The sequence below is a fragment of the Streptomyces sp. NPDC058671 genome, from assembly GCF_042716475.1.
Taxonomy (GTDB): Bacteria; Actinomycetota; Actinomycetes; order Streptomycetales; family Streptomycetaceae; genus Streptomyces.
The window spans coordinates 1-57,671 of record NZ_JBHXSA010000008.1; the positions used below are offsets into that span (position 1 = coordinate 1).

Consider the following 57,671-nt stretch of genomic DNA (forward strand, 5'->3'; position numbering starts at 1 on the left):
TCTCTCTGGGCTACGAGAGAAACCATAGCCGTGACACCACCCAATGTCTACTCCCGCCGACATAGATTTCCGCGCGCGTGTCAGTGAGGTAATCGGCCTCACCCGAGCAGGAACACGAACGGCGCACGGAAGGTGCCCGGGACGGGTTGGCAGCCGTCTGTCGGGGCACACGCAACGCGCAGAGAGAACACGGCACGGATGATCCAGCCCGAGAGCAGGGGGACCTGATGGACACGATGAGCGTCGACGTCGCGACCGACCGCCCTGCGGGATCCGTCGCCGTCGCCCGTGACAGCGCTCGGCGCTTCCTCGACGGTCTCGTTCCGTCGCTCGCGTCAGAGGTCGCCGAGATCGTGGCCCTCGTGGTCTCGGAACTCGTCACCAACGCCCTGCGCCACGGCGGCGGCGCCTGCACCCTCGATCTGACGGCACACCCGGACAGCATCGAGGTGGCCGCGCACGACCACAACCCGCACGCGCCGCGGATGCGTACCCCTGACCTCGACAGCGGTACCGGAGGCTTCGGCTGGGCCATGGTCAACCGGCTCGCCCGAGCGACCGCGGTCACTCGGCGGGCCTCCGGCGGGAAGACGGTGACGGCTCTGCTCGCCCGGTAGTCCGACCGGTCACGATGGCCTGAAGGCCGGCGGGCGGGACGCGCGCCGAGGAAAACGTTCTCCCCTTCTATCGGGTGGCCGAATCCGTCGCCACCCACGAGAATTCGGCGGCGAATACGCTGCGCGGGGAATTCCGGCGCGACCCGAAGGGAATGCTTGAATCGAAATCACCGCGGGGGGATGGTTTCCCCACCGTCGGCGCGTCAGCGACAGGAAAGAACACATGCAGCTGGGGCCCACACCCCGAAGGATGTGGGCCCCAGCTACGAAGTGCGCGTCAGCGTCAGGCGGGAACGATGTTCTCCGCCGTCGGGCCCTTCTGGCCCTGCGCGATGTCGAACGAGACCTTCTGGCCTTCGAGCAGCTCGCGGAAGCCCTGGGCGGCGATGTTCGAGTAGTGGGCGAACACGTCAGCGCCGCCACCGTCCTGCTCGATGAAGCCGAAACCCTTTTCCGCGTTGAACCACTTCACAGTGCCAGTAGCCATGTCTTATCTCCTTTGGGCAGTACGCCGCCATCCGTACTGTACGGATGGCGTGTCGCCGCGATGATGCCCCGCCCGGAAGAACCGGAAATGCAAAACGCTTTCATGCGGCACGGAGGCCGACTTCATGCGCTTGAAGCTTGTGGGTACCAAAACTGCAACTGATGTCGACAGTAGCACGTCACCGCGGCCGATGCGGGTCAACGCTTTACCGTTGCGTGTCGCGATAAAGAGCCTTCCCGCGAAGGATGTTAAATTCTCCGGCGGCGAACGCAGGTATTCCTTCACCCCGAGCGCAGCGTTGCGGAAGCGGGGGCGTTCGGTGCGGCGCGTCGGCCTCCGTACAGCCTCGGACCGCGCCGTAGTGGCGCGACCGGCTCGGGGCGCATGCCGGGGTCGCGCCCCCTGGCCGCCCATCGACGGCGTTCACGACGAGGCCCTGCTTCGACATGTGTCAACATAGACGCATGTCGAACGCCAAGGTGTTGCCGCTCCTGGAACCCGCCGTCGAGGCCTGCTGCCCGCCGTTGAACGAGCGCCCGCTGACGGCGGACGAGGCCGAACGCACTGCCCTGATGTTCAAGGCCCTGGGCGACCCGGTGCGGTTGCGGCTGTTCTCGGCCGTCGCCTCGCACGAGGGCGGTGAAGCGTGCGTCTGCGACATCTCCGACGTCGGCGTCTCGCAGCCCACGGTGTCCCATCACCTGAAGAAGCTGAAGGAGGCCGGGCTGCTCTCCTCCGAGCGGCGCGGCACCTGGGTCTACTACCGGGTCGAACCCGCCGTCCTCGCCGCCATGGGCCGGCTGCTGACCAAGGCGGCTTCCGCCGCCGCGTGATCCCGCGAGCTCTCACCGCGGGACCGTCGGAGTCCCTGCGCAAGGGGTGGCGGCACCGCTACCGGGGCGCCGGCACGGGCACGACGTGCAGCGTCCACCTCTCCGTCCTTCCGGACGAGCGAGGGTTTCTCCCGCATGACTGAGGTCCCCGGTACGGGGGTGTCGCTCGCACGGGCGGGTGACCGGTCGTCTGCGGGGTAGCCGCCCGGGAAGGCGAAGGGAGCATTGCCCCGGGCCACCGCGCGACGGCGGAGGAGCGTTCCATGAACAGTGCCGAGACGATCGACCGGCTTCTCCGGGAGCACGGGCGGACCTACGCCGACGAGGCCGGGATCGCGTTGCGGGACGAGCCCGCACCGTTGTACCAGCTCCTCGTGCTCACCGTTCTGTGTTCCGTCCGCATCAAGGCCGACATCGCCACCGCCGCCGCGCGTGAACTCTTCGCGGCCGGGCTGCGGACGCCCCGGGCCATGGCGGACTCCGCCTGGCAGGCACGCGTGGACGCCTTCGGGCGGGCTCATTACGTGCGGTACGACGAGAGCACCGCGACCGCGCTCGGCAAGGGAGCGGCGCTGGTCGTCGACCGGTACCACGGGGATCTGCGCCGGCTCCGCGAGGAGGCGGCCGGTGACGCGGAGGAGCTGCGCCGGCTGTTGCGCGAGGTACCGAGGATCGGTCCGGTGGGCTCCGGCATCTTCTGTCGCGAGGTCCAGGTCGTGTGGCCGGAGCTGCGCCCGTTCTTCGACGAGCGGTCCCTGGCTGCCGCCGGCCGCCTCGGCCTCCCCCACACCCCGGCCGGCCTCGCCCGGCACGTCCCGCCCGAGGACCTGGCCCGGCTCGCGGCCGCCCTCGTGCGCGTCAGCCTCTCCAAGGAACGCCCCCGGCCGGTCTCCCGCTGAACGCGCTCCTACCTGAGCAGCAGGTTCCCTCCCACGTCCGTCGGGACGGACTCGCGGACCGGGGTGCTGGTGGAGCCCGGGAGGCGCATGCCGGGTATGGGGGTGTCGGGGTCGGTGCGGTGGAGCAGGACCGTGCCGGCGTGGTCCCAGACCCGGGTGTAGCCGTGGGCGAGCAGGAGCCTGACACGCTCCTGCTGGTCCTCGGTCGAGGCGAAGGGGAACGTCCGGTTCTGCGTGCGGAGCAGGACCCAGTCCGCCCCGCGCGGTGTCGCGTCGGCGATGACCACCTGGGTACGGGCGGTGAGGCGGGGGGCGATCGTGTTGTCCGCCTCCACCGTCACGCCGTCCGGGATGAGTTCGGCTGCCGTCGCCAGAGGGCTCTTGTCCGGCGACGGGCGCCAGAAGTCCGGGCGGAACAGGAGGTTGAGGCCGAGAGCGACGGCCGCCGCCGAGGCGAGGGCGCCCGCGCCGACCGCCCACCGGCGGAACAGCGCGCGGTTGCCGCGGTGCAGCCCTGCCGCCGTCTCCAGCGCCGCCGTCACCAGGACGGGCCACAGGAAGGCGTCGTAGTGGTTGATCACCGGCCAGTGGTTCGGGTTGTCCGAGAGGACCCGTTCCGCGAGGAGGGGCACGGCCAGCAGGAAGGTGCGGGAGCCGAGCGGGAGCAGCGCCAGGCTGCCCACGATCCAGGCCACCATCGCGGCCTTCACGAACGGCGTCGCGGCGACCTGGAGCAGGACCCACGGGGCGGTGACGACATGGGCGAGCGCGTCCCCCGGGTCGGCGCCGAGGCGTCCGTACGACCAGTAGTAGCCCTCCGGTCCGCCCATCGCCGGCAGGAACCACACGATGACGACGGCGGAGACCAGCGGCCCGGCCACGGCGAGCACGAGCCCCGCGGTGCGGCCGCCGCGGTGGCCGGTGCGACGGGCCCGCGCCGCCAGGACGAGGCCGAACGCTCCGACGACGAGCCCCATGTCCTCCTTCGCCGTGCACAGCAGGGCCGCCCAGCAGGCCGCCGCGCCGTACCGGTGGGCCAGGCCCCGCTCCAGCATGAGGAGGGTGAACGGCACCGCGAAGGCGACCTCGTGGAAGCCGGTGTACGAGGAGTTCAGGAGCGGCCAGCCGAGGCCGTACACGAGCCCGGCGACGTCCGCCGCCCGGCGTACGGTCAGCGGGTCCGCGTCCGCGAAGCAGTGCCGCGCGATGCGCCGGACCACCGGCACGCCGGCCGCGAACAGCGCGGCCTGTGCGAGGACGAGGACCCGCGGGTCGTCCCACAGCCAGTACAGCGGCGCGAGCAGAGCGAGAGCGGGGGTGAAGTGGTCGCCGAGGAGCGAGAATCCGGGCGGGAACTCGTGGTGCACGTTCTTGATCGGCGACCTCGGCAGCTCGCCGTTCGCGTACGCGCGGACCGCCTGGTCGAAGATGCCGAGGTCGAACCCGGTGAGCCGCAGCGCGATCCAGGACTGCATCCCGAGGCCGCAGCAGACGAGGAAGCACAGCGCGGTCAGGGCGGGACCGCGTCGCCACGATCGCGGCCCCGAGCCCTGCGCCGTCTCCCGGACGGACGACACGAGGCCGTCCCGCCACGCCCCCGGCCCGAAGCCTCGCACTTCCCCGGTCCTCGGCCCGAAGCGTTGCCCCGTCCCAGCCCTCGGCCTGGTGCCCTGCGCCTCCCCGACCCTCGGCCCGAAGCCTTGCGCCGTCCCACCCCTCGGCCCGAGGCCTTGCCCCGTCCCGGCCCCCGGCCTGGTCCCCTGGGCCTCCCCGGTCCTCGGCCCGAAGTCTTGTGCCTCTCCGACGTGCGTCGGCCCGGAGCCCCCCGCCTCCCCGGCCCTTCCCCCGCCCACCGCGCGCGTGCCGCTCGTCGGCGTGGTCCGCGGTGTGTCCCGTTCCTCCGGCGGTCGGTGTGGGGGTGTGCGGGTCGGCGTGACTTCCATGGCCACGACCCTACGGTGAGTCGCCGTGGCGGCAGGGGGACAATCGCGCCATGGTGATCAGCGCGCGCGCACTCAACCGCTCCACCCTGGCACGGCAGTTGCTCCTCGACCGGGCTCCGGTCGGCGTCGAGGAGGCCGTACGGCGGGTGGTGGCGCTCCAGGCGCAGCACCCGGGCTCGCCCTACGTCGCCCTGTGGAACCGGGTCTCCGGCTTCGACCCGGCGCGGCTCGACGAGGCCGTCGGCGGCTTCGAGTTGGTGCGGTCGACCCTGATGCGGCTCACCCTGCACCTGGTGCACGCCGGGGACTACCGCGCGTTCCGGGAGGGCATGGAACCGACGCTGCGCGGCTCCCGGCTGCACGACCCGCGGTACAAGGCGGCGGGGTTCACGGCCGCCGACGCCGACGGGCTGCTGCCGGACCTCCTCGCGTACGCCGGTGAGGCACGGACCGGCGCCCAGTTGCGGTCCCGTATCGAGGAGGTGCGGGGCGGGCCGGTGGAGGCCGTGGTGTGGCGGATGATCCGCCAGTACGCGCCGCTGTGGCACGCGCCGACGGGTCCGCCGTGGTCGTTCGGGACGGCGCAGGCGTTCGTGACGGCGAGCGCGCTGCCGGTCCTGGCCGACCCGGAGGCCGCGACGGCGGGGCTCGCCGTCCTGATCCGGCGCTATCTGGAGGGCTTCGGTCCGGCGTCCGTCCCCGACATGGCGCAGTTCACGACGGCGCCCCGGGGCAAGGTGCGCGAGGCGGTGCGGGCGCTCGACGGGCGGCTCGACCAACTGGAGGGGCCGGACGGGACGGTGCTGTACGACGTGCCCGGTGCGCCGCTGCCCGGTGAGGACGTCCCGGCGCCGCCCCGGTTCATGGCCATGTGGGACAGCGTGCTGCTGGCCTACGCGGACCGGGGCCGGGTCCTCCCGGCCGCGTACCGGAAGCAGGTGATCCGTGTGAACGGCGACACGCTGCCGACGCTCCTCGTCGACGGATACGTCGCCGGGGTCTGGCGGCCGGTCGCCGGCGGCATCGAGGCCTCGGCCTTCCACCCGCTGCCCGCCGACGTCTGGGAGGCCCTCGCGGCGGAGGCGGGGGCCCTCGGCGCTCTCCTCGCCGACCGGGACCCGTACCTCTACCGCCGCTACGACCACTGGTGGGTCAAGGGCCTTCCGGCGGTCGAGACCCGGATCCTGCCGACGGACCACTGACGGGCGCTCCTCGCATCGGAGGCCGCCGCCGGCGACGGCGGCTCCCGCAGTGCCCTGCTCAGCGGGAGGCCGCCGTCGACGTCACCAGTTCCCTCAGCGCGATGTTCAGTCGCAGCACGTTCACCCGGGGCTCGCCGATGAAGCCGAGGATCCGGTCCTCGGTGTGGTCGGCGACCAGCCCGGCGACCTGGGCGACGGTGAGGTGGTTGCGGGCCGCGACCCGGTGGGCCTGGAGCTTCGCGTACGCCGGGGAGATGTGCGGGTCCAGGCCGGAGCCGGAGGAGGTGACGGCGTCCGGCGGCACGTCGGAGGGCCGCACCGGGTGGCCGGGGACCGAGTCGTCCCGGATCACGGCCGCCTTGGCCTCCTCGACCCACTGGATGAGTTCGGCGTTGTCGCCGGAGCGGTTGGTGGCGCCGGAGAGGATCAGCTCGTACCGGGTGTTGACGCTGTTGGCACCCAGGCCGTGAGACGGGCGCGGCTGGAACCAGCGCGGGTCGGGCTTCCCGTCGGCCGGATAGGTCTGGCCGATGAGCGAGGAGCCGACGGTCCTCCCGCTGCCGTCCGTGAGCGGGGAGCCGTTCGCCTGGGATGGGAAGGCGAGTTGGGCGACGCCGGTGACGGCCAGCGGGTAGAGGACGCCGCACACGGCGGTGAGGGCGAGGAGGGCGCGCAGGCCCGCCCCGAGCAGGCGTCCCGTGTCTCCTGCGGAGGTGTTCGTCATGGTCGGTCAGCACGCTTTCCGGTTCAGCTCAGCCCGGGGACGAGGGAGAGGAGGAGGTCGATGGTCTTGATGCCGATGAAGGGGGCGACGAGTCCGCCGAGGCCGTAGAGGCCGAGGTTCCGGCGGAGCATCGCGTCGGCGCTGCTCGGCCGGTACCGCACGCCCCTCAGGGCGAGCGGCACCAGGGCGACGATGACCAGCGCGTTGAAGACGACGGCCGAGAGGATCGCGGACTGGGGCGAGGCCAGGCCCATGATGTTCAGCCGGTCGAGGCCCGGGTAGGCCACCGTGAACATGGCGGGGATGATCGCGAAGTACTTGGCGACGTCGTTGGCGATCGAGAACGTCGTCAGGGCGCCCCGGGTGATGAGGAGTTGCTTGCCGATCCCGACGATCTCGATGAGCTTCGTCGGGTCGGAGTCGAGGTCGACCATGTTGCCGGCCTCCTTCGCGGCCGACGTGCCCGTGTTCATCGCCACGCCGACGTCCGCCTGGGCGAGCGCCGGGGCGTCGTTCGTGCCGTCGCCGGTCATGGCGACGAGCTTGCCGCCGGCCTGCTCGCGCTTGATGAGCGCCATCTTGTCCTCGGGCGTCGCCTCCGCGAGGAAGTCGTCGACGCCCGCCTCCTCGGCGATCGCCTTCGCGGTGAGCGGGTTGTCGCCGGTGATCATGACGGTACGGATGCCCATGCGGCGCAGCTCGTCGAAGCGTTCCCGCATGCCGTCCTTGACGACGTCCTTGAGGTGGACGACCCCCAGGACCCGGGCGCCCCCGTCGTCCTCCAGGGCGACGAGGAGCGGCGTACCGCCGGCTTCGGAGATCCGGTCGGCCAGCGCCCGCGCGTCCTCGGGGACGCCGCCTCCCCGTTCCCTCACCCACGCCATGACCGACCCGGCCGCGCCCTTGCGTACGCGGCGCCCGCCGACGTCCACGCCGGACATGCGGGTCCTGGCGGTGAACCGGGTCCAGACGGCTCCTGTCAGTTCGCCCGGGTGGCGCTCGCGGAGGCCGTACCGCTCCTCGGCGAGGACGACGATCGAGCGGCCCTCCGGGGTCTCGTCGGCGAGCGAGGACAGCTGGGCGGCGTCCGCCAGTTCGGCCTCGGTGGCGCCCCGGACCGGTACGAACTCCGCCGCCCGCCGGTCACCCAGGGTGATCGTGCCCGTCTTGTCGAGCAGCAGCGTCGACACGTCGCCCGCCGCCTCGACCGCGCGGCCCGACGTCGCGAGGACGTTGCGCTGGACGAGCCGGTCCATGCCGGCGATGCCGATCGCGGAGAGCAGGGCGCCGATCGTCGTCGGGATCAGGCACACCAGCAGGGCCGTCAGGACGATCATCGACGTCTGCTCGTCGGCGCCCGCGTAGATCGCGAAGGGTTTGAGGGTGACGACGGCCAGCAGGAAGACGACGGTCAGGGAGGCGAGGAGGATGTCGAGCGCGATCTCGTTGGGGGTCTTCTGCCGTGCGGCGCCCTCCACGAGGCCGATCATCCGGTCGATGAACGTCTCGCCGGGCCTCGTCGTGATCTTCACGACGATCCGGTCCGACAGCACCTTCGTCCCGCCCGTCACCGCGCAGCGGTCGCCGCCGGACTCGCGGATCACCGGCGCCGACTCGCCCGTGATCGCGGACTCGTCGACGGACGCCACGCCCTCGACGACGTCCCCGTCGCCCGGGATGACGTCGCCGGCCTCGCAGACCACCAGGTCTCCGACGCGCAGTTCGGTGCCGGGCACCCGTTCCTCGTCCGCGCCGGCGAGCCTGCGCGCGACCGTGTCCGTCCTGGCCCTGCGCAGGGTGTCGGCCTGCGCCTTGCCCCGGCCCTCGGCCACCGCCTCCGCCAGGTTGGCGAAGACCGTGGTGAGCCACAGCCAGACGGTGATCGCCCAGCCGAACCAGTCCCCCGGGTCCATGGCGGCGAGGACGGTGGTGAGCAACGAGCCGATGAGCACCACGAACATGACGGGCGACCTGGCCATGACCCGGGGGTCGAGCTTCCTGATCGCGTCGGGGAGGGACGTCACCAGTTGCTTCGGGTCGAACAGTCCGCCGCCGACGCGTCCGGCTCCGTCCGGCCGGCCGGTGGGCACCTCGGTCCGTGGGGGCCGGGTGGGAGTGGTGGTGCTCATGCTGCGAGCCCTTCGGCGAGCGGTCCCAGCGCGAGGGCCGGGAAGTAGGTGAGGCCGGCGACGATGAGGATCGTGCCGACGAGGAGGCCGGTGAAAAGCGGTTTCTCGGTCCTCAAGGTGCCCGCCGTCTTCGGTACGGGCGTCTGCTCGGCCAGCGAACCGGCGAGCGCGAGGACGAACACCATGGGCAGGAACCGGCCGAGGAGCATCGCGATGCCGAGGGTCGTGTTGAACCACGGGGTGTCGGCGTCGAGGCCGGCGAACGCGGAGCCGTTGTTGTTGGCGCCGGACGTGTAGGCGTAGAGGATCTCGGAGAAGCCGTGCGCGCCGGTGTTGGTCATCGACTGCGACGGGGTGTCCAGGGCCATGGCGACGGCGGTGAAGCCGAGAACGAGCACGGGGGTGACGAGGAGGTAGCAGGCGGCGTACTTGATCTCGCGGACGCCGATCTTCTTGCCCAGGTACTCCGGGGTGCGGCCGACCATCAGTCCGGCGACGAACACCGCGATGACCGCCATGACCAGCATGCCGTAGAGGCCGGAGCCGACACCGCCGGGGGCGAGCTCGCCCAGCTGCATGCCGAGCATCGCGATGCCGCCGCCGAGACCGGTGTACGAGGAGTGGAAGGAGTTCACCGCGCCGGTGGAGGTGAGCGTGGTCGCCACCGCGAAGAGCGAGGAGCCGGCGATCCCGAACCGGGTCTCCTTGCCTTCCATGGCGCCACCCGCGAGGTCGAAGGCGGGGCCGTGGTGCGCGAACTCGGCCGCCATCATGAGCGCGGTGAAGCCGAGCCAGAGCGTGGCCATCGTGCCGAGGATCGCGTACCCCTGCTTGACGCTGCCGACCATCCGGCCGAAGGTCCGGGTCAGTGCGAAGGGGATCAGCAGGATCAGGTAGATCTCGAAGAGGTTCGACAGACCGTTCGGGTTCTCGAAGGGGTGGGCCGAGTTGGCGTTGAAGTATCCGCCGCCGTTCGTGCCCAGCTCCTTGATGACCTCCTGCGAGGCGACCGCGCCGCCGTTCCACTGCTGCGTCCCGCCCGTGAACTGCCCGACGTCGTGGATGCCGGAGAAGTTCTGGATCGCGCCACAGGCGACGAGGACGAGGGCGCCGATCACGGAGATCGGCAGCAGGATCCGTACGACACCCCGGACCAGGTCGGCCCAGAAGTTGCCGAGCTCGCCCGTGCGCGAGCGGGCGAAGCCACGGACGAACGCCACCGCGACCGCGATCCCGACCGCCGCCGAGACGAAGTTCTGCACCGCGAGGCCGCCGGTCTGCACGACATGGCCCATGGCCTGTTCGCCGTAGTACGACTGCCAGTTGGTGTTGGACACGAAGGAGGCGGCGGTGTTGAACGCCTGGTCCGGGTCGATCGACGCGAAGCCGAGCGAGCCGGGCAGCGCGCCCTGCGCCCGCTGGAGCAGGAAGAGGAAGAGGACGCCGACGGCGGAGAAGGCGAGGACGCCGCGCAGGTAGGCGGGCCAGCGCATCTCCACCGTGGGGTCGGCGCCGATGCCCCGGTAGATCCACTTCTCCACCCGGAGGTGCCGGTCGGAGGAGTAGACCCGGGCCATGTGGTCACCGAGCGGGCGGTACGAGAGGCCGAGCGCGACGACCAGGGCGAGCAGCTGGAGGACTCCAGCCAGGACGGGACTCATGGGGCGGCCTCAGAACCTCTCGGGCTTGACGAGGGCGAGGACGAGATAGCCAAGGAGGGCGGCGGCCACGAGGAGACCGACGATGTTCTCGGCGCTCACAGCTTGACCACCCCCTTGGCGATGAAGGCCACCAGCGCGAAGACCGCGACCGTGGTGACGACGAAGGCCACGTCGGCCATCGTGAGCTCCCGGATGCAGGAAGAGGAAAGAACGGATTCTCGGACGAGATGAGGAAACCTCGCTCCCGGCCGCCCGCCGCCGTCGTTGACGTGGCTCTGACGCGCCGCGCGCCCGTCTTGACGTGTCCTCTACGCCCGGCTCCCGGCTGACCGTCGACAACGCCTGCGGCCGGGCCTCACAGCAGCCCGGCCGTCGCCACTCCCAGCCATACGGCTCCGAGTCCGGCGGCCAGGCTCCCGGTCACGTTCAGCACCGCGTACCCCTTCGCCCCGCGCTCGTACAGCGCGTACGTCTCGTACGAGAAGGTCGAGTACGTCGTGAGGGCGCCGCACAGGCCCGTGCCGAGCAGCAGGTACGTCTGCGCGGAGGCGACCCCGGCCAGCAGTCCGAGCACGAACGAACCGACGACGTTCACCGTGAACGTGCCCCAGGGGAGGCCGGGGCCGAACCGCGCCCTCAGCGCACGGTCCGTGAGGTACCGCAGGGGCGCGCCGACGGCGGCTCCCGCGACGACGAGCAGCCAGTTCACGCGGGCGCCGCCCGTCCGCGTACGGCCCTGGTCACGACGATCCCGGCCAGGACGGCGGCGAGCGCGGTGACCACGGTCGCCCCCAGGTAGAGCAGGCCGCGCGTCGGGTCGCCCGCGCTCAGCAGCCGCTGCGTGTCGAGGCTGTACGTCGAGAACGTGGTGAACCCGCCGCAGAACCCGGTGCCGAGGAAGGGGCGCAGGAGCGGGTGGGGCGCGGCGGGAGGTTCCGTCAGGAGGACCATCAGGATGCCGAGGAGCGCGCAGCCGCTCGCGTTCACCGTGAACGTCGTCCAGGGGAAGGCGCCTTCGGGGGTGGGCCAGAGCAGCGCCGCGCCGTAGCGCGCGGTCGCACCGAGGGCGCCGCCGGCGGCCACCGCCCCGACGACCGGCAGTTCCGCGCGCAGGCCCATGCGCCCAGGGTACGAGGACGGGCGCACGGGGCGGTTCGAGGCGAGGCGCACAGGCGCGGTCTCCGGCCTGGGGCATTAACCGGGGGCCGGCCCGTGCGGCCTCGCTCTGCGATGGTCCGGCCACGCCCTGCTACGGGTCAAAGCGGGGCCGGTGAGTCTGTCAGATCCCCCGCGCCTGCCTCACGGGGTGGCCGGAAGGGCAGTCGTCGGGCCGCGCCGGAATGGCGAAGAGGGCCTCTGACCTGCGGAGACACGAGGGGAGGTGGTCCGGCCACCATCCGGCGGCCGATTCGGGTGCCGGGTACACCTCGTCCCGGGAGGCGGGGTCGGGCGAGGGTGGTGGAGCAGCGGGAGGGAGCTGCGCAACCTTCGGGCAGGAGTGTCGTGAGTACATCCGTCGCAATCAAGCGCAGGGCCGTCGCCGGGGCTGTTCCGCCGGCCGTTCCCCTGGGCGTCGTCAGGTCCGTCGGCACGGCCGGCTCGCGCGAGGACGTCTACGCCGAGCTGTGCGGCGCGCTGTTCTCCGGCTTCCCGCGCCGCGACCAGCGTCTGAAGGCCGAGCAGTACCTGCACGGCCTGCTGACCGCGCAGGGCCGCAAGTCCATCCGTAACATCGCCGCCCAGATCGGCGGGCCCGCCGCCGAGCAGAGCCTGCACCACTTCGTGTCCAGTTCGACCTGGGACTGGCAGCCCATGCGGGCCGCGCTCGCCCGGTTCCTGGAGCGGAACAGCTGCCCGCAGGCCTGGGTGGTGCGGCCCATGCCGATCCCGAAGGCCGGGGAGCACTCGGTGGGCGTGGACCGGCGGTTCGACCCGGAGCGCGGCCAGGTCTTCCACGGCCAGCAGGCGTTCGGGGTGTGGTTCGCCAGCGACGAGCTGAGCGTCCCCGTGAACTGGCGTCTGTTCCTGCCGGACCCCTGGGTCAACGACCGGACCCGGCGCGACCGGGCGGAGGTCCCCCAGGAGGCCGGCGAGGAGACCCTGGAGGAGTGCGCGGTCGCGGCGGCGCTCGACACCGCCCGCTGGTCCGACGTCACCCGCAAGCCCGTGCTGCTCGACATCCGGGGCGGCGCGGGGCGGGCGGCCCTCACCCGGCTCGCCGGGGCGGGCGTGCCGGTCGTGGCCCGGATCGGTCCGGGCTCCCGGCTCGCGATCGCCGACCGGTCGCTGCCCGGCTTCGGGGCGGGCCCGCTGACCGCCGTACAGATCCTGGAGTCGCTCAAGGGGCTGCGCAGGCCGGTGAGCTGGGTGGACACCGTGGGCGGCGCGCGGACCTCGCGTACGTCGCTCGCCACGGCCGTCCGGGTGGCGCTGCCCACGCCGGGCGGGGAGCGGATGCGTCCGCTGGTGCTGCTCGGCGAGTGGGACGACCCCCGGCGGGCCCCGGCCCGGGTGTGGATCAGCGATCTGACCGGGTCGCCGGTCGGCTCCCTGCTGCGGCTGACGAAGCTGGCCCGCCGGGTGGAGCGGGACTTCGTGGAGGTCGGGGAGGGGGCGGGGCTGCGGGACTTCGTGGGCCGCTCGTTCCGTGGCTGGCACCGTCACATCACGCTGGCGTCGGCGGCCCACGCGGCGACGGTCATGTCCGCCACCGACTGGGAGGCGGCCTACGGCCCCACCTACGGCTCGGGGCGCACGGCGAGCTGACGGGCGGTCGCGGCGCGGGGGTTCTCGCACGGTGCCGGTTCGTCAGGTGCCGCGCTCCGGTGGGGCCGGCTGGCGGGCCGGGTCCGTCGTGGCGCGGCCCCTGGCCAGGACCTCCCGGGTGCGCCGGAGGCGCAGGGCGAGCTGGACCTCGAGGACCTGGCCCGGTTTCTGCCACTCGGGCCCGAGGAGTTCGCCGATCCGTTCGAGGCGCCGGGACACCGTGTTGGGGTGGACGTGCAGCGCCTCGGCCGCGTTCGTCGGGCTGCCGCCGGACGCGAAGTAGGCCTCCAGGGTGTGGGTCAGATCGGTGAAGCGCTCGGCGTCGTAGTCGAGTACAGGTCCGATGGCCGCCTCGACGAAGCCGTCGACGTCGTTGTCGTCGGAGAGCAGCAGCCCCAGGAACCCGAGGTCCTGCACGGACGCCGCCGAGCCGGTGCCGCCGAGCGCGCTCATCGCGTCCAGGCAGCGTCCGGCCTCCTGGTGCATGCGGGCCACGCCGTCGGGACTCCAGCCGGGTCCGGCCGCGGCGACCGAGACGGGGTGCCCGAGCAGCGGGGAGAGTTCCGCGGCGACGGCCTTGGCGGCGGCGGAGGCGTCGATCCCCGGGAGCAGCAGCACGATGCAGCCGCCCTGCACGGTCTTCAGACCCGAGAGGCGGTACGCGTACGAGGACGCCCAGACGACGGCCCTGCCCTGTTCACCGCCCTCGGGCCGCGCCAGCACGAGGACGTGCGGTTTCCGCAGGTCGACGCCGAGGCGGCGGGCCCGCTGGGCGATCTGCTGCGGCGCGTGCGGCGGGTCGGCGATGAGGTCGTCGAGGAGCTCGTCGCGGACGGGTCCTTCGGCGACGGCGGTGGAGCGCCGCATGAGGAGGAGGAAGGCGACGGACTGGGCGGCGAGTTCGAGGAGCCGCTCGTCCTCGCCGGTGAGCCCGCCGGCGGCGCGGATGACGAGGCCGCCGAGGTCCTCGGAGCCGGCGATGACGGGCGCGACCCAGGTGTCGTCGGCGGCGAGGACGGGGCGGCGGCGGGCGTGCGCGTCGAGCGAGGCCTTGGCGACGGCCGCTTCGTCGAGGCCGGGGATGTCTCCGGCGGTGGCGAGGCAGCGGCCCCCCTGGTCGCGGATCATGACGGTCGCGTCGAGGGCGTCGGCGGCGGCCTTGGCGACGTTGCAGAGGTCGCCGCCCGCGAGGACGAGGTTCATGATGCGGCCGTGGGCCTCGCTTACGTGCCGCATGCGGGTGAGGCTCGTGCGGACGCGGGAGCTGTCCCGTTCCAGTTCGGAGACCTCGGCCCTGGTGCGGTCGAGGAGGCCGGTCTTCTCGACGGCGAGGGCGGCGAGGTCGGCGAGCGCGGCGAGGAGTTGGATCTCCTCGGAGGTGTGGTGGCGGACGCGGCGGTCGGCGCCGTGGAGGGCGCCGATCACGGTGTCGCCGCTGCGCAGCGGCGCGGTCACCATGGCGTGCAGGTCCTCGGCGCGCAGGGCCGCTTCGGCGGCTTCGTCGAAGGCCGGGGCGTGGACGCCGGCGTCGAGGGAGCCGGAGGGGGCGAAGCGCTCGTCGGCGAGGTAGTCGGCGGTCCAGACGGGTTCGCCGTGGAGCTGGACGGCGCCGCCGAGCCCGTACCCCTCGGCGATCCTCAGGCCGGGGGCGAGCCGCGGCCCTTCGGCGCGGTCGCCGCGGGAGCCCTCGGTCGTGTGGACGTAGCAGACTCCGTTCGGGCCGCGCAGGGTCACGTACGCCAGGTCGAGGTCGAGCAGCCGGCGGGCGCGGCGGGTGATGACGCGCAGGAGGCTGTCGAGGTCGTAGGCGGAGGTCAGGTCGCGGGCGGTGTCGGTGAGGGCGGCGAGTCCGGCCTCATGGCGCGCCTCGTCCGCGCGGCCCCGGTGGATCTCGCCGGCCAGTGCGACGGCCCGTTCGAGGCGGTGGAGTTCCTCGTCGGCGAGTCCGGTGCGGCGGGCCCCGTCGAGGAGGGCGGCGAGGCGGGCGGCCGGGGCCCGCTCGGCGAGCAGTTCGAGGACCGTGAGCAGCGCGTCGGCACCACCGGCTCCGTCGGTGCCGTGCAAGGTCATGGTCCCGTCCCCCGTGGTCGAGCGAAATCGGGCACCTCGGCGGAAACCCGTCCTGCTCGCCGAAACTAATTCGGCTTCGGGAGTCGGTCAACGGTGAGGTGCCGCACTTCATTCCCGGGTGGTGTCCCCCCGGGCACCCCTGCCGCGCCGGTGGTCAGCCGACGGAGCCGACCGGGACGAGCCTGGCGCGTGCCGGACCGTACTGGGCGGGGATACGGGGAGCGTACACGGGGCGGATCGCGGAATTCCGTACGGTGAGGACCGAGCTCTGGAGGCGGCGGAGCCGGGCGGAGGGTTCCATGCCGCTCTCCCCCTTGAGCGCCACGCGCAGCCGCTCGTACACCGTGAGGGCCTCGTCGTGCTGTCCGCAGCGGAGCAGGGCGACCATGTAGTGGGCGTGGAGCGGCTCGTTGGTGCGGTAGCGGGCGACGAGTCCGGAGAGTTCGGAGAGCAGCTCGGCGTGCCGGCCGAGGCCCAGCTGCGCTTCCACCCACTGGTCGAGGACGCTGAGCCGGGAGGCTTCGAGGCGCTCGATCTCGCGGCGGAGGCGGGGCCCCGCGGCGACGCCCGCGTAGGGTTCGCCGCGCCACAGGGCCAGGGCCTCGCCGAGGCGGAGCGCGGCACGGGAGAGGTCGCCCGCCTCCATGGCGCGGTAGCCGGCGCCGGCCGCGCGCTCGAACTGCCAGACGTCGTGGGCTCCGCCGCCGGTGTCGAGGCGGTAGCCGCCGGGCTGGGAGACCAGGACCGCGTCGGCGGTGCGCCGCTCGGACCAGCCGGGGCCGGGCTCGGCCGGCTCGGCGCCGCGTCGCAGTGCGACCGCGATGAGGGTGCGCAACTCCGTTATGTGGGACTGGAGTTCGGTGCGGGCGCCGCGGGGCGCGCCGGACGGCCACAGCTCCTCGGTCAGTACCGTGACGGGCACGACCTGGTCGGCGCTGGCCGTGAGCAGGGCGAGGAGCTGCCGGGGCGCGGCTGCCGTCGGGGTGATGGACACCCCGTGCTCACGTACCGACAGTCCCCCCAGGATCCGGACGTCCACCTTGCCCCCTCAGTGCCTGTGCGGTGTCTGCGCGCGGGATGACTCTCGTTGATTAGAAAAGACCCCCGTAGGCATGTCAATAAGAAACCGGAGGGTACGGAAACCCCATCCGGGATATCGGGGTGATTCACCCCCTTTATGGGGGTATTGAGGCGTAGGGTTTTCGTCACTGGCGCAGACGAACACGCACCGGAAGACTGTTTCCGGACTCAGGGGTACGCTTTCGGGAGGCCCTCGGGGATGCCGGAAGGGCCGACACGCACGAGTTCACGCCAGAATCCGGCCGCTCGGTACGGTTCCGGGAGCGGCCGGTGCGGCGACGTGTCGGGGGCGGGGGGCCGGGGGGGTCCGGGGGATCAGGGTCCGGAGTGCGGCGTCTACAGCACGGCCGCGGCCGTGAGCAGGCCGAACGCGAGGGTGATCAGGGCCGTACGGACCCGGTGGAGACCGTTCCAGCGCTTCTCGAAGGCGGCGCGGACCGCGGCCGGGTCGTCTCCCGGGGCCTCCGACGCGGCGAGCGCGTTGTTGAGCGGGACGTTGCCGCCCACGGTGACCGCGTGGTTGAGCGCCGCGCCCACCAACCCCGCGAGCACCAGCCACTGCTGGGTGTCCGTACGCCCGTCGCCGGGGACGATGTACGCGGCGGCGGGGAAGGCGAGCACACCGAGGAAGACGGTCATGAACACGGTCCTGGGAACGGACTCGTTGATCCGGCGCATCGCCGTGACGAACTCGGCGTCCGTCAGACGGGCGAGCGCGGGCATGATCCCGGTCTGGAAGACCAGCATGAAACCGGCGTAGAGCCCGGTGCATCCGACGGCGAGGGCGAGCAGCAGGGAGGCCATGGGCCCATTCTGGCCCGCTGCCCGCCGAGCGCGTCAGCTGTACGGGTCGCCCGACCTCGACTCCCCCTCCCGGGACGGCACTTCACCCGGCGCGTCGCCTCGGCGACCGAGCAGCGCGTCGGCCTGCCGTACGGCCTCGGCCAGCTCCCTGACCACCGCCGAACCCGACCGGCCGGCGATCGCGTCGGCGCGCTCCGCGAGCGCCGGGAGCCCCGGGGCCCCGGGCAGCCCGCCGCCCCGCAGGGCGTCCGCGAAATAGGCGCTGATCGCGGTCAGCTGGAGGCTGTCGTGCCCGCCGCCCCAGACGTCGGCGGTGAGCCCGCCGGTGGCGACGGTGCCGGACCGCTCGCGCGGCGCCCGGGTGGCCGGGTCGAGCCAGCGGACGGTGGCCGTGGCGACCGGGCCGGACGCGCCGGGCCGCGTCCTGACCGCGTACAGCGCGGTGACGGTGTGGCCCGCCCCGACCTCGCCGCCGTCGACCCGGTCGTCGCGGAAGTCCTCGTCGGCGACCTCCCGGTTCTCGTAGCCGATCAGCCGGAACGTCTCGACGGTCCGCCGGTCGAAGGAGACCTGCGCCTTGGCGTCGCGGGCGCGCAGCTCGACCTGGGCGGGCAGCTGGTCGACGAAGACCTTGCGGGCCTGCGCGGAGGTGGAGACGTACGTCGTCTGGCCGTCGCCCCGGTCGGCGAGCTGCTCCATGAACGAGTCGCCGAACTCGCTGCCGACGCCGACGCCGAACAGCGTGATCCCGTACTCCCTGCGCTCCTCGTCGATGCGTTCGAGGATCGTCGCGGCCTCGGTGGCGCCGGTGTTGGCGAGCGCGTCGGAGAGCAGCACGACCCGGTTGGTGGCGCCCTTCCTGTGCCCGTCGACGGCCACGTCGTAACCGGCGCGGACACCTGCCTCGACATTGGTGGACGAGGTCGTCGCGAGGGAGTCGACGATCTCGCCGATCCGGCCGCGGGCCTCCCCCACCCGGGTCATGGGCAGCCGGGTCTCGGCCTCGTCGCTGAAGGTGACGAGGGCGAAGGAGTCGTCGTCGCGGAGCCGGTCCGCGAGCAGGCCGAGGGACTCCTTGACGAGGTCGAGCCGTCCCGGCTCCGCCATCGAGCCGGAGATGTCGACGACGAAGGTGAGGGCGGCGGGCGGCCGTTCGGCGGCCGGGCCGGTGCCCCGGGTCGCGAGCCCGACCCGGACCAGGGACCAGCCGCCGGACCCGGCGCGGGCCCCGTCGAGCGTCACGCTGAAGCCGTTGTCGGCGGGGCGCGGGTAGTCGGGACGGAAGCTGTTGACGAACTCCTCGGGGCGTACGGTCACCGCGTCGGGCAGTCGCCCCTCGGCGAGGGTCCGCCGGGCGTAGCCGTACGAGGCGGTGTCCACGTCCAGGGCGAAGGTGGACAGGTAGTCGGGGGCGGGCGCCCGGGAGCCGCCCGCGTCCTCGTCGCCGCCCTCGGCGGAGGCGTCGGGGCGGGCGTTCCCGGGGGTGGCGTCGGGGCGGGCGTTCCCGCGCCCGTCGGGTGCCCCGGGGGCGGTCCCGCCCTGCTCGTGGGCCCGCCGGTCGGCGTGGGTTCCGTCCCCGCCGGCCGAGCAGCCGCCGACGGCGAGTCCGGCCGCGAGCAGGGCCGCCATCACGGCCGAGAACCGGGCCCCTCGGCGCCCGGGCGATCGTCCCTCGTGTCGTTCCATGTCATCTCCCCGTCGTAGTACGGCACTTGCGAATGTGACGGACGGAAGGCGCGCGGGGAGCCGTCGAAGGAGTTGCGGATGGATCTCGATGCGGCAACGAAGGACGGGGGTCGAGCCGGGTGGCATGGATTCGCCATCCTTCTCAACAGGGGTTGTCACCGTGTGCAGTCGCGTGCGTACATGGAGTGGACATCGATCGGCGGGGGTGGTCAGCGGTGGCAGAGAGCGCGGGCTCCGTGATGCTCGCCCGTTCGGCGATGAACCGGGCCGTGACCGAGGGCGGACGGCCCGCGGGGCGGCCGGTCCGTGGCGCGCGACGCATCAGCGCGGTGCTCGCCGGGCTGGCCGCTTCCACCCGGTACGAGCTGTTGACCTTCGACGACCCGGCCGCGTCGGCGGGCTTCGCGATCCCCGGGCCGTTCCTCGAACTGGCGGGGGCGTGCATGCGGGCGGCGGCGGAGCGGGCCGGCGAGGTCAGAAGGATCGTGCCGCGGCACGCCCTGCCCCACCTCGAGAGCGGCCCCCCGCTGCCCGGCCGGGCCCGCCTCGCGGAGGCCATCCCCTTCAAGATGATCGTCGTCGACCGCACGGTGGCGGCGATCCCCCTCGATCTGGAACTGCTCTACAACGGACTGCTGCTGATCCGGGACCCGGTGGTGGTGCAGGCCCTCGCCCGGGCCCATCACGCCTGCTGGGCGACGGCCGAGGAGCTGTCGCACGCCCCGCCGCCCCCGGCGCCGGCGGGTGATCTGCCGCCCCAGCTGCGCCCGGTGCTCGACGCCCTCCTGGCGGGGCTCACGGACGAGACGGCGGCGGCCCGGCTCGGCATGTCCGCCCGGACGTACAGCCGCCGGGTGGGCGAGCTGATGGCGGCCCTCGGCACGACGAGCCGCTTCCGCGCAGGGGCGGAAGCGGCTCGGAGGGGGTGGCTGTGAGCAGACGGTGAGCCCCTGCTCGGGGGCTGCGGCGTGCGGGACCTACGACACGATGTCCTTGCGGGCGAAACCGCGGAAGGCGAGCGCGAAGAGGACGAGGGCGTACGTCAGGGAGATCGCGGTCCCCTTCACCATGCCGCCCCACTCCAGCTGGGGCTGGAGCGCGTCGATCCAGGCGAACTGCCAGTGCGCGGGCAGGAACTCGCGCCAGTCGCCGAGCGCCGTGACGGCGTCCAGGACGTTGCCGACGATCGTCAGGCCGACGGCCCCGCCCACCGCGCCGAGCGGGGCGTCGGTGCGGGTGGACAGCCAGAAGGCCAGACCCGCGGTGACGAGCTGGGAGGCGAAGACGAACGCGACGGCGACGCCGATGCGGAACAGCGCGTCCCCGGCGGGAACCGAGCCGCCGGTCGGCAGCTGCAGCGGACCCCAGCCGTAGGCGACCGTGCCGACGGCCAGGGCGACGAGCGGAAGGAGGACCATCGCGGCCGCGCTGTAGCCGAGGGCGACCGTCAGCTTGGAGGCGAGGAGCCGGGACCTGGGCACCGGCGCGGCCAGGAGGTAGCGCAGCGAGGACCAGCTCGCCTCGGAGGCGACGGTGTCCCCGCAGAACAGCGCCACCGGGATGACGAGGAGGAACCCGGCGGAGACGAAGAGGCAGGTCGCCGCGAAGTTGGCGCCCGAGGCGGTCGCCGTGTCCATCAGGGTGATGCGGCCGTTGCGGTCGCCGTCCTCGCCGCCGATCGCGAAGGCGATGACCAGGATGAACGGCAGGGCGACCAGGATGCCGGCCATGATCAGGGTGCGGCGGCGCTTCCACTGGCGGAGGGCCTCGACGCGCAGCGGCAGGGTGCGTCCGGCGCGGTAGCCGGGGGCGGAATCCGTGGGGGCCGGGGGCGCCGTGGGGGTGTCGAGCAGCCGGCTCATGCGGCTCCTCCTCCGATCAGGGTCAGGAACGCGTCTTCGAGGCGCCGGTGCGGTCCGACGCCGGTCAGCGGCACGTCGAGGCGCACGAGTTCGCCGATGAGGGTGGTGGCGTCGGTGCCGTCGAGACGGACCAGGAGTCCGCCGTCGGTGCGGGTGACCGAGTCGACGCCGGGCAGGGCGCCGGCCTTCTCGACGAGGGCGTCGTCGACCTCCCCGGCCAGCGTCACCAGCAGGGTGTCGCCGGAGCCGGTGATCTCGGCGACGGGGCCCGCCTGCACGAGCTGTCCCCGGTCCATGACGACGAGATGGGTGCAGGACTGTTCGACCTCCGAGAGGAGGTGGCTGGAGACGATGACGGTACGGCCACCGGCCGCGTACCGGATCATCACCTCCCGCATCTCGCGGATCTGCGGCGGGTCGAGTCCGTTGGTGGGCTCGTCCAGGATCAGCAGGTCCGGCAGGCCGAGCATGGCCTGGGCGAGGGCGAGGCGCTGGCGCATGCCCTGCGAGTAGGTGCGCACCGCGCGTTCGAGGGCGCCGCCGAGGTTCGCGATCCGCAGGGCCTCCTCGACGTGGGCGTCCTCGGCGGGGCGGCCGGTGGCCTTCCAGTACAGGTCGAGGTTCTCCCGGCCGTTGAGGTGCGGCAGGAAGCCGGCGCCCTCGACGAAGGAGCCGACCCGGGAGAGGACCGGGGCGCCGGGCCGGATGGCCTGGCCGAACACCCGGATCTCGCCATCGTCGGGGGTGATCAGGCCCATCAGCATGCGCAGGGTGGTGGTCTTGCCCGCGCCGTTGGGTCCGAGGAGGCCGAGGACCTGGCCCTGTTCGACGCGGAAGGTCACGTCCTTGACGCTGTACCGGTCGCCGCCCTTGTACTTCTTGGAGAGACCGGTGATCTGGAGCGGTACGGCGGCCAGTGCGGGGTCGGGCGCGGGGGCTGCGGTGCGGCGCCGGGCCGCGAACAGCAGGGCGACGGCGGCGGCGAGGCCGAGGAGCGGCAGGCCCCAGACCCACCAGGGCAGGGCGGCGGCCTGGGTGTCGACGCCGGGCGCGGTCGGGACGGTGAGCGGGCCCTCGACGGCGACGGTGTAGCCGGCGGGGACGGCCGGGGAGGCGTAGCCGAGGTCGGTCGCGGCGACGACGAGCCGGAGCCGGTGCCCGGCCTCCACCTCGTGGTCGATCGCGGGCAGGGTGAGCGTGACGCTCTTCCCGGCCGTGGCGCCCTCGACGCGGACGGGAGTGACGAGCTGGGCGGGAAGGACCTGCTGCCGGCCGTCGGGCCCGACGTCGTACACCTTGGCGAAGAGGACCGCGGAGCCGTCGGCGGCGGTCGAGGTGACCTTGACGCGGGCGGTCGGGGAGCCGGTGATCCGGAGCGCTTCGCCCTGCGGCTTCGCGTCGAACCGGGCGTGCTGGCCGGGGAAGTCGAGGGAGATCCCGACGCCGAGCGAGGAGAGCCCGGCGACTCCGCCGCCGAGACCGGGGACCGCGGAGACGGCGGGCGGGGAGGCGCCGGCCGGGTTGGTGAAGGTCTGCGGCCGTCCGGTCAGGGGGACGGCGGTGGTGCCGGCGGTGAGTCCCGGGTAGCGGTCGGCGGTCGCGGCGCGCAGGGTGGCCCGGCCGTCGGTGGAGTCGACGCCGCCGGTACGGCTGACGCGGAAGCCGGGGCCGGTGTCGACGGAGGTGTCGCGCTTCAGCCAGCGGTCGAACCAGGTGCTGACGCGGCGCTCGACGCGCTCGGTCTCGCGGTCGCCGCCGTCGTGGCCGCCGGAGATCCAGTCGACGGCGACGGGGGCGCCGTTGGCGGTGAGCGCCTTGGCCATGGCGTCGGACTGGGCCAGGGTGAACAGCGAGTCCGACTGGCCCTGGACGAGGAGGGCGGGCACCTTGATGCGGGCCCCGACGGCGGACGGACTGCGGGCTTCGAGGAGCGCGCGGGCGGCGGCGTCGGGCTTCCCGGAGACGGCGACGCGCTGGTAGAGGGCGCAGAGTTCGGGGGTGAAGCGCCCGCAGGCACCGGGCTCGGCGACGGCCTTCCCGGCGGCCTTCCCCGCGTCGGCGGCCTTCCCCGCCCCGGCGCCGGTCGGCGGCGCGGTCGCGGGCCGCTCGCCCGCCGCCTCCGGCTGGGCGCCCGCGGAGAAGAAGATGCCGGCCCACAGCTTCTTGAAGACACCGTCGGGGAACAGCGCGTCGGCGAGGTTCCAGTAGGTGATCTGGGGGGCGATGGCGTCGACGCGCGGGTCGTGTCCGGCGGCGAGCAGGGAGATCGCACCGCCGTAGGAGGCGCCGGTGACGCCGACGCGCGGATCGCCCGGCTTGTCGAGGAGGACCTCGGGCCGGGCGGCGAGCCAGTCGACCAGCCCGCGGGCGTCCGCGACCTCGTGGGCCGGGTCGTTGAGGCCGATCTGACCGGTGGAGGCGCCGAAGCCGCGGGCGGACCAGGTGAGGACGGCGTACCCGTCCCGGGCGAGCTGCTCGGCCTGGGCGCGGACGTCGTCCTTGGAGCCGCCGAAGCCGTGGCCGAGGAGGACGGCGGGCCGCCGCCCGTCGCCGTCACCGGTGAAGTACGAGGTGTCGAGCCGTACCCCGTCGAGGTCGAGCATCCGGTCCGCTCGGTGCACGGGCGGCGGATCGTCCGAGGCGACGGCGGTCAGGGTGCCGGCACCCGCGAGGACGGCGAGGACGGCGGTGACCGCGGCCCACCGGGGAATTCGGAATGGCATGGTGTCGAGCCTAAGCGGGCGCGCCGCGGAACACGGCTGCCCGGGGGCGGAGGCGCCCGCCCTCCTGGAGTCGTACGGCGGGCCCGGCCCGTACCACGGGCGCGGTATCCGCGGTCCGCTCTGCGGAGACTCCGGGACGCACGGCCACGGGCGGGCCCCCGGGGCGCGGGGCCACGGGCGGACCCCCGGGGCGCGGGGGTGCGCTCCGGGGGCCCGTGCCGTGGTCCGTCGTGGTGTCAGTGGTTGCGCGGGAAGCCCAGGTCCACGCCCGCCGGGGCGTCGGAGGGGTCCGGCCAGCGGGTGGTGACGACCTTGCCGCGGGTGTAGAAGTGCACGCCGTCGTTGCCGTAGATGTGGTGGTCGCCGAAGAGGGAGTCCTTCCAGCCACCGAAGGAGTGGTAGCCGACGGGCACCGGGATCGGCACGTTCACGCCGACCATGCCGGCCTCGACCTCCAGCTGGAAGCGGCGGGCCGCGCCGCCGTCGCGGGTGAAGATCGCGGTGCCGTTGCCGAACGGCGAGGCGTTGATGAGGGCGAGGCCCTCGTCGTACGTCTCGGCGCGCAGCACGCAGAGCACCGGGCCGAAGATCTCGTCCTGGTAGGCCTTGGCCGTGGTCGGCACGTGGTCCAGGAGGGAGAGGCCGATCCAGTGGCCGTCCTCGTGGCCCTCGACCGTGTATCCGGTGCCGTCGAGGACGACCTCGCAGCCCTCGTCCGCCGCGCCGTGGACGTAGGAGGCGACCTTGTCGCGGTGGACGGCCGTGATGAGGGGGCCCATCTCGGAGGTGGGGTCGTTGCCGGGACCGATCTTGATCTTCTCGGCGCGCTCGCGGATCTTCTGCACCAGCTCGTCGCCGATGGCGCCGACGGCGACGACCGCCGAGATCGCCATGCAGCGCTCGCCGGCGGAGCCGTACGCGGCGGAGACGGCCGCGTCGGCCGCCGCGTCGAGGTCGGCGTCCGGGAGGACCAGCATGTGGTTCTTCGCGCCGCCGAGGGCCTGCACGCGCTTGCCGTTGGCGGAGGCGGTGGTGTGGATGTACCGGGCGATCGGGGTCGAGCCGACGAAGGAGATCGCGGCGACGTCCGGGTGCTCCAGGAGACGGTCGACGGCCACCTTGTCACCGTGCAGGACGTTGAAGACGCCGTCCGGGAGGCCCGCCTCGGCGAGCAGCTCGGCGATCTTCAGGGACGGCGACGGGTCCTTCTCGCTGGGCTTGAGGATGAAGGTGTTGCCGGTCGCGATGGCGATCGGGAACATCCACATCGGCACCATGGCCGGGAAGTTGAAGGGCGTGATGCCGGCGACGACGCCGACCGGCTGGCGGATCGACGCCACGTCCACGCGGTTCGACACCTGGGTGGACAGCTCGCCCTTGAGCTGGGTGGTGATGCCGCAGGCCAGGTCGACGATCTCCAGGCCGCGGGCGACCTCGCCGAGCGCGTCCGAGTGGACCTTGCCGTGCTCGGCGACGATCAGCTCGGCGATGGCGTCGCGGTTGGCGTCGAGGAGGGCGCGGAACGTGAAGAGGATGGTGGTGCGCTGGGCGAGCGAGGAGGTGCCCCAGGTGCGATACGCGTCCTTCGCGGCGGCGACGGCGGCGTCGACCTCGTCGACGGAGGCGAGCGCGACCCGGGTGGTGACGGCGCCGGTGGCCGGGTCGGTGACCGGGCCCCAGTTGCCCGACGTGCCCTCGACGGTCTTGCCACCGATCCAGTGGTGGACGGTCTTCGTCATGACGAGTTACTCCTTCAGAGATGGCGGCGTCGGGCGGTGACGTGCCGGTCGTACTCCTCGCGGGCCTTGACCGCCGACGGGCGGGTCGACGTCTCGGCCACGGGCACATCCCACCATGCCTGGGCCGGGGGCGGGCCCGACACTGTGTCTGCCGTTTCGGTCTCGACGTAGACACATGTGGGAACCGTCGCGTTCCGTGCGTCCGCGAGGGCTTCCCGCAGGTCACGCACGGTGCGGGGGCGCAGCACCCGCATGCCGAGGGAGGCGGCGTTGGCGCCCAGGTCGACGGGGAGCGGCGGTCCTGTGAAGCCCCCGTCCGGGTCCCGGTGCCGGTAGTCGGTGCCGTACCGCTCGGCGCCGACCGCCTCCGAGAGGCCGCCGATGGAGGCGTAGCCGTGGTTCTGGAGGACGATCAGCCGCAGGGGCAGGCGTTCCTGCACGGCGGTGACGATTTCGGTGGGGTTCATCAGATACGTGCCGTCGCCGACGAGTGCCCAGACGGGCCGGTCGGGCGCGGCGAGGAGGACGCCGATGGCGGCCGGGATCTCGTAGCCCATGCAGGAGTAGCCGTACTCGACGTGGTACTGGTCCGGTGAGCGGGTCCGCCACAGCTTGTGGAGGTCCCCGGGGAGCGAGCCGGCGGCGTTGATCAGGATGTCGCTGCCGTCGACCAGAGTGTCGAGTACGCCGAGGACCTGGGTCTGGGTGGGGCGGGCGTCCTCGTCGGGGACGGCGTAGGCGGCGTCGACCCGTTCCTGCCAGTCCCGCCGGGAGAACGACCACTGCGTCATGTCCTGGCGGTGGTCGCCGAGCGCCTCGGCGAGGGCTGTCAGGCCTTCGCGGGCGTCGGCGACGAGCGGCAGCGCGCCCTGCTTGTGGGCGTCGAAGCCGGTGATGTTGAGGTTGAGGAAGCAAGTGCCCTCGGGGAAGAGGGTGCCGGAGGCGGTGGTGAAGTCGGTGTAGCGGGTGCCGACGCCGATGACCAGATCGCTGGTGCGGGCCAGGGCGTTCGCGGTGGAGCTGCCGGTGTGGCCGATGCCTCCGGTCTCGCAGGGATGGTCGTACGGCAGGACGCCCTTGCCGGCCTGGGTGGTGGCGACGGGGATGCCGGTCCGCTCGGCGAACGCCCGCAGGGCGTCCTCGGCGGCGCTGTACCTCACCCCGCCGCCGGCGATGATCAGCGGCCGTACGGCGGCCCGCACCGCCCGTACGGCGGCGTCGAGTTCGGCCGCGTCGGGGCGGGGGCGGCGGACCCGCCAGATCCGCTCGGCGAGGAACTCCTCGGGCCAGTCGTACGCCTCCGCCTGGACGTCCTGCGGCAGGGCCAGGGTGACGGCGCCGGTCGCGGCGGGGTCGGAGAGGACCCGCGCGGCTTCGAGGGCGGCCGGGATCAGGGCCTCGGGCCGGGTGACCCGGTCGAAGTAGCGCGAGACGGGGCGCAGGCAGTCGTTGACCGACACGTCGCCCGCGTACGGGACCTGGAGCTGCTGGAGTACGGGGTCGGCGGGGCGGCCGGCGAAGGTGTCGCCGGGCAGCAGCAGGACCGGGAGGTGGTTGACGGTGGCGAGGGCCGCGCCGGTGACGAGGTTGGTGGCGCCGGGGCCGATGGACGTGGTGACGGCGTGCGCGGAGAGCCGGCCCCGCTGGCGGGCGTAGCCGACGGCGGCGTGGACCATGGCCTGTTCGTTACGGCCCTGGTGGAAGGGCATGAGCCCGGGGTCCTCGACGAGGGCCTGGCCGATCCCGGCGACGTTCCCGTGGCCGAAGATGCCCCAGGTGGCGGCGATCAGCCGGTGCCGGGCTCCGTCGCGCTCGGTGTACTGGGCGGCGAGGAAGCGCACGAGCGCCTGGGCGACGGTCAGTCGGACGCTCATGCGTAGCCCTCCGTGTGGTCCGGGTGGAAGCAGATCTTCCACTCCCGCTCTGGGCCGGGGCCCGCCATGACGTTGAGGTAGTGGAGGGTGTGACCCGGCTGGGCGATCGAGGGTCCGTGCCAGCCGTCGGGGACGAGGACGGCGTCACCGTCGCGCACCTCGGCGAGGAGGTCGGCGCCGCCGGGCCGGGAGGGCGAGATCCGCTGGTAGGCGAGGCCGTCCGGGCCGTCGATCTCGTAGTAGTAGATCTCCTCGAGGACCGACTCGGCCCCCGGCCGGTGCTCGTCGTGCTTGTGCGGCGGATAGGAGGACCAGTTGCCGCCGGGCGTGATGACCTCGACGGCGATGAGCCGGTCGCAGTCGAAGGCGTCCGCCGAGGCGAAGTTCCGCACCTGGCGGGCCCGGTTGCCGCTGCCCCGGGTCTCGACGGGAACCTCCGGCGCGGGGCCGTAGCGGGCGGGGAGTCGTCGCTCGCACTTCGCTCCTGCCAAAGCGAAGCGGCCTCCCGCACCGGAGGCGATCTGGGCGTGGGCGTCGCGGGGTACGTAGGCGAAGTCGCTCACCCCTTCGAACACGCTCGCGCGGCCCAGGAGTTCGATGATCTCGCCGTCGACGCGCACGCTACAGGCACCGGAGAGAGGAAGCACGACCCATTCGGAATCCCCGCTCCCGAAGGAGTGGATCTCCCCCGGTCCGAGGGTGAGGACCCGCAGGGCGGAGTACGTCCACCCGGCCCGCGCGGGGTCGATGTCGACGGCGTACGGGCCTCGGGCGGCGGTCCCGGCGGGCAGGTGCAGGGACGGGGGTCGGTCAGGGCTCATGGCGGATCCCTACCCCTTTCCCGACGCGTCGCCCCTGCTCTGCGACGGGTCGACCCTGGTCTCCGGCGCGTCGTCGTTCCCGGCCTGCGGCGCGTCGTCGTTCCCGGCCTGCGGCGCGTCGTCGCTCCCGGCCTGCGGCGCCTCACCGCCGGCCTGCGGCGCGACGCCGCCGGGGTCCGGCAGGTTGCTCCCGGGCACCGTCGCGTCACCCCCGGTCTCCGGCGCGTCGCCGCCGGGGTCCGGCAGGGTGCCCCCCGGCTCCGGCAGGGTGCCGCTCCCCGTCGCGAGGGCTTCGGCGATCTCGGCGGGGTACGGCATGGCGGACGAGCAGGCGAGGCGGCCCGCGACGATCGCCCCCGCGGCGTTGGCGTGGCGCAGGACCGTCTCCAGGTCCCGGCCGGCGAGAAGCCCGTCGACGAGCGCCCCGCCGAACGCGTCGCCCGCGCCGAGCCCGTTGACGACGTCCACCGGCAGCGGCGGCACCTCGGCGCACGTCCCGTCGGCGGCCAGGGCGAGGACGCCCGCGGGGCCCTGCTTGACCACGGCGAGCCGCAGGTTCCGGCCGCCGTCGGAGGCCAGCAGGGCGCGGGCGGCGGCGTACGGCTCGCGCTCCCCCGTCGCCACCTCGCACTCGTCGAGGTTGCCGACGGCGACGGTCGCGTGCCGCAGCGCCTCGGCGTAGTGCGGGCGGGCCGCCGCCGGGTCCGCCCAGAACATCGGCCGCCAGTCCAGGTCGAGGACCGTCACGTCACGGCCGGACCGGGCCCGCAGCGCCTCCAGGGTCGCGGTGCGGCTCGGCTCGGCGCTCAGGCCGGTGCCGGTCGCCCAGAAGACCCGGGCGGCGCGGATCGCGTCGAGGTCGAGCTCGTGCGGGTGGATCTCCAGGTCGGGTGCCTGGGGCCGCCGGTAGAAGGTGAGCGGGAAGTCGTCGGGCGGGAAGAGGGCGCAGAAGGTGAGGGGCGTCGGGTACGCGTCGACCTCGGTCACCCAGCGGTCGTCCACCCCGAAGTCCTTGAGCTCGCGGCGCAGGTAGGTGCCGAAGGCGTCGGCGCCCGTGCGGGAGACGAGGGCGGTGCGGCGGCCGAGCCGGGCGGCGGCGACCGCCACGTTGGCCGGGGAGCCGCCGAGGAACCTGCCGAAGCTCTCGACCCGGTCGAGCCCGACCCCGGTCTGGAGCGGGTACAGGTCCACGCCGAGGCGCCCCATGGTGATCAGGTCGTACGGCTCCGTCTGCACGCGCCACCTCTCGCGTCGGGTCTCCGCACCCAGGTCTAGCCGCCTGCCGGGAGGCGTGTCAACGATATGTCCGGACATTCGGACGAACGGGCCGGAGCGGCGTGCTTGACGCTGCTCTCGGCCCGCGGCGATGGTGGCAGGCATGACGAAGCCGTCACCGCAGCCGACCTCGCCCCCGACCCCTTCGCCGTCCCGCATCCGGATCGGCTCCGCCCCGGACTCCTGGGGGGTGTGGTTCCCCGACGATCCCCGGCAGGTGCCCTGGCAGCGCTTCCTCGACGAGGTGTCCGGCGCGGGCTACGAGTGGATCGAGCTCGGCCCGTACGGCTATCTGCCCACCGATCCGGCCGTCCTCACGGAGGAGACCTCCCGGCGCGGCCTGCGGGTCTCCGCGGGCACGGTCTTCACCGGCCTCCACCGCGGCCCCGGCGTCTGGGACCGCACGTGGGCGCACGTCGCCGAGAACGCGGCCCTCGCGCAGGCGATGGGCGCGGACCAGCTCGTCGTCATCCCGGCGTTCTGGCGGGACGACCGCACGGGCGAGGTCCTGGAGGACCGGGAGCTGACCCCGGGCCAGTGGCGGGACCTGACGCGGCTGACCGAGCGTCTCGGCCGGGAGGTGCGGGAGCGGTACGGGCTGCGGATCGTCGTCCATCCGCACGCCGACACCCACCTGGACGGTGAGGAGAGCGTCACCCGGTTCCTCGACGCCACCGACCCGGACGCGGTCTCGCTCTGCCTGGACACCGGGCACTACGCGTACGCGGGCGGGGACAGCGTCAAGCTGATCCGGACGTACGGCGAGCGGATCGGCTACCTCCATCTCAAGCAGGTCGATCCGGAGATCCTGGCCGGGGTGGTGGCCGAGGGGGTGCCGTTCGGACCGGCCGTGGCGCGGGGCGTGATGTGCGAACCGCCGTCGGGGGTGCCGGCGCTCGAACCGGTGCTCGCCGCCGCGTCGGCGCTGGACGTGGACCTGTTCGCGATCGTCGAGCAGGACATGTACCCGTGTGAGCCGGACGTCCCGTACCCGATCGCGCTGCGCACCCGGCGCTTCCTGCGCTCCTGCGGCGTGTGACGGGGCGCATACCTCTCTGAGCAGGGGTGACGCACGCGGACACACCGGGGGCGCGATGCGTCACTTCTGTCACGTGCGTCCCCTCGTCGTCACGCTTGTCCGCGTTACGCGGGTTTTCCGTCACAGGCGCTCGACAGGCGCTCTCCTCCTGTCTGAAGCGGTCGTTGCATGGGGCACAGGCTCAGTGATCGCCAACGCCCGCCCGCAGCGCCCCCGAACGGCACCCCCGCCGCCGCTGCGCGGTGAGCAGGGAGGTACCAGGCATGACGGACAAACGGCTCTGGTCGTACAAGGACATCGCCGCACACATCAAGGTGCAGCCCGACACGGTCCGCTCCTACCGGAAGCACGGGCTGCTGCCGAATCCGGACCACGTGGAATCGGGGAAGCCCTACTGGTACGCGGACACGATCCGCGCCTGGGTCGCCACCCGTCCCGGCAACCGGGGCCGCCGCGACTGACCGGAGGCGTCGGCCGCGGCGAGGACGCCGGGCCCGGAATCGTCCGGGGCCCGGCGTCCCGGCGTCGCGAGACGGGTGGACGGGACGCGACGATCGTCGAGCTCAAGGCCGTCCTGCTCCGCCATCTGACCCCGGTGGCCGAAGGGGCGTGCGCGGTGCCGCCGGTCACCACGACTCGCAGCCGCTGACGGAGCCCCCGGGCCCGTCGGCGCCTCCCGCGCCCGTGCCCGGCTCCCCTCCCGGCCCCGGTACCGCCGCCCCCGCACGCAGCTTCAGGGCGAGCAGCGGGAAGGCGAACCGGACGGCGAACTGTCCGCTGCTGTCCAGCGTCCTGGCGATGACCGTGGAGAACCACGGCGGGCGGGGCCGCAGCGCCCAGTACACGGCCGCCGCGGTCAGTGCGGCGAAGACGGCGAGGAGTGCGGTCGACTCGCCCGCGCCGCGCCCGCTCAGGAGCAGCGCCATGGCGATGATCGGCCCGAACTCGCCGACCGCCCCGAAGGCCATGACGACCTACCCGAACCGCCCGTGGAGGTCGCCCGCGTCCCGGAGCACCGGCAGGACGGTCCCGAGGGCGGTGCTGGTGAGCGCCACGCCGATGAGGACGCCCTTGGTGTAGCCGCCGCCGAGCAGGACGCCGGCGGCGAGTCCGAGCACGAGGGCGATCAGCCAGGCGCGGACGGCGCGCCGGAGGGTGTCGCCGCGGACCTTGCCGAACTGGATCTCGTACCCCGCGAGGAAGATCAGCATGGTGAGGCCGAGCTCGGAGAGTCCGTCGATCAGTTCGCTCGGACGGGCCCAGTCGAGGACGTCGGGCCCGATGAGGATGCCGAGCAGGATCTCGAAGATGACGAGGGGGACGGGGAGCTTCCGGCCGACGGCGTAGGCGAGGAGCGGAGCCAGGACGGAGATCGACATGATGAGGATGAGCGCGGTCCCCGAATGCGACATATCGGGTATCTACCATGGAGTCCGAGGGCTGGCGCGGCATGACTGGAATTCATACCCCCTGGGGGTATAAGGTCGAGTCCGTACGGCTCTGAACCCACGAGGAGAACGCGATGACCGCAGAGACGAAGACCGAACTCACCACCGTCTACCAGGTCAAGGGCATGACCTGCGGACACTGCGAGGGCGCCGTCTCCGGCGAGATCTCCGAGCTGCCCGGCGTCTCCTCCGTCACGGCGGTCGCCAAGACCGGGGAGGTCACCGTCGTCTCGGACACCCCCCTCGACCGCGAGGCCGTGGCCGCCGCCGTGGACGAGGCCGGCTACGAGCTGGTCTGACCGCGCTTCGAACGACACCGGGCAGGGCCGTACCGTTACCCGGGTACGGCCCTGCTCCCCTTGGGAACCACACATGTCCCCCACCACCGTCACCGAGCTCACCATCGGCGGGATGACCTGCGCCTCCTGCGCGGCCCGCGTCGAGAAGAAGCTCAACCGGATGGACGGCGTCACCGCCACCGTCAACTACGCCACGGAGCGGGCGCGCGTCGAACACGCCCCGGACGTCGGCGTCGACGCGCTGATCGCCACCGTCGTGAGGACCGGCTACACCGCCGAGGAACCCCTCCCGCCGGCGGAGGTGGAGGAGGAGGTCCCCGAGGACCCCGACCTCGCCTCCCTCCGGCAGCGGCTCACCGTCACCGCGCTCCTCGCCGCGCCCGTCGTCCTGCTCGCCATGGTTCCGGCGTTCCAGTTCGACAACTGGCAGTGGCTCTCCCTCACCCTCGCCGCGCCCGCCGTCGTCTGGGGCGGGCTGCCCTTCCACCGGGCCGCCGCGACCAACCTCCGGCACGGCGCCGCCACCATGGACACCCTCGTCTCGGTCGGCACCCTCGCCGCCTTCGGGTGGTCCCTGTGGGCCCTGTTCCTCGGCGACGCGGGCATGCCCGGCATGCGGCACGGCTTCGACCTCACGGTCGACCGCTCCGACGGCACCTCCGCGATCTACCTGGAGGTCGCTGCCGGAGTCGTCACCTTCATCCTGCTCGGCCGCTACCTGGAGGCCCGGGCCAAACGGAAGGCCGGCGCGGCGCTCAGGGCCCTGATGGAACTGGGCGCCAAGGACGTGGCCGTGCTCAGGGGAACCACGGAGGTACGGATCCCGGTGACCGCGCTCCGGGCCGGCGACCTCTTCGTCGTACGCCCCGGCGAGAAGATCGCCACCGACGGCACCGTCACCGAGGGCGCGTCCGCGGTCGACGCCTCCCTGCTCACCGGCGAGTCCCTGCCGCTCGACGTCACCGAGGGCGGCACCGTCACCGGCGGCTGCGTCAACGTCTCCGGCCGGCTGGTCGTCCGGGCCACCCGGGTCGGCGCCGACACCCGGCTCGCCCGGATGACGAAGCTCGTCGAGGACGCCCAGAACGGCAAGGCCGAGGTGCAGCGGCTCGCCGACCGGATCTCCGCCGTCTTCGTCCCCGTGGTGCTCCTGATCGCGCTCGGCACCCTCGTCACCTGGCTGCTCGTCACCGACGACCCGACCGCCGCGTTCACCGCCGCCGTCGCCGTCCTGATCATCGCCTGCCCCTGCGCCCTCGGCCTCGCCACCCCGACCGCCCTCCTGGTCGGCACCGGGCGCGGTGCCCAGCTCGGCATCCTCATCAAGGGACCCGAGGTCCTGGAGTCCACCCGGCGCGTCGACACGGTCGTCCTCGACAAGACGGGGACGGTCACCACCGGCCGGATGCGGCTGGCCGGCGTCCGCGTGTACGGGGGGCGGTACGGCACCGACGGCACCGACGAGGTCCGGCTGCTGCGGCTCGCGGGCGCCCTGGAGCACTCCTCCGAGCATCCGGTGGCCCGCGCGGTCGCGGCCGGCGCCGCCGAGCGGTGCGGGGAGCTCCCCGTACCGAAGACCTTCGAGAACGTCCCCGGCCTCGGTGTGCGCGGCTCCGTCGACGGCCACCTGGTCCTCGTCGGCCGCGCCGCGCTGCTCGCGGCGGAGGGCGTCGAGGTCCCGGCGGGCGCGCCCGAGCCCGGCGCCGTGCACGTCGCCTGGGACGGGGTGGCCCGGGGCACCCTGACCGTCGCCGACACCGTCAGGGACACCAGCGCCGAGGCGGTCGCCCTGCTGCGCGGCCTGGGGCTGCGGCCTGTGCTGCTCACCGGGGACCACCGGGCGGTCGCGGAGGCCGTGGCGGCCGAGGTCGGCATCGACGAGGTGATCGCGGAGGTGCTGCCCGAGGAGAAGGCGGAGGTGGTCCGGCGGCTCCAGGCGGAGGGCCGGACGGTCGCGATGGTGGGCGACGGCGTGAACGACGCCGCCGCGCTCGCCACGGCGGATCTGGGCCTGGCGATGGGGACGGGTACGGACGCGGCCATCGAGGCGAGCGATCTGACCCTGGTCCGGGGTGATCTGCGGGTCGCGGCGGACGCCATCAGGCTCTCCCGGCGGACCCTCGCCACGATCAGGGGAAACCTGGGCTGGGCCTTCGGCTACAACGTCGCGGCGCTGCCGCTCGCCGCGGCCGGACTGCTCAACCCGATGATCGCGGGCCTGGCCATGGCCCTTTCGTCCGTCTTCGTCGTATCCAACAGCCTGCGGCTGCGGCGGTTCACGTGAATTCACCCACACGTGACGCACAGGACCTTCACAAGGAGACCTAGATCACAGATATTGGGGGGTAACCATCTGGGCTGATCGCGAGTCTAAGTGGGCGATGCCGAGAACGTCTTGGGGGACGTTCGTCGGGAGGTCTTGGGGGACGTCCCGTCAGGCAAGCGTTGGCCGGGGCACGTGCACCGGGGAGCTTGAGCGGCCCTCCCGTACGCGTACCCCGGCAGACCGCGTCGCGCCCGACCCGCGCAGCTGTTGCTGACGCCCGGCAGACGCCCGGCCAGGATCCCGTGGGGGGAATCCGCACCGGGAATGGGAAGCGCCCCGACTACCGACCCGTGGGGGGATCGGTAGCGGGGCGCTTCTCGCCTTCTTGCAAGGCTCGGTTTTCCCCCCCTGGCTTCGCCGGGGGGACCCCCACCGGGGCGCTCGAGCCGGTGGGGGGACGACGACCCGCCCCTTCGGCTCACTCGCCGCCCAGGGGCGCGTCGTCCGTCCGGCGAAGCGACTAGCGGGACTCGACCGGGACGAAGTCGCGCAGGACCTCGCCCGTGTAGATCTGGCGCGGGCGGCCGATGCGGGAGCCGGGCTCCTTGATCATCTCGTGCCACTGGGCGATCCAGCCGGGAAGGCGGCCGAGCGCGAAGAGCACGGTGAACATCTCGGTCGGGAAGCCCATCGCCCGGTAGATCAGACCCGTGTAGAAGTCCACGTTCGGGTACAGGTTGCGCGAGACGAAGTACTCGTCGGAGAGCGCGTGCTCCTCCAGCTTCAGCGCGATGTCGAGCAGCTCGTCGGACTTGCCGAGGGCCGAGAGGACATCGTGCGCCGCCGCCTTGATGATCTTGGCGCGCGGGTCGAAGGACTTGTACACCCGGTGGCCGAAGCCCATCAGGCGGACGCCGTCCTCCTTGTTCTTCACCTTGCGGATGAAGGAGTCGACATCGCCGCCGTTGGCCTTGATGCCCTCCAGCATCTCCAGCACCGACTGGTTGGCGCCGCCGTGCAGCGGGCCCCAGAGGGCCGAGATGCCGGCGGAGATCGACGCGAACATGTTCGCCTGCGAGGAGCCGACCAGACGCACGGTGGAGGTCGAGCAGTTCTGCTCGTGGTCCGCGTGCAGGATGAGCAGCTTGTCGAGCGCCGAGACCACGACCGGGTCCAGCTCGTACTCCTGCGCCGGGACCGAGAAGGTCATGCGCAGGAAGTTCTCGACGTACCCGAGGTCGTTGCGCGGGTAGACGAAGGGGTGGCCGATCGACTTCTTGTACGCGTACGCCGCGATCGTCGGCAGCTTCGCCAGCAGCCGGATCGTGGAGAGGTGGCGCTGCTCCTCGTCGAACGGGTTGTGGCTGTCCTGGTAGAACGTCGACAGCGCGGAGACCACCGAGGACAGCATCGCCATCGGGTGGGCGTCCCGCGGGAAGCCGCGGAAGAAGTTCTTGACGTCCTCGTGGACGAGCGTGTGCTGCGTGATCTCGTTCTTGAAGGTCGCCAGCTCGTCGACCTTGGGCAGCTCACCGTTGATCAGCAGGTACGCCACCTCAAGGAAGGTGGAGCGCTCGGCCAGCTGCTCGATGGGGTAGCCGCGGTACCGCAGAATGCCCTGCTCACCGTCGAGGTAGGTGATCGCGGATTTATAGGCGGCGGTGTTGCCGTATCCGCTGTCCAGGGTGACCAGACCGGTCTGGGCTCGGAGTTTCCCGATGTCGAAGCCCTTGTCGCCGACGGTGCTCTCGACCACCGGGTAGGTGTGTTCACCGTCCGCGTACCGCAGTACTACAGAGTTGTCGCTCACGTCATCCCTCACCGACGTAGTGCCTCATATTCGAGGTGCCCTGACTGTCTCTACCATCCCCCATTTGGCTCAGGAGAGTGCACTCGGGGTCGACCATTGGGCCAATCGGCGGCACTCAGTGCCGCCAACCTTCATATCCTGCCCCCTTCGCCCCGGTTCCGGTAGTCCTCCGTGATCTTTCACACGAGGGTGCGACCTGTGAGCCGGAAGGCGAGTCCGGTAAAGCGCCGGCCCGCGGAGACCGTACGGACCGCCTGGGCGATCGCCCGCCGTGAGCCGACCAGGACGACCAGCTTCCGGGCCCGGGTCACCGCCGTGTAGAGCAGGTTCCGCTGCAGCATCATCCAGGCGCTCATGGTGACCGGGATCACCACCGCCGGATACTCGCTGCCCTGCGAGCGGTGGATGGTGACCGCGTACGCGTGGGCCAGCTCGTCCAGCTCGTCGAAGTCGTACGGCACCTCCTCGTCCTCGTCCGTCCGCACGGTCAGCCGCTGTTCGGCGAGGTCGAGGGACGTGACGACGCCGACCGTCCCGTTGAAGACCCCGTTGGCGCCCTTCTCGTAGTTGTTCCGGATCTGGGTGACCTTGTCGCCGACCCGGAAGACCCGGCCGCCGAACCGCTTCTCCGGCACGTCCGGGCGCGCCGGGGTGATCGCCTGCTGGAGCAGTCCGTTGAGCGAGCCCGCGCCCGCCGGGCCCCGGTGCATGGGGGCGAGGACCTGGACGTCCCGGCGCGGGTCGAGCCCGAATCTGGCCGGGATCCGACGGGCCGCGACCTCCACGGCGACCCGCGCCGCGTCCTCCGTCTCCTCCTCCGCGAAGAGGAAGAAGTCCGGCAGCCCCTCGGTCCTGGGCGGGGTCCCGGCGTTGATCCGGTGCGCGTTGCTGACGACGCCGGACTCCTGCGCCTGCCGGAAGATCCGGGTCAGACGCACCGCCGGTACGGGGCTGCCCGGCGCGAGGAGATCACCGAGGACCTCGCCCGCGCCCACCGACGGAAGCTGGTCGACGTCGCCCACGAGCAGCAGGTGGGCGCCCGGCGCCACCGCCTTCACCAGCTTGTTCGCCAGGAGCAGGTCGAGCATGGAGGCCTCGTCGACCACCACCAGGTCGGCGTCGAGAGGCCGGTCCCGGTCGTAGGCCGCGTCGCCGCCGGGCTTGAGCTCCAGGAGCCGGTGGACGGTGGAGGCCTCGGCGCCGGTCAGCTCGGCCAGCCGCTTCGCGGCCCGCCCGGTGGGGGCGGCGAGGACGACCCTGGCCTTCTTGGCGCGGGCCAGTTCCACGATGGAGCGGACCGTGAAGGACTTGCCGCAGCCGGGTCCGCCGGTGAGCACGGCGACCTTGCGGGTGAGGGCGAGCCGCACGGCCTCCTCCTGCTCCGGCGCCAGCGAGGCCCCGGTCCGGTCCGCGAGCCAGGCGAGGGCCTTGTCCCAGGCCACGTCCCGGAAGGCGGCCATCCGGTCCTCCTCCGCGCCGAGCAGCCGGCGGATCTGCCCCGCGAGCGACAGCTCGGCCCGGTGGAAGGGGATCAGGTAGACCGCCGTGACGGGCGTCCCCTCGGGGCCCGGCACCACCTCCCGTACGACCCCCTCGGGGTCCTCGGCCAGCTCGGCCAGGCACTCGATGACCAGGCCCGTGTCGACCTGGAGGAGCTTCACCGCGTCCGCGATCAGCCGCTCCTCCGGCAGGAAGCAGTGGCCCTGGTCGCTCGACTGCGACAGCGCGTACTGGAGTCCCGCCTTCACCCGGTCCGGGCTGTCGTGCGGTATGCCCACGGCCTGCGCGATCCGGTCGGCGGTGAGGAACCCGATGCCCCAGACGTCGGCGGCGAGCCGGTAGGGCTGGTTCCGCACGACGGAGATCGAGGCGTCCCCGTACTTCTTGTAGATCCGGACCGCGATGGAGGTGGAGACGCCGACCTCCTGGAGGAAGACCATCACCTCCTTGATCGCCTTCTGCTCCTCCCAGGCCGCGGTGATGTTCTTGACGCGCTTGGGGCCGAGCCCCGGAACCTCGATCAGGCGCGCGGGAGCCTCTTCGAGGATGTCCAGGGTGTCGAGCCCGAAGTGCGAGGTGATGCGGTCGGCGAAGACGGGACCGATGCCCTTGATGAGACCGGAGCCGAGATAGCGGCGGATGCCCTGGACGGTGGCGGGCAGGACCGTCGTGTAGTTGTCGATGGTGAACTGCTTGCCGTACTGCGGGTGGGAGCCCCAGCGGCCCTCCATCCGCAGCGACTCCCCCGGCTGCGCCCCGAGCAGCGAACCGACGACCGTGAGCAGGTCCCCGGCACCCCGGCCGGTGTCCACCCGGGCGACCGTGTACCCGCTCTCCTCATTCGCGTAGGTGATCCGCTCCAGGACCCCTTCGATGACAGCCGGACCTGACCCGCGACCCTCGTTGGACATGTCCCCGAAGGTAGCGAAGACCTCGGACACCGGGGGACGCCTTGGGGACGACCACCTGGGAGCGACCGGGGTCGTCGGCCGGGACGTGCCCCACGGGCCGGGCTCAGCCGCCCGGGTTCCATTCCTTCGGCGCGCTGCTGTGGTGCTCCACGGGCCGGTCCGACCCCAGCCGCGCCCAGATCACGAATCCGGCCGTCCCCAGGCCGATCATCCCGACCGGGATGATCACCGCCATCAACCACTCCGGCATACCCGTCACCCCCTGCTCCTGAGGACGGCCGCACCGGGCGGAACGGTTCCCCAGGCGCCGGCCCCGGCATGGCCGGGGCCGGGGCGGGCGGGGCCGCACACCCCTCTCCCTCCCCGGCCCCGGCGGGCGAAGGGCCGCACCCCTTCGGGCTCGGACGGCTCACTCGGCCTCGCGACCGGACCCCTCGGTTCGGACCCCCCCGGCCTCAGACCGTCAGGAAGCGTTCCCGTGTCTCCTCCAGGACCTCCACGCCGTCGCGGGACCAGAGTTCGTCGTTGAAGAGCTCCACCTCGACCGGGCCCGTGTAGCCCGCCTTCTCGACCAGGTCGGCCCAGGCGCGCAGGTCGATCGCCCCGTCGCCCAGCTGGCCCCGGCCGTTGAGGACTCCCGCCGGCAGCGGGGTGATCCAGTCGGCGAGCTGGAAGGAGTGGATCCGGCCGGCCTCGCCCGCGCGTTCCACCGCCGCCGGGGCCCGGTCGTCCCACCACAGGTGGTACGTGTCGACCGTGACGCCCACCTGGGACGCGGGGAAGCGTTCCGCGATGTCCAGGGCCTGGTCGAGGGTGGAGACCGCGCACCGGTCGGAGGCGTACATGGGGTGGAGCGGTTCGATGGCGAGGCGGACGCCGCGCTCCCCCGCGTACGGGGCCAGTTCGCCGATCGCCTCCGCGATGCGGGACCGGGCCGACGGCAGGTCGGGGCAGGCGGGGGTGAGGCCGCCGGAGACCAGGACGAGGGTGTCGGTGCCGAGCGTCACCGCCTCGTCGATCGCCGCGCGGTTGTCCTCTTCCCACCCGTCCGCGGTGAAGAAACCGCCCCGGCAGAGGGTGGTGACCCTGAGCCCCGCGTCCCGGACCAGCGCGGCCGCCGCCTCCACCCCGTACTCCTGGACCGGTGCCCGCCACAGGCCCACGCCCGGGACGCCGAGGCGGCGGCAGTGGGAGACGAGGTCGGGCAGGGCGAGCTGTCTGACCGTCATCTGGTTGACGCTGAATCGGTCGAGGTTCACCGCGGCACTCCGTACACCGTGAGGAGGGAACGCATCCGGGCCTCCGCGAGCGCCGGGTCGGGGAACAGGCCGAGGCCGTCGGCGAGTTCGTAGGCGCGCGCGAGATGCGGGAGCGAGCGGGCGGACTGGAGTCCGCCGACCATCGTGAAGTGGTCCTGGTGGCCGGCCAGCCAGGCGAGCAGGACGACGCCCGTCTTGTAGAAGCGGGTCGGGGCCTCGAAGAGGTGCCGGGAGAGGGCGACCGTGGGGTCGAGAGTCGCGCGGAAGCCCTCGACGTCTCCCGTGTCCAGGGTCCTGACGGCCTGGGCCGCCAGCGGGGCCAGCGGGTCGAAGATGCCGAGCAGGGCGTGACTGAAGCCCTGGTCGTCGCCCGCGATCAGCTCCGGGTAGTGGAAGTCGTCGCCCGTGTAGCAGCGGACGCCCTCCGGGAGGCGGCGGCGGAGTTCGACCTCGCGCCGGGCGTCGAGGAGGGAGACCTTGATGCCGTCGACCTTGTCGGGGTGCGCGGCGATCACGCCCAGGAAGGTCTCGGTGGCGGTGTCGAGGTCGGCCGAGCCCCAGTAGCCGTCGAGCGCCGGGTCGAACATGGGGCCGAGCCAGTGCAGGATCACCGGTTCGCTCGCCTGGCGGAGGAGGTGTCCGTACAGGTCGAGGTAGTCGTCCGGGCCGGAGGCGGCGGCGGCGAGCGCGCGGGAGGCCATCAGGATGGCCCGGGATCCGGTCTCCTCGACGAGGGCGAGCTGCTCCTCGTACGCCTTGCGGACGGCCGGCAGGTCGGCGGGGCCGGTGAGCTGGTCGGTGCCGACGCCGCAGGCGATCAGGCCGCCGACGCCGCGGGCCTCCGCCGCGCTGCGCCGGATCAGTTCGGCGGCGCCGGCCCAGTCCAGGCCCATGCCGCGCTGGGCGGTGTCCATGGCCTCCGCGACACCGAGGCCGTGGGACCAGAGGTGGCGGCGGAAGGCGAGGGTGGCGTCCCAGTCGACGGCCGCCGGGGAGTCGGGGCTGGTGTCGGCGTACGGGTCGCCGACGACGTGGGCGGCGGAGAAGACCGTGCGGGAGACGAGGGGGACGCCTCCGGACACGGCGAGGGGTTCGGTGCGCGGCGCGTACTCCCGTACGCCGCCGTCGGCCGCGGGCAGGCGGATCACAGGCCGACCTCCGGGACGTCGAGGCGGCGGCCCTCGGCGGCGGACCGCAGGCCCAGCTCGGCGAGCTGCACGCCCCGGGCGCCGGCGAGGAGGTCCCAGTGGTACGGCTCGCCGAGGGTGACGTGCCGCAGGAACAGCTCCCACTGGGCCTTGAAGCCGTTGTCGAACTCGCCGTTGTCGGGGACTTCCTGCCACTGGTCGCGGAAGGACTCGGTGACGGGGATGTCCGGGTTCCAGACGGGCTTCGGGGTGGCCGAGCGGTGCTGGACGCGGCAGCCGCGCAGCCCGGCGACGGCGGAGCCGTGGGTGCCGTCGACCTGGAACTCGACGAGTTCGTCGCGGTTGACGCGGACCGTCCAGGAGGAGTTGATCTGGGCGACGGCGCCGCCCTCCAGCTGGAAGATGCCGTACGCCGCGTCGTCGGCGGTGGCCTCGTAGGGCTTGCCCTGCTCGTCCCAGCGGCGCGGGACGTGGGTGGCGACCTGGGTGGTGACGGAGGTGACCCGGCCGAACAGCTCGTGGAGCACGTACTCCCAGTGCGGGAACATGTCGACGACGATGCCGCCGCCGTCCTCCGAGCGGTAGTTCCAGCTGGGGCGCTGGGCGTCCTGCCAGTCGCCCTCGAAGACCCAGTAGCCGAACTCGCCGCGCACGGAGAGGATCTCGCCGAAGAAGCCGCCGTCGATGAGCCGCTTGAGCTTGAGCAGGCCCGGCAGGAACAGCTTGTCCTGGACGACGCCGTGCCTGACGCCCTTGTCGGTGGCGCGGCGGGCGAGGTCGAGGGCGCCGGCGAGGTCGGCGGCGGTGGGCTTCTCGGTGTAGATGTGCTTCCCGGCGTCGATGGCCCTGGTGAGCGCGTCGACGCGGGCGGAGGTGACCTGGGCGTCGAAGTAGATGTCGACGGTGTCGTCGGCGAGGACGGCGTCGAGGTCGGTGGACCACTCGGTGAGGCCGTGGCGCTCGGCGAGGGCACGCAGGGCGTGTTCGCGGCGGCCGACGAGGACGGGCTCGGGCCAGAGGGTCTCGCCGTTGCCGAGGTCGAGACCGCCCTGTTCGCGCAGGGCGAGGATCGAGCGGACGAGGTGCTGGCGGTATCCCATGCGTCCGGTGACGCCGTTCATGGCGATGCGGACTGTCCTACGTGTCACGAAACGTTCCTCTCCCGGTGGCGCCGCGCCCCCCATGGAAAGCGCTTTCTATCGAGGAGGACGCTAGCCTGCCGACATCGCCGCCGACAAGGCCCTGGAGGTACGCACTCGATGACCGTCACCTTGGCGGACGTGGCCGCCCGCGCGCGGGTCTCCCCCGCGACCGTCTCCCGCGTCCTCAACGGCAACTACCCGGTCGCCGAGTCCACCCGCGAACGGGTCCTGCGGGCGGTGGACGAGCTGGACTACGTCCTCAACGGCCCCGCGAGCTCGCTGGCCGCCGCCACCTCCGACCTGGTCGGCGTCCTGGTCAACGACATCGCCGACCCCTTCTTCGGGATCATGGCGAGCGCGGCGCAGAGCGCGATCGGGGAGGGCGCGTCGGGGCGGGGCGGCGGCGAGAAGCTCGCCGTCGTCTGCAACACCGGCGGCTCCCCCGCCCGCGAGCTGACCTACCTCACCCTGCTCCAGCGGCAACGGGCCGCGGCCGTGATCCTCATGGGTGGCTCCCTGGAGGACCCCGGGCACCTGGCGGCGACGGCCGGCAAGCTCGCCAAGCTGGCGGAGGCGGGGACCCGGGTCGTGCTGTGCGGGCGGCCGCCGGTGCCGGGCGACGCGAACGCGGCCGCGCTCGCCTTCGACAACAGGACCGGCGCGGTGCGCCTCACCGAGCACCTGCTGGGGCTCGGCCACCGGCGCATCGGCTACGCGGCCGGGCCGGCCGACCGGACCACGACCCGGCACCGCCTCGAAGGCCACCGGGCGGCGCTCGCGGAGGCGGGCGTCGCGGAGGGCCCGACGGTCCACGGGGCGTACGACCGGCAGGCCGGCTACGAGGCCACGGCCCGGCTCCTCGCCCTCGACCCGGACCTGACGGCGGTCGTCGCCGCCAACGACACGGTCGCGCTCGGTGTCTGCGCGGCCCTGCGGGAGCGGGGTCTGGACATCCCGGGCGACGTGTCCGTGGCGGGCTTCGACGACCTGCCGTTCTCGGTGGACGCCGTCCCGGCCCTGACGACCGTACGCCTCCCGCTCCACGAGGCGGGAGTCCGCGCGGGCCGCCTGGCGATGGGCACGGAGGAGCCCCCGGCGGGCGGCCTGGAGACGGTCCCGGCGGAACTGGTGGTACGGGGGTCGACGGGGCGGCCACGGGGGTAGACGGCCACGGCCGCAGGACGCTTCCGGGCCCCGGGCGGGCCCGCCACCCGGGGGTAGACGGCCACGGCCGCAGGACGCTTCCGGGCCTCGGGCGGGCCCGCCACCGGGGGGTAGACGGCCACGCCCGGAGGGCACTTCCCGGCCACGGCCGGGCCCGCCTACAGGTGGGTGGCCACGCGCGGAGGGCACTTCCCGGCCCCGGGGGGCAGCGCCCGGGGGACAGCAGCCGCGGCCGGAGCGCTCTTCCCCGGCCCCTGGCGGGCCCGCCCGCGCCTGGAGGACTCGCCCCGCCCCCCGGCGGGCGCTCGTCTCCTGGCGTTTCCCGGGCGGCTCGGCCCGGCCCCCCGTGGCTGACGGGTCGTCCGGCCCCATGTGGCGGACCGCGGCGGCGCGGCGCGTGGGGATTCGGCGGGGGGTTCGTACGCTCCAGGGACTCCGGTCCGGGATCGCCGCCGTGGGCGATTCGTGCGCGGGTCCTTGACCTGGCAGTTACTTTCGGGCTATCCGTGACTCTTGGAAGTTTCCTTCAACCTTGCACGGCCGGAAGGAGCATCAGTGCACCACCGCGCCCCCGCCCCCTCCCGACGCACCCTCCTCACGGTGACCGCCGCAGCCGCCGCTGCGGCCGTCACCGGAGTGAGCACGCCCGCCCATGCCGACCAGGACCACAGGCTCCGGCGGATCATCGACCGCATGTCCCTTGAGGAGAAGGTCGGCCAGCTCTTCGTGATGCGGGTGTACGGCCACTCCGCGACCGACCCGGACCAGGCCGACATCGACGCCAACCTCCAGGAGATCGGCGTCCGTACGGCCGCCGAGCTGGTCGAGCGCTACCACGTCGGCGGGGTCATCTACTTCACCTGGGCCCACAACACCCGCGACCCGCAGCAGATCGCCGAGCTGTCCAACGGCATCCAGCAGGCGGCGCTCGCGCAGCCCACCCCGGTCCCGGTGCTCATCTCCACCGACCAGGAGCACGGCATCGTGTGCCGGGTGGGCGAACCCGCCACGCTGGTGCCCGGGGCGATGGCCCTCGGCGCGGGCGGCTCGCACGCGGACGCCCGGAGGGCCGCGCAGATCGCGGGCGCCGAACTCGCGGCCCTCGGCATCCGGCAGAACTACGCCCCGGTCGCCGACGTCAACGTCAACCCGGCCAACCCGGTCATCGGCGTCCGCTCCTTCGGCTCCGACCCGGCGGCGGTCGCGGGCCTGGTCGCCGCGCAGGTCAAGGGGTACCAGCGGGCCGGGGTCGCGGCCACCTCCAAGCACTTCCCGGGACACGGGGACACCGCCGTCGACAGTCACTACGGGCTGCCGACGATCACCCACACCCGGGCGCAGTGGGGGGAGCTGGACGCCCCGCCCTTCCGGTCGGCGGTCGCCGCCGGGATCGACTCGATCATGACCGCGCACATCGTGGTCCCGGCGCTCGACCCCAGCGAGGACCCGGCGACCCTGTCGCGGCCCATCCTGACCGGCATCCTGCGCGAACAGCTCGGCTACGACGGGGTGGTGGTCACCGACTCGCTGGCCATGGAGGGGGTGCGCACCAAGTACGGGGACGACCGCGTCCCGGTCCTCGCGCTGAAGGCCGGCGTGGACCAGCTGCTCAACCCGCCGAAGCTGGACGTGGCGTGGAACGCGGTCCTGAGGGCGGTCAGGGACGGCGAACTGACGGAGGACCGGCTCGACGAATCGATCCTGCGGATCCTGCGGCTGAAGTCGAAGCTCGGCCTCTTCCGGAACGCGTACGTGTCCCGGGCCGGTGTGGAGCGGGTGGTCGGCACCGCCGCCCACCTCGCGCAGGCCGACCGGATCGCCGAGACCACCACGACGCTGCTCGTCAACGAGGGCGAGTTCCTGCCGCTGAGCCCGACCTCGCACGGCTCGGTCCTCGTCGTCGGCGCCGATCCCGCCTCGCCGTCCGGGACCACGGGACCGCCCACCACGACCCTGGCGACGGCGCTGGGGGAGCTGGGGTTCACGGCCACCGCGCTCTCCACCGGGATCACCCCGACGGCGGCGAGGATCGAGGAGGCGGTGGCGGCGGCCGCGGGCAAGGACGTGGTCGTCGTCGGCACGTACAACGTCACCGCGAGCAGCCCGCAGCGCACCCTGGTGGCGCGGCTGGTGGCGACCGGGGTGCCCGTCGTGACGATCGCGATCCGCAACCCGTACGACGTCGCCCGGATCGCCGGCCAGCGGGCGACGCTCGCCGCCTACTCCTGGACCGATGTCGAACTCCGGGCCGCCGTACGGGTCCTGGCGGGCCGGGCCCGGCCGCGGGGCCGCCTGCCGGTGCCCGTGCAGAGCGCGGACGACCCGGCGAAGGTGCTCTACCCGGTCGGTCACGGTCTGTCGTACCGCTGAGGTCGGTCGTACCGTCGGCGTCTGTCGTACCTGACGGACGAGGGGGGTGTGCCCGGTCCGGGCGCACCCCCCTCACCGTACGCGGAGGGTTACGGCCGCACGCCGTGTTCCCGCGTCACGTCCTCGTCGACCGGCTTGTCGAGGCGGGCGTCGAAGCGGGCCAGCGGCTGCGCCGCCCGGACGGCCGGGGCGGGGACGCCGGCCCAGGCCAGGATGCGGGCGGTGGCGTGCTCGCGCTGGGCGTCGGCGAGCCCGGCGACGTTCGCGCCGTGGTTCGCGCCCGGCGCGGTGTAGACGTAGCTGTCGCGGGCGCCCTTGCCGAGGCGGAACGGTTCGGCGCTCCACGGGTCGTTCTGACCGTTGACGAAGAGCATCCGGGTCGCGTTCTTGCGGACCCAGTCGTCGACGTCCCGCATGACGTGCGGCTGGAACCTCATCGGGATCGAGCTCGGCACGAAGTTACGGGCCGGCTGGTAGCCGTAGCGGCTGAGACCCGCGAGGTGCGGCTGCTTGATGGAGGGCGAGCCGAGCTGGGTCGCCGCCTGGTAGTAGTACGGCGTGTAGTACTCCAGGCCCTGGTCGGTGTAGGCGGACCAGCCGGAGTAGGCGTCGATCGTCTCGTAGACGGTGTCGTCGCTCGCGGTCCTCGCGTCCGGGATCTGGTCACAGACGTCCTCGCCGTAGTACTGCCAGAACCCCCACACGAAGTCGAGGACGACGGCCTCGTAGGCCTTGTCGAGCGTGCCGATGGTGTGGAAGGTGGCGCCCTCGGTCTCGGCCCACTCCCTGTACTTCTTCTGCAGCGGCTCGCGGCGGACGAGGGCCTCGCGCTGCATGCCGTTCAGGCGGTCGCGGCACTCCTTGGTGCCGACGCCGGCGAAGAACCGGTCGTAGGCCGAGTCCTCGTTGTTCACCACGTCGTTCGGGGCGACGTACGCGACGACGCCGTCCATGTCACGCGGGTAGAAGCGCTCGTAGTAGGTGGCGGTCATGCCGCCCTTCGAGCCGCCCGTGGACAGCCACTTCTTGCCGTAGACCTGCTTCAGGGCGGTGAAGATCCGGTGCTGGTCGCTGGCCGCCTGCCAGATGTCGAGCTTGGACCAGTCGGCGGGCTGCGGGCGGGACGGCGTGAAGAACCGATACTCCATGGAGATCTGGTTGCCGTCGACGATCCTCGTCGGTTCGGCCCGGCTCGGGGTGGTGCTCAGGCCGTAGCCGCTGGTGCGGAAGACGGTGGGGCGGTCCGTGTCCTTGTGGAGGACGGAGATCCGCTGCTGGAACGTGCCCGCCCACGGGCGTCGGTGGTCGATCGGCTGCTCGTAGTTCAGGACGAGGAAGCGGTAGCCGGCGTACGGCTTCTCCTCGATCAGGCTCATCCCGGGGATCGCCAGGATGCGGTCCTTGATGTCCGTGCTCTGCGAGTCGGCGACGGACGTGGTGCGGTCGGCCTCCGTGTCCGCGGCGGTGGCCACGCCCGTGGAGCCGACGGTGCCTATGAGCACCGAGAGCGACACCAGCCATCTGAGCGACTTGCGCATTCGTCCTCCCCTTGGTTCACAACGGTGTCGCGAACCTAGCGGGGGCAACGTGCGGACCGCCAGACCCTGTTGGTCCTTACCCTTGGACATTCCTGCACATCAGCACAGGATCCAGCCCGTGGACGCCCCCCGCCCGGCCACCGAGCCGGTCGCGCGGACGCAGCGGTTGAGTGCGTGGACGGTGACGGGCCCCGCCTGCCGGTCGAACCGTCCGGCGCGGACGGCGGGGTGGGCGCCGCGCGGCTGGAGCGAGACGGCCATCGGCCTGCGCACGCCGGGCCGCTTGGCGACGGTGACGGCGCAGACGTAGTGGCGGGTCTGGTAGAGGCGCAGCTCGCCGGTGGCGAAGACGAGGGTCCTGGCGGGCCGGCCGTGGCAGACGGAGGCGGCGTCGGCGGGCGGGGCCCCGGGGCCGATGCCGGGGACCAGGAGCAGGGCGAGGGCGCCGAGGAACGGCGCGAGGACGCGGACGAGCAGCCGTCGGCCACGTCGTGCGGGCATCGTGTCCGTGGGCATACGGTCCCCTTCCGGGTGGATCGACGTACGGGCGTACGACGCACCCACTCCCGGAACGGTTGCCTCCGGCTCTGCCCGCGCCCGCGGGTCCCCCCGGGCCCCCGCCTCAGACGCGCTCCGGCTCCGCCTCCCCGATGAACGTGCTCCACAGCGACGCGTACCGGCCGCCCAGGGCGAGCAGTTCCTCGTGGGTGCCGTCCTCCGCCACCCGGCCGTGGTCCATGACGACCACCCGGTCCGCGCGGGCCGCCGTGGTCAGGCGGTGGGCGACGACCAGGGTGGTGCGGCGGCCGGCGAGACGGTCGGTGGCCTGGTTGACCTGGGCCTCGGAGGCCAGGTCGAGAGCCGCCGTGGCCTCGTCGAGGAGCAGGACGTCCGGGTCGACGAGCTCGGCGCGGGCGAGGGCGATGAGCTGGCGCTGCCCGGCGGAGAGGTTCCGTCCCCGCTCGGCCACCTCGTGGAGGTAGCCGCCCTCCAGGGTCGCGATCATGTCGTGGGCGCCGACCGCGCGGGCCGCCGCCTCCACCTCGGCGTCGGTCGCCCCGGGACGCCCGTACGCGATGGCGTCCCGGACCGTCCCCGCGAAGAGGTACGCCTCCTGCGGGACGACGCCGAGACGGTGCCGGTACGCGGTGAGGTCGAGGTCCCGCAGGTCGGTGCCGTCGACGGTGACCCGGCCGCCCGTCGGGTCGTAGAACCGGGCGACCAGCTTGACCAGGGTGGACTTGCCCGCGCCGGTCTCGCCGACGAAGGCGACCGTCTGCCCGGCCGGGATGCGCAGGTCGATGCCGGTGAGCGCGGTCTCCTCCTTCGCGGCGCCGTCCTCTCCCCCGTACGCGAAGGAGACGTCCTCGAAGGCGATCTCGCCACGCAGCGAGCGCACGTCGAGGGGCGCGTCGGCGGCGGCCGTCGACGTCGGTTCCTGGAGGAGTTCCTGCATCCGCTTCAGCGAGACGGCGGCCTGCTGGTAGCCGTCGAAGACCTGGGAGAGCTGCTGCACGGGAGCGAAGAACAGGTCGATGTAGAGGAGGTAGGCCACGAGCGCGCCGGTGGTGAGCGTGCCCGCCTCGATCCGGTTCGCCCCGACGATGAGGACGGCGGCGGCCGCGGCCGACGACAGCAGTGTCACGAACGGGAAGTAGATCGAGATCAGCCACTGGCCCCGGACGCGCGCCTGCCGGTAGGAGTCGCTGCGCTCGGCGAACCGTGCCGCGCCCGACCGCTCGCGGCGGAAGGCCTGCACGATCCGCAGACCGGAGACCGACTCCTGGAGGTCGCCGTTGACGACGCTGATCCGCTCGCGCGCCAGTTCGTACGCCTTCACGCTGGAGCGGCGGAAGAAGTAGGTGGCGACGGCGAGGACCGGCAGCGTGGAGAAGACGACGAGGGCGAGGTGGAGGTCGAGCACGAGCAGCGCGACCATGATCCCGAAGAAGGTCACGACGGAGACGAAGGCGGTGACGAGACCCGTCTGGAGGAAGGTGGACAGGGCGTCCACGTCCGTCGTCATCCGGGTCATGATCCGGCCGGTGAGCTCGCGCTCGTAGTAGTCGAGGCCGAGCCGCTGGAGCTGGGAGAAGATCTTCAGACGCAGCGCGTAGAGGACCCGCTCGCCGGTGCGGCCGGTCATCCGGGTCTCGGCGGTCTGCGCCACCCACTGCACGAGGACGGTGACCAGGGCGAGCGCGGAGGCCGCCCAGACGGCGCCCACCGCGAGCCGGTTCACGCCCTCGTCGATGCCGTGCCGGATGAGGATGGGCAGCAGCAGGCCCATGCCGGCGTCGACGGCGACGAGTCCGAGGCTGATGAGCAACGGGACGCCGAAGCCGCGCAGGAGCCGGCGCAGGCCGTACGTGTCCTCGGGGGACACCGCGCGGGCCTCGTCGATGTCGGGGGTGTCGACGGCGGGCGGGAGGGCCTCGACGGCGGCGAGCAGTTCGGGGGTGGCCCCGGGTGCGGGGCTCTCCCGGTCGGCGGCCTCGTCCCGTACCCACAGGGTCGGGGTGATGCCCCGCTCGGCGTCGAACTCCGCGTCGAGCTCGGCCCGCAGGGTGCGGTCCTCGGGGACGTCGGGCGGGGTGACGTGCCCGGGTGAGACGGCGCCCAGTTCGTCGGGGTCGGTGAGGAGGCGGCGGAAGAGCGGGGAGCGCTCCTCCAGTTCCGCGTAGGTGCCGATGTCGGCGAGTTGGCCGTTCTCCAGGACGGCGACGCGGTCGGCGAGGTTGAGGGTGGAGCGGCGGTGGGCGATGAGCAGGGTCGTGCGGCCCGCCATCACCGCCTTCAGGGCCTCGTGGATCTCGTGCTCGACCTTGGCGTCGACGGCGGACGTGGCGTCGTCGAGGAGCAGGAGCCGGGGGTCGGTGAGGATCGCGCGGGCGAGCGCGACGCGCTGGCGCTGGCCGCCGGAGAGGGTGAGGCCGTGCTCGCCGACCTTGGTGTCGTACCCGTCGGGCAGCTCGGCGATGAACCGGTCGGCCCGGGCGGCGCGGGCGGCGGTCTCGATCTGCTCCTGGGTGGCCTCCGGGAGGCCGTACGCGATGTTGGCGCGGACGGTGTCGGAGAAGAGGAAGGAGTCCTCGGGGACGAGGCCGATGGCGGCGCGCAGGGAGTCGAGGGTGAGTTCGCGGACGTCGTGGCCGCCGACGAGGACGGCACCGTGGGAGACGTCGTAGAAGCGGGGCAGGAGGAGGGAGACGGTGGACTTGCCGGAGCCGGAGGCGCCGACGACGGCGACGGTCTCGCCGGGGCGGATGTCCAGGGAGAAGCCGTGGAGGACGGGGGTGCCGTCGTCGTACGCGAAGGACACGTCGTCGAACTCGACGGTGGCGGGGGCATCGGCGGGGAGTTCCCTGGTGCCGTCCTTGATGACCGGCTCGGTGTCGATGAGGTCGAGGACCCGGTCGACGCCCGCGCGGGCCTGCTGGCCGACGGTGAGGACCATGGCGAGCATCCGGACCGGGCCGACGAGGGAGGCCAGGTAGGCGGAGAAGGCGACGAAGGTGCCGAGGGTGATCTCGCCGCGGTAGGCGAGCCAGCCGCCGAGGGCGAGGACGGCGACCTGGCCGAGGGCGGGGACGGCCTGGAGGGCCGGGGTGTACCGGGAGTTCAGCCGGATCGTCCGCAGCCGGCCGGCGAACAGCTTTCGCCCTGCCTCGCGGATCTTGCCGGTCTCCTGGTCCTCCTGGCCGAAGCCCTTGACGACCCGGACGCCGGTCACGGCCCCGTCGACGACGCCGGCGACGACGGCGGCCTGCTGCTGCGCGTGCCAGGTGGCGGGGTGGAGACGGGTGCGGCTGCGCTTGGCGATGAACCAGAGGGCGGGGGCGACGGCGAGGGCGACGAGGGTCAGGGGGATCGAGAGCCAGGCCATGACGGCCAGGGAGATGACGAAGAGCAGCACGTTCCCGATGGTCATCGGGAGCATGAAGAGGAGACCTTGGATGAGTTGCAGGTCGCTGGTGGCCCGCCCGACGACCTGCCCGGTGGACAGCTCGTCCTGCCGCCGCCCGTCGAGCCGGGTGACCGTGGCATACATGTCGGTACGCAGATCGTGCTGGACGTCGAGGGCGAGGCGTCCGCCGTAGTAGCGGCGGACGTAGGTGAGGACGTAGACGAGGACGGCGGCGCCGATGAGGAAACCGGTCCAGACGCCGAGGTCGCGGGTCTTCGTCCCGATGACGTCGTCGATGATCACCTTGGTGACGAGCGGTACGAGGGCGAGCACGGCCATCCCGAGGAGGGAGGAGCCGAGGGCGAGGACCACGTTCGCCTTGTACCGCCAGGCGTAGCCGGTGAGCCTCCGAGCCCAGCCCTGCTGCTGTTCCGCCGTCTGTTTCTGCCCCACCGCCGCCACGAATGGCCTCCCGTCCGTCCTGCTCTACCGGAAGGCCCAACGCCGCCGACGTGCGATTTCATCCCCCCGCAACAAAGACGGGGCTTTGGTCCTAGGACCTCACGGGGAAGCCGCCGGATGCCCGCCGTCCGCTCGCGGTGGCGGGGCCCGTCCTGGGTAGGGATCTCTGGCCGACGAGGGAAGGGGAGGTCCGTGACACGGGTCGAGGACGGGAGGCCGTACGCGTGGGGGCGGTTGTACGCGGCGCTGCGGACGCTGCGGGGGCTCGCGGTGGCCGGGAGGGTCGCGTCGGTGCCGGCGGCGGAGGTGCGGCAGACGGCGGGCAACCCGCGGAACATCACCCGGGCCCTGCTCAGGAACGTGGGTCTCCAGCTGTTCGCGGCCCGCGAGCGGGGCGGAACCCACGCCGGGGCCGCCGCGGTGGTCTTCGCCGACATCGCGACGCTGGTCCCCCCGGAGCGCATGCCCCTGGGGACGCTCTCCCGGGCCGAGGCGGAGGAGTTCCGGCAGGGGTACGAGGCACAGATCGCCGGCTACCGGAAGGAGTGGGAGGGGTTCTTCGACTGAGCCGCGGCACGGCACCCGGCCCGCCCGAGGGCGGCGGCCGGGCGCCCGCCCGGCTCACAGGTGCGTCGGCTCGAACATCCGCAGCAGCGCCGGCAGGACGACGACCGACGGGCCCGGGGTCGCGAGGGCCTTGGTGAGGTCCGCCGTCAGGGCCTCCGGGGTCGTCAGCGTGGCGGGGACGCCGAAGGACTCCGCCAGGGCGACGAAGTCCGGCCGGGTCAGCTCGGTGGCCGTGGCCTCCCCGAACGCGTCCGTCATGTACTCGCGCAGGATGCCGTAGCCGCCGTCGTCGACGATCAGCCAGGTCACGTCGAGGCCGTACTGCCTCGCCGTCGCCAGCTCCGCGATCGAGTACATCGCACCGCCGTCGCCGGAGACCGCGAGCACGGGATGGCCCGGGTCCGCGGCGGCCGCGCCGAGGGCGGCGGGGAAGCCGTAGCCGAGGCCGCCCGCGCCCTGGGCGGAGTGCATGGTGTTCGGGTGCCGGGCGTCGAAGGCCGACCACGCCCAGTACGCGAGGATCGTCATGTCCCAGAAGCTCGGGGACCGGTCCGGGAGCGCCTCCCGGACGGCCGCGACGACCCGCTGCTCCAGGTCCAGGTCCTGGGCGGCGATCCGGTCCCGGACCTCGGCGAGCACCGTACGCACCCGCTCGGGGGCCGCCGGGTCCCGCCGCTCGGGGACCGTCTCCAGGAGCGCCTGGAGGGCGAGGCGGGCGTCGGCGTGGATGCCGAGCGCCGGCTGGTTGGACTCCAGCTTCCCCGCGTCGGCCTCGATCTGGATCACCCGGCCGCGCGGGGCGAACGTGTGGTAGTTCGAGGACAGCTCGCCGAGGCCCGAACCGACGACGAGGAGGACGTCGGCGTCCTCCAGGAAGTCGGTGGTGTGCCGGTCCTCCAGCCACGACTGGAGCGAGAGCGGGTGCTCCCAGGGGAAGGCGCCCTTGCCGCCGAAGGTGGTGACGACGGGCACGTCGAGACGCTCCGCGAGCGCGAGGAGCTTGCCGGAGGCGTCGGAGCGTACGACTCCGCCGCCCGCGATGATCGCGGGGCGCTCGGCGTTCGCCAGGAGGTGGGCGGCGACGGCCGTCAGCTCGGGCCGCGGCACGACCTCCTCGGGTGTCGCGTCCATCGCCGTGACCACGGGCAGGATCGTCTCCGCGAGCAGCACGTCCTGCGGGATCTCGACCCAGACCGGCCCGTGCGGGGCGGTGAGCGCCGACTCCCAGGCCGCCGCGATCGCGGACGGGATCTGGGACTGCGTACGGACCGTGTGGACGGACTTCACGATGTCGCGGAAGGACGCCTGCTGGTCGCGCAGCTCGTGGAGGTAGCCGTGCCTGCCGCCGCCGAGGCCGGCCGCCGGGATCTGGCTGCCGATGGCGAGGACGGGCGCGGAGGCGGCGGCGGCCTCCTGGAGCGCGGCGAGCGACATGAGCGCGCCGGGTCCGGTGGAGAGGAGCAGCGGGGCGGCCTCGCCGGTGATCCGGCCGTACGCGTCGGCGGCGAAGCCCGCGTTGTTCTCGACGCGGAGGCCGACGTAACGGAGGGGGGAGCGGCGCAGCGCGTCGAACATGCCGAGGGCGTGCTGGCCGGGGAGGCCGAAGACGGTGGTGGCGCCGAGACCGGTGAGGGTCTCGACGACGAGGTCACCGCCGGTGCGGCCCGCGGGCGGGTTCAGGGCGGCCGCGGTCTGGGCGACCGTCGGCCTCAGCACGAGGTCATGGTCGTGAGTCATGGTCGTCCCTTGGCTGGATGGGCGGGTGCGGGCCGGTGGGTGGGTCGTGCCCACCCACCCCCGTGCCCCTGGGGAACGAATGCCCACAACCCACCAGGAGGCTACTTCGCCCGGCTCTCCGCGATCTGGCGGGACATGATCGTCGTCAGTTCGTACGCCGTGTGCGACGCGGCGACCGCCGTGATCTCGGCGTGGTCGTACGCGGGGGCGACCTCCACCACGTCCGCCGACACCAGGTTGCAGGAGGAGAGCCCGCGGAGGATCTCCAGGAGTTCGCGGGAGGTCATGCCGCCGGCCTCGGGGGTGCCGGTGCCGGGGGCGTGCGCCGGGTCGAGGCAGTCGATGTCGATGGAGATGTACAGCGGGCGGTCGCCGATGCGCTGGCGGAGCTGGTCGGCGACCTCGTCGGCGCCGCGGCGGTAGATGTCGGCCGAGGTGACGATGCCGAAGCCCATCTTCTCGTCGTCGGTGAGGTCCTGCTTGCCGTAGAGCGGGCCGCGGGTGCCGACGTGGGAGAGCGCCTCGGTGTCGAGGATGCCTTCCTCGACGGCCCGGCGGAACGGGGTGCCGTGGGTGTACTCGGCGCCGAAGTACGTGTCCCAGGTGTCGAGGTGCGCGTCGAAGTGGAGCAGGGCGACGGGGCCGTGCTTCTTGGCGACGGAGCGGAGCAGCGGCAGCGCGATGGTGTGGTCGCCGCCGAGGGTCATCATGCGGGCGCCGGTGCCGAGGAGGTCGTCGGCGGCGGCCTCGATGGTCTCGACGGCCTCGTTGATGTTGAACGGGTTGGCGGCGATGTCGCCGGCGTCCGCGACCTGGGCGAGGGCGAACGGGGAGGCGTCCTGCGCCGGGTTGTAGGGGCGGAGCAGGCGGGAGGCCTCGCGGATGGCGTTGCCGCCGAAACGGGCGCCGGGGCGGTAGGAGACGCCGCTGTCGAAGGGGACGCCGACCACGGCGATGTCGGCGGTGCCGACCTCGTCGAGCCGCGGCAGCCGGGCGAACGTCGCGGGCCCGGCGTACCGCGGGATGCGGGACGAGTCGATCGGGCCGCGCGGGGTGTTCTGGTCGCTGCTGCTCATGGTCGGGGTCCTCCTGGATGTGGCGGGGATGGGGCTCCGGCCCGCTGGATGCCACGACAGTAGGCGTCCGGAAAGCGGCACAGAAGTGTGCGTTCCCTCCACTCTACGAGCCGATGCTGTACGAAGGGTCCATGACGACGCCCCGTTCGGAGGCCCTCTCCACTCCCCCGGCACCGCCCGTCCCGCTGGCCGCGCTGCTCGCCCGCCGGGACCTCGGCCTGCGGCTGCTCGCGGGGTCCGAGGACGTCCCGCTCCACTGGGTGCACACCTCGGAGATGGCCGACCCCTATCCGTACCTCCTCGGCGGTGAGCTGCTCATGACGGCGGGCGTGCTGCTCACCGACCCGGCGCACTACGTGCGGCGGGTGGTGGAGGCGGGGGCTGCGGCGCTCGCCTTCGGGGTGACCCCGGTCTACGACACGGTCCCCGCCGAGCTCGTGGAGGCCTGCGCGCGGCACGGGCTGCCGCTGGTCGAGGTCCCGCCGAGGACGCCGTTCACCGCGGTCGCGCGGGCGCTGTGGCGGCTGATGGCGGAGGCCCGGCTGTACGAGCTGCGCCGGGTGACGGAGGCGCAGCAGTCCCTGGCGACGGCCGCGGCCCGGCCGGCCCCGGTCCCGGCGGTCCTCGGCGCGCTGGCCTCCCGCCTGACGGGACGGGCGGTCCTCTACGGCGCGGACGGCACGGAGTCGGTGTCGGCCGGCCGCCAGGTCCCGGCGGACGCGGCACGGGCGCTGCGGGACCTCGCGGGGGTCCTTGGCCCGCGGCCGGGCGGCCCGGCGTCGGCGAGCGGTGACGGCGGGGGGCTGCGGCTGGCCGCGTACGCGCTGGGCGGCGGGGACGGGCTGACGCTGGGCGTGGCGACGGAACGGCGTGCCCCCGGCGACCACACCATCGTGGGGGTCGCCGTCGTCCTGCTCTCGCTCCTGACGGCCCCCCACCGGGGCGCGGACGTGACGGTACGGGACGGGGCCCTGGTCCGGCTGCTGCTCGGCGCGCCCCCGGCGGAGGTCGCGGGCGCGCTGGGCCCGGGCCCGTGGACGGTGGTCCACGCGGCGGGCGGGGACGGCACCCCGTTCGCGGCGGCGTCTCTGGCGGCGGCGCTGGGGACGCCGCTGGTGGAGGCGGGGACGGGCGAAGGAACCGTACGGTTGCTCCTCCCCGCCCCTGCCGCCGTCACCGTCCAGGAGGGCTGGACGCTCGGGGTGAGCGCGGCCGTCGGGCCGGAGGGCCTGGCCGCGGCCGACGCCCAGGCGGCGCGGGCGCTGCGCCGGGCGCAGGCGACCCGGGCCCCCCTCGTGCGGCACCGCCCCGGCGGCCTCGCGGCCCTGGTGGACCCCGCCGAGGCGGCGGCCCACGCCCGGACCCTCCTCGCCCCGCTGCCGGACCCGCTCAGGGAGACCCTGCGCGCCTGGCTCTCCCTGCACGGCAGCTGGGACCGCACGGCCGTCGCCCTGGACGTCCACCGCAACACCGTCCGCCAGCGCATCGCCCGCTGCGCGGCCCTCCTGGACCGGGACCTGGACGATCCGGACGTACGGATGGAGCTGTGGTTCGCGCTCGGATGACCGGTCGGCCGTGCGACACCCGTCGCCGGCCGACCGGCGCCGGTCACGGCCAGAGCTTGTTGACGGCGGTCTTCGTCGTCGTGCGGAAGGCGGTCAGCGGGGCGTCCTCGAAGTCGCCCATCTGGCCCCAGCGGACGAGGGTGACGGTGCGGCCGTCGCGGCCGACGGAGAAGAGGTGGATGTCGGTGATGCCGATCTGCGGGTCGGCGGTGTCCAGGCTGTAGACCCAGGCGCCCTCCTCGACGGCGAGCTTGCCGTGGTACGCGCTGACGGCGTTCAGGCCCGGGTTCTGCTGCTCAAGGAGGGGCCCGCAGCCGGCGAGGGCCTTGCGGAGGGTGTCGACCAGCTTCACGGCGTCGGCCTCGGTGCGGGCGACGGTGGTGATCTGGACGCCGTTGGTGTCGAGCTCGGTGCTGAACTCGCGGTAGCGGGTGTTCTGCGCCGGGATCTTGTACGGGGCGCAGAGGGCGCCGCCGTTCTCCGGGATGCCGGTGAAGACCTGGGTGGCGGTCCACGGCGTCGACGACGGCGGCATCTGGGAGGCGGCGAGGAAGGCGGGCTGGGCGGCGGCCTGCGCCGGAGCCGTGGCGAGGGCCGCGAGGCCCAGGGCGGCAGCGGCGGCGGTGGCGAGTGCGGTACGGAGCTTGTTCATGGTGGTGGATCCCCCGTCGGGTCGTTCGGTCAGTGCTCCACCAGCGTCGGGCCGGCGCCCGCCGTCTGCAACGGTGACGCGCCCACCCTCCGTCCCGGAACCATTCCACCCCCGCTGACGTGCAAGGACGTGAAGGCTGGGACGCAGGGTCGAGGGGGATGGAATGCCGAAGGACGCCGCAGTCGAGGAGTTCGCGCGGCTCGTGCGCGCGCTGAAGGCGCGGGACGGGAGGAGTTACGAGGCGCTGGGCCGGCGCCTGAGCGTCAGCGCGTCCACCCTCCACCGCTACTGCTCGGGCGCGACCGTCCCGGAGGAGTTCGCCGTGGTCGACCGCCTCGCCCTGCTGTGCGGGGCGGACGAGGAGGAGCGGCGGGCCCTGGAGGCGGCCTGGAGCCGCGCGGACCGCACCCGTCGCCCTCCGGTGCCGGAGCCCGACACGGAACCCGAGCCCGGCCCGGGACCTAGGCCCGCGCCGGAGCCCGAGGCGGAACCAGCGCCGGACCCGGAGCCTGCGTCCGAGCCCGAGCACGAGCCCGAACTGGCACCCGTGCACGCGCGCATGCCGGGCCTCCCGTCCGGGCGGCGGAGGAGCCGGTGGGGGTGGGTGGGCGTGGTC

The 57,671-nt window shown here is 73.1% G+C and carries 45 protein-coding genes and 1 pseudogene (1 of these 46 running past the window's edge); 15 read left to right on the plus strand and 31 right to left on the minus strand.

Annotation, left to right across the window (positions count from 1 at the left end; translation table 11 throughout):
* Positions 1-227 precede the first annotated feature (227 nt).
* Complete coding sequence (locus ACFWV2_RS12065; protein WP_384404900.1) at positions 228-617, plus strand: ATP-binding protein; 390 nt, start codon at positions 228-230, stop codon at positions 615-617.
* 283 nt (positions 618-900) lie between these two features.
* Here ACFWV2_RS12065 and ACFWV2_RS12070 read toward each other — a convergent pair whose 3' ends face one another.
* Positions 901-1,104 carry a cold-shock protein gene (locus tag ACFWV2_RS12070; RefSeq protein WP_004986771.1) on the minus strand — a complete coding sequence of 68 codons (204 nt, stop codon included), beginning with the start codon at positions 1,102-1,104 and terminating at the stop codon, positions 901-903.
* A 464-nt stretch (positions 1,105-1,568) separates the two neighbouring features.
* On the opposite strand from ACFWV2_RS12070, the gene ACFWV2_RS12075 reads away from it, so the two are divergent.
* Together ACFWV2_RS12075 and ACFWV2_RS12080 are read left to right on the plus strand one after the other, a co-directional pair.
* Positions 1,569-1,937 carry an ArsR/SmtB family transcription factor gene (locus ACFWV2_RS12075; protein WP_384404901.1) on the plus strand — a complete coding sequence of 123 codons (369 nt, stop codon included), beginning with the start codon at positions 1,569-1,571 and terminating at the stop codon, positions 1,935-1,937.
* 263 nt (positions 1,938-2,200) lie between these two features.
* Complete coding sequence (locus ACFWV2_RS12080; RefSeq protein WP_384404902.1) at positions 2,201-2,836, plus strand: endonuclease; 636 nt, start codon at positions 2,201-2,203, stop codon at positions 2,834-2,836.
* Between the two features lie 8 nt (positions 2,837-2,844).
* Here the strand turns inward: ACFWV2_RS12080 and ACFWV2_RS12085 are convergent, their stop codons facing one another.
* Complete coding sequence (locus tag ACFWV2_RS12085; protein ID WP_384404903.1) at positions 2,845-4,413, minus strand: DUF2079 domain-containing protein; 1,569 nt, start codon at positions 4,411-4,413, stop codon at positions 2,845-2,847.
* 416 nt (positions 4,414-4,829) lie between these two features.
* Here ACFWV2_RS12085 and ACFWV2_RS12090 point away from each other — a divergent pair, with 416 nt between their 5' ends.
* Positions 4,830-5,981: a winged helix DNA-binding domain-containing protein gene (locus tag ACFWV2_RS12090; protein ID WP_384404904.1), complete on the plus strand. Its 1,152-nt coding sequence runs from the start codon at positions 4,830-4,832 to the stop codon at positions 5,979-5,981.
* A 58-nt stretch (positions 5,982-6,039) separates the two neighbouring features.
* On the opposite strand, the gene kdpC is transcribed toward ACFWV2_RS12090, so the two are convergent.
* The 6 genes from kdpC to crcB (ACFWV2_RS12120) all read right to left on the minus strand — a co-directional run bounded on the left by kdpC (position 6,040) and on the right by crcB (ACFWV2_RS12120) (position 11,614).
* A complete protein-coding gene (kdpC, locus tag ACFWV2_RS12095) occupies positions 6,040-6,705 on the minus strand; it encodes a K(+)-transporting ATPase subunit C (protein WP_384404905.1) in 666 nt (221 codons plus the stop codon).
* A 23-nt stretch (positions 6,706-6,728) separates the two neighbouring features.
* A complete protein-coding gene (gene kdpB / locus ACFWV2_RS12100; RefSeq protein WP_384404906.1) occupies positions 6,729-8,834 on the minus strand; it encodes a potassium-transporting ATPase subunit KdpB in 2,106 nt (701 codons plus the stop codon).
* Complete coding sequence (gene kdpA / locus ACFWV2_RS12105) at positions 8,831-10,495, minus strand: potassium-transporting ATPase subunit KdpA (RefSeq protein WP_384404907.1); 1,665 nt, start codon at positions 10,493-10,495, stop codon at positions 8,831-8,833. The genes kdpB and kdpA overlap by 4 nt, the downstream gene beginning before the upstream one ends.
* A 9-nt stretch (positions 10,496-10,504) precedes the next feature.
* Positions 10,505-10,594, minus strand: coding sequence for a K(+)-transporting ATPase subunit F (gene kdpF / locus ACFWV2_RS12110; RefSeq protein WP_033204243.1), 90 nt, complete (start codon positions 10,592-10,594; stop codon positions 10,505-10,507).
* 256 nt (positions 10,595-10,850) lie between these two features.
* Positions 10,851-11,204, minus strand: a complete 354-nt coding sequence (crcB, locus tag ACFWV2_RS12115) for a fluoride efflux transporter CrcB (RefSeq protein WP_384404908.1) — start codon at positions 11,202-11,204, stop codon at positions 10,851-10,853.
* Positions 11,201-11,614: a fluoride efflux transporter CrcB gene (gene crcB, locus ACFWV2_RS12120; protein WP_384404909.1), complete on the minus strand. Its 414-nt coding sequence runs from the start codon at positions 11,612-11,614 to the stop codon at positions 11,201-11,203. The genes crcB (ACFWV2_RS12115) and crcB (ACFWV2_RS12120) overlap by 4 nt, the downstream gene beginning before the upstream one ends.
* A gap of 384 nt (positions 11,615-11,998) precedes the next feature.
* Here crcB (ACFWV2_RS12120) and ACFWV2_RS12125 point away from each other — a divergent pair, with 384 nt between their 5' ends.
* Positions 11,999-13,261: an IS701 family transposase gene (locus ACFWV2_RS12125; RefSeq protein ID WP_384404910.1), complete on the plus strand. Its 1,263-nt coding sequence runs from the start codon at positions 11,999-12,001 to the stop codon at positions 13,259-13,261.
* 42 nt (positions 13,262-13,303) lie between these two features.
* On the opposite strand, the gene ACFWV2_RS12130 is transcribed toward ACFWV2_RS12125, so the two are convergent.
* The 4 genes from ACFWV2_RS12130 to ACFWV2_RS12145 form a co-directional block, all read right to left on the minus strand.
* The gene (locus tag ACFWV2_RS12130) at positions 13,304-15,331 is read right to left on the minus strand and encodes a helix-turn-helix domain-containing protein (protein ID WP_384404911.1); all 2,028 of its coding nucleotides are present in this window, start codon (positions 15,329-15,331) and stop codon (positions 13,304-13,306) included.
* A gap of 154 nt (positions 15,332-15,485) precedes the next feature.
* Entirely contained in the window at positions 15,486-16,370 is an 885-nt protein-coding gene (locus ACFWV2_RS12135; protein ID WP_384404912.1) for a BTAD domain-containing putative transcriptional regulator, read from the minus strand.
* Between the two features lie 377 nt (positions 16,371-16,747).
* Entirely contained in the window at positions 16,748-17,215 is a 468-nt protein-coding gene (locus ACFWV2_RS12140; protein ID WP_384404913.1) for a DUF1772 domain-containing protein, read from the minus strand.
* A gap of 33 nt (positions 17,216-17,248) precedes the next feature.
* Entirely contained in the window at positions 17,249-18,901 is a 1,653-nt protein-coding gene (locus ACFWV2_RS12145; RefSeq protein WP_384404914.1) for a VWA domain-containing protein, read from the minus strand.
* 215 nt (positions 18,902-19,116) lie between these two features.
* Between ACFWV2_RS12145 and ACFWV2_RS12150 the strand changes: the two genes are divergently transcribed.
* The gene (locus ACFWV2_RS12150) at positions 19,117-19,836 is read left to right on the plus strand and encodes a DNA-binding response regulator (RefSeq protein WP_384404915.1); all 720 of its coding nucleotides are present in this window, start codon (positions 19,117-19,119) and stop codon (positions 19,834-19,836) included.
* 42 nt (positions 19,837-19,878) lie between these two features.
* Here ACFWV2_RS12150 and ACFWV2_RS12155 read toward each other — a convergent pair whose 3' ends face one another.
* The 6 genes from ACFWV2_RS12155 to iolC form a co-directional block, all read right to left on the minus strand.
* Entirely contained in the window at positions 19,879-20,763 is an 885-nt protein-coding gene (locus ACFWV2_RS12155) for an ABC transporter permease (RefSeq protein WP_384404916.1), read from the minus strand.
* On the minus strand, positions 20,760-23,486 hold the full coding sequence (locus ACFWV2_RS12160) for a CocE/NonD family hydrolase (protein WP_384404917.1): 2,727 nt from the start codon (positions 23,484-23,486) through the stop codon (positions 20,760-20,762). Before ACFWV2_RS12160 ends, ACFWV2_RS12155 begins: the two co-directional genes overlap by 4 nt.
* Before the next feature lie 236 nt (positions 23,487-23,722).
* Entirely contained in the window at positions 23,723-25,225 is a 1,503-nt protein-coding gene (gene mmsA, locus ACFWV2_RS12165; protein WP_384404918.1) for a CoA-acylating methylmalonate-semialdehyde dehydrogenase, read from the minus strand.
* Positions 25,226-25,239: 14 nt separating this feature from the next.
* Positions 25,240-27,099: a 3D-(3,5/4)-trihydroxycyclohexane-1,2-dione acylhydrolase (decyclizing) gene (gene iolD / locus ACFWV2_RS12170; protein ID WP_384404919.1), complete on the minus strand. Its 1,860-nt coding sequence runs from the start codon at positions 27,097-27,099 to the stop codon at positions 25,240-25,242.
* Complete coding sequence (gene iolB / locus ACFWV2_RS12175) at positions 27,096-27,920, minus strand: 5-deoxy-glucuronate isomerase (protein ID WP_360784522.1); 825 nt, start codon at positions 27,918-27,920, stop codon at positions 27,096-27,098. The genes iolD and iolB overlap by 4 nt, the downstream gene beginning before the upstream one ends.
* Positions 27,921-27,929: 9 nt before the next feature.
* Positions 27,930-29,126, minus strand: coding sequence for a 5-dehydro-2-deoxygluconokinase (iolC, locus tag ACFWV2_RS12180; protein WP_384405099.1), 1,197 nt, complete (start codon positions 29,124-29,126; stop codon positions 27,930-27,932).
* A 172-nt stretch (positions 29,127-29,298) separates the two neighbouring features.
* Between iolC and ACFWV2_RS12185 the strand changes: the two genes are divergently transcribed.
* On the plus strand, positions 29,299-30,234 hold the full coding sequence (locus ACFWV2_RS12185; RefSeq protein WP_384404920.1) for a sugar phosphate isomerase/epimerase family protein: 936 nt from the start codon (positions 29,299-29,301) through the stop codon (positions 30,232-30,234).
* 263 nt (positions 30,235-30,497) lie between these two features.
* Entirely contained in the window at positions 30,498-30,695 is a 198-nt protein-coding gene (locus tag ACFWV2_RS12190; RefSeq protein ID WP_384404921.1) for a helix-turn-helix transcriptional regulator, read from the plus strand.
* Between the two features lie 276 nt (positions 30,696-30,971).
* Here ACFWV2_RS12190 and ACFWV2_RS12195 read toward each other — a convergent pair.
* Positions 30,972-31,646, minus strand: a pseudogene (locus tag ACFWV2_RS12195) (cation:proton antiporter); the annotation flags it as partial.
* 110 nt (positions 31,647-31,756) lie between these two features.
* Here ACFWV2_RS12195 and ACFWV2_RS12200 point away from each other — a divergent pair.
* The gene (locus tag ACFWV2_RS12200) at positions 31,757-31,981 is read left to right on the plus strand and encodes a heavy-metal-associated domain-containing protein (RefSeq protein WP_384404922.1); all 225 of its coding nucleotides are present in this window, start codon (positions 31,757-31,759) and stop codon (positions 31,979-31,981) included.
* A gap of 73 nt (positions 31,982-32,054) precedes the next feature.
* Entirely contained in the window at positions 32,055-34,265 is a 2,211-nt protein-coding gene (locus tag ACFWV2_RS12205) for a heavy metal translocating P-type ATPase (protein ID WP_384404923.1), read from the plus strand.
* A 502-nt stretch (positions 34,266-34,767) separates the two neighbouring features.
* On the opposite strand, the gene ACFWV2_RS12210 is transcribed toward ACFWV2_RS12205, so the two are convergent.
* The 6 genes from ACFWV2_RS12210 to ACFWV2_RS12235 all read right to left on the minus strand — a co-directional run bounded on the left by ACFWV2_RS12210 (position 34,768) and on the right by ACFWV2_RS12235 (position 42,023).
* The gene (locus ACFWV2_RS12210) at positions 34,768-36,057 is read right to left on the minus strand and encodes a citrate synthase (protein ID WP_360784542.1); all 1,290 of its coding nucleotides are present in this window, start codon (positions 36,055-36,057) and stop codon (positions 34,768-34,770) included.
* Positions 36,058-36,236: 179 nt separating this feature from the next.
* Complete coding sequence (locus tag ACFWV2_RS12215; RefSeq protein WP_384404924.1) at positions 36,237-38,468, minus strand: ATP-dependent RecD-like DNA helicase; 2,232 nt, start codon at positions 38,466-38,468, stop codon at positions 36,237-36,239.
* 103 nt (positions 38,469-38,571) lie between these two features.
* Entirely contained in the window at positions 38,572-38,727 is a 156-nt protein-coding gene (locus tag ACFWV2_RS12220) for a hypothetical protein (protein ID WP_384404925.1), read from the minus strand.
* A 196-nt stretch (positions 38,728-38,923) separates the two neighbouring features.
* Positions 38,924-39,697 (minus strand): sugar phosphate isomerase/epimerase family protein, encoded by a 774-nt coding sequence (locus ACFWV2_RS12225; protein ID WP_384405100.1) that lies wholly within the window; start codon positions 39,695-39,697, stop codon positions 38,924-38,926.
* 26 nt (positions 39,698-39,723) lie between these two features.
* Positions 39,724-40,875, minus strand: coding sequence for a dihydrodipicolinate synthase family protein (locus ACFWV2_RS12230; RefSeq protein WP_384404926.1), 1,152 nt, complete (start codon positions 40,873-40,875; stop codon positions 39,724-39,726).
* A complete protein-coding gene (locus ACFWV2_RS12235; protein WP_384404927.1) occupies positions 40,872-42,023 on the minus strand; it encodes a Gfo/Idh/MocA family protein in 1,152 nt (383 codons plus the stop codon). Before ACFWV2_RS12235 ends, ACFWV2_RS12230 begins: the two co-directional genes overlap by 4 nt.
* Before the next feature lie 111 nt (positions 42,024-42,134).
* Here ACFWV2_RS12235 and ACFWV2_RS12240 point away from each other — a divergent pair, with 111 nt between their 5' ends.
* Positions 42,135-43,181 carry a LacI family DNA-binding transcriptional regulator gene (locus ACFWV2_RS12240; RefSeq protein WP_384404928.1) on the plus strand — a complete coding sequence of 349 codons (1,047 nt, stop codon included), beginning with the start codon at positions 42,135-42,137 and terminating at the stop codon, positions 43,179-43,181.
* Between the two features lie 555 nt (positions 43,182-43,736).
* Positions 43,737-45,551 carry a glycoside hydrolase family 3 protein gene (locus ACFWV2_RS12245; protein WP_384404929.1) on the plus strand — a complete coding sequence of 605 codons (1,815 nt, stop codon included), beginning with the start codon at positions 43,737-43,739 and terminating at the stop codon, positions 45,549-45,551.
* Positions 45,552-45,640: 89 nt separating this feature from the next.
* On the opposite strand, the gene ACFWV2_RS12250 is transcribed toward ACFWV2_RS12245, so the two are convergent.
* The 3 genes from ACFWV2_RS12250 to ACFWV2_RS12260 all read right to left on the minus strand — a co-directional run bounded on the left by ACFWV2_RS12250 (position 45,641) and on the right by ACFWV2_RS12260 (position 51,458).
* Positions 45,641-47,089 (minus strand): aminopeptidase, encoded by a 1,449-nt coding sequence (locus ACFWV2_RS12250; protein ID WP_384404930.1) that lies wholly within the window; start codon positions 47,087-47,089, stop codon positions 45,641-45,643.
* Positions 47,090-47,188: 99 nt separating this feature from the next.
* Positions 47,189-47,605 (minus strand): hypothetical protein, encoded by a 417-nt coding sequence (locus ACFWV2_RS12255; RefSeq protein WP_384404931.1) that lies wholly within the window; start codon positions 47,603-47,605, stop codon positions 47,189-47,191.
* A 106-nt stretch (positions 47,606-47,711) separates the two neighbouring features.
* A complete protein-coding gene (locus ACFWV2_RS12260; RefSeq protein ID WP_384404932.1) occupies positions 47,712-51,458 on the minus strand; it encodes an ABC transporter ATP-binding protein in 3,747 nt (1,248 codons plus the stop codon).
* Between the two features lie 192 nt (positions 51,459-51,650).
* Between ACFWV2_RS12260 and ACFWV2_RS12265 the strand changes: the two genes are divergently transcribed.
* Positions 51,651-52,025: a hypothetical protein gene (locus tag ACFWV2_RS12265; RefSeq protein ID WP_360784581.1), complete on the plus strand. Its 375-nt coding sequence runs from the start codon at positions 51,651-51,653 to the stop codon at positions 52,023-52,025.
* 54 nt (positions 52,026-52,079) lie between these two features.
* Here the strand turns inward: ACFWV2_RS12265 and ACFWV2_RS12270 are convergent, their stop codons facing one another.
* Positions 52,080-53,762 (minus strand): thiamine pyrophosphate-binding protein, encoded by a 1,683-nt coding sequence (locus tag ACFWV2_RS12270; protein ID WP_384404933.1) that lies wholly within the window; start codon positions 53,760-53,762, stop codon positions 52,080-52,082.
* A 101-nt stretch (positions 53,763-53,863) separates the two neighbouring features.
* Positions 53,864-54,838 (minus strand): agmatinase, encoded by a 975-nt coding sequence (gene speB / locus ACFWV2_RS12275; protein ID WP_384404934.1) that lies wholly within the window; start codon positions 54,836-54,838, stop codon positions 53,864-53,866.
* 131 nt (positions 54,839-54,969) lie between these two features.
* Between speB and ACFWV2_RS12280 the strand changes: the two genes are divergently transcribed.
* Positions 54,970-56,403 (plus strand): PucR family transcriptional regulator ligand-binding domain-containing protein, encoded by a 1,434-nt coding sequence (locus ACFWV2_RS12280; RefSeq protein ID WP_384404935.1) that lies wholly within the window; start codon positions 54,970-54,972, stop codon positions 56,401-56,403.
* 43 nt (positions 56,404-56,446) lie between these two features.
* Here the strand turns inward: ACFWV2_RS12280 and ACFWV2_RS12285 are convergent, their stop codons facing one another.
* On the minus strand, positions 56,447-57,055 hold the full coding sequence (locus ACFWV2_RS12285; protein WP_384404936.1) for a hypothetical protein: 609 nt from the start codon (positions 57,053-57,055) through the stop codon (positions 56,447-56,449).
* 163 nt (positions 57,056-57,218) lie between these two features.
* Between ACFWV2_RS12285 and ACFWV2_RS12290 the strand changes: the two genes are divergently transcribed.
* Positions 57,219-57,671, plus strand: partial view of a helix-turn-helix domain-containing protein gene (locus tag ACFWV2_RS12290; protein WP_384404937.1) — the beginning only. 726 nt of this gene lie beyond the right edge of the window; 453 of the gene's 1,179 nt are visible here — the first part of the coding sequence; the start codon lies at positions 57,219-57,221; the stop codon falls past the right edge of the window.

Bases quoted from the DNA above. Each gene is read 5' to 3' on its own strand.
- mmsA (WP_384404918.1), bottom strand. From the start codon at position 25,225: ATGACGAAGACCGTCCACCACTGGATCGGTGGCAAGACCGTCGAGGGC.
- ACFWV2_RS12215 (WP_384404924.1), bottom strand. From the start codon at position 38,468: ATGTCCAACGAGGGTCGCGGGTCAGGTCCGGCTGTCATCGAAGGGGTC.
- ACFWV2_RS12155 (WP_384404916.1), bottom strand. From the start codon at position 20,763: ATGAGCCGGCTGCTCGACACCCCCACGGCGCCCCCGGCCCCCACGGAT.
- ACFWV2_RS12140 (WP_384404913.1), bottom strand. From the start codon at position 17,215: ATGGCCTCCCTGCTGCTCGCCCTCGCCGTCGGATGCACCGGGCTCTAC.
- ACFWV2_RS12075 (WP_384404901.1), top strand. From the start codon at position 1,569: ATGTCGAACGCCAAGGTGTTGCCGCTCCTGGAACCCGCCGTCGAGGCC.
- ACFWV2_RS12285 (WP_384404936.1), bottom strand. From the start codon at position 57,055: ATGAACAAGCTCCGTACCGCACTCGCCACCGCCGCCGCTGCCGCCCTG.
- iolB (WP_360784522.1), bottom strand. From the start codon at position 27,920: ATGAGCCCTGACCGACCCCCGTCCCTGCACCTGCCCGCCGGGACCGCC.
- ACFWV2_RS12065 (WP_384404900.1), top strand. From the start codon at position 228: ATGGACACGATGAGCGTCGACGTCGCGACCGACCGCCCTGCGGGATCC.
- kdpA (WP_384404907.1), bottom strand. From the start codon at position 10,495: ATGAGTCCCGTCCTGGCTGGAGTCCTCCAGCTGCTCGCCCTGGTCGTC.
- ACFWV2_RS12185 (WP_384404920.1), top strand. From the start codon at position 29,299: ATGACGAAGCCGTCACCGCAGCCGACCTCGCCCCCGACCCCTTCGCCG.
- ACFWV2_RS12200 (WP_384404922.1), top strand. From the start codon at position 31,757: ATGACCGCAGAGACGAAGACCGAACTCACCACCGTCTACCAGGTCAAG.
- ACFWV2_RS12270 (WP_384404933.1), bottom strand. From the start codon at position 53,762: ATGACTCACGACCATGACCTCGTGCTGAGGCCGACGGTCGCCCAGACC.
- crcB (WP_384404909.1), bottom strand. From the start codon at position 11,614: ATGGGCCTGCGCGCGGAACTGCCGGTCGTCGGGGCGGTGGCCGCCGGC.
- ACFWV2_RS12080 (WP_384404902.1), top strand. From the start codon at position 2,201: ATGAACAGTGCCGAGACGATCGACCGGCTTCTCCGGGAGCACGGGCGG.
- ACFWV2_RS12190 (WP_384404921.1), top strand. From the start codon at position 30,498: ATGACGGACAAACGGCTCTGGTCGTACAAGGACATCGCCGCACACATC.
- ACFWV2_RS12130 (WP_384404911.1), bottom strand. From the start codon at position 15,331: ATGACCTTGCACGGCACCGACGGAGCCGGTGGTGCCGACGCGCTGCTC.
- ACFWV2_RS12250 (WP_384404930.1), bottom strand. From the start codon at position 47,089: ATGCGCAAGTCGCTCAGATGGCTGGTGTCGCTCTCGGTGCTCATAGGC.
- ACFWV2_RS12225 (WP_384405100.1), bottom strand. From the start codon at position 39,697: ATGACGGTCAGACAGCTCGCCCTGCCCGACCTCGTCTCCCACTGCCGC.
- ACFWV2_RS12240 (WP_384404928.1), top strand. From the start codon at position 42,135: ATGACCGTCACCTTGGCGGACGTGGCCGCCCGCGCGCGGGTCTCCCCC.
- kdpB (WP_384404906.1), bottom strand. From the start codon at position 8,834: ATGAGCACCACCACTCCCACCCGGCCCCCACGGACCGAGGTGCCCACC.
- ACFWV2_RS12160 (WP_384404917.1), bottom strand. From the start codon at position 23,486: ATGCCATTCCGAATTCCCCGGTGGGCCGCGGTCACCGCCGTCCTCGCC.
- iolC (WP_384405099.1), bottom strand. From the start codon at position 29,126: ATGGGGCGCCTCGGCGTGGACCTGTACCCGCTCCAGACCGGGGTCGGG.
- iolD (WP_384404919.1), bottom strand. From the start codon at position 27,099: ATGAGCGTCCGACTGACCGTCGCCCAGGCGCTCGTGCGCTTCCTCGCC.
- ACFWV2_RS12090 (WP_384404904.1), top strand. From the start codon at position 4,830: ATGGTGATCAGCGCGCGCGCACTCAACCGCTCCACCCTGGCACGGCAG.
- ACFWV2_RS12070 (WP_004986771.1), bottom strand. From the start codon at position 1,104: ATGGCTACTGGCACTGTGAAGTGGTTCAACGCGGAAAAGGGTTTCGGC.
- ACFWV2_RS12280 (WP_384404935.1), top strand. From the start codon at position 54,970: ATGACGACGCCCCGTTCGGAGGCCCTCTCCACTCCCCCGGCACCGCCC.
- ACFWV2_RS12255 (WP_384404931.1), bottom strand. From the start codon at position 47,605: ATGCCCACGGACACGATGCCCGCACGACGTGGCCGACGGCTGCTCGTC.
- kdpC (WP_384404905.1), bottom strand. From the start codon at position 6,705: ATGACGAACACCTCCGCAGGAGACACGGGACGCCTGCTCGGGGCGGGC.
- speB (WP_384404934.1), bottom strand. From the start codon at position 54,838: ATGAGCAGCAGCGACCAGAACACCCCGCGCGGCCCGATCGACTCGTCC.
- ACFWV2_RS12205 (WP_384404923.1), top strand. From the start codon at position 32,055: ATGTCCCCCACCACCGTCACCGAGCTCACCATCGGCGGGATGACCTGC.
- ACFWV2_RS12145 (WP_384404914.1), bottom strand. From the start codon at position 18,901: ATGGAACGACACGAGGGACGATCGCCCGGGCGCCGAGGGGCCCGGTTC.